Origin of the sequence: Methylophaga sp. UBA2689, assembly GCA_002354555.1 — a bacterium.
Lineage (GTDB): Bacteria > Pseudomonadota > Gammaproteobacteria > Nitrosococcales > Methylophagaceae > Methylophaga.
Genome location: DELT01000090.1, coordinates 36485 through 83798, shown reverse-complemented (window position 1 = coordinate 83798; position 47314 = coordinate 36485). Strand labels below are relative to the sequence as shown.

Below are 47314 nucleotides of genomic sequence, written 5' to 3'. Positions count from 1 at the left end.
ATATGAAATAGATTCGGCAGACAAGATTCACGTAATTCATCCGAGCGTGAAATAAGATTTATCACCGGTATTGCAGCAAACTTTTCTGATTGAGCGGCTTTCATTATGTAATCGTCATCTGTTGCTAACAACAGCACCGTTTTAATCTCAGTTGTTTCCAGTGCATCAGGCTCAACAACTTCTATTTGGTATTTTTGCCCCAGGAACCCCCCCTGAAGATTAGCTTCCTGAAGTCCCTGTTGCACGCCAAGCCAGACTTGTCCTTCAGTAGGCCCCACATAATGCATGGTCACATCAATTTCATCAGCCATTAACCACTGTGGCCAGACGAAAAGCAGGAACAATCCATATTTTTTTAGGTGATACATTCATTTCTCCTTCCATTATAAAACCCTTTCAAAGATACGTACTTAGAGATCCTTGACCATCAGGAAAATCCTTAACCTTTCAGGAAATTATCCTAACTGTACTCCTGTAAAAATATCATTACCTTTACAATCAATTGGTTACATCTTTTTTATCTTATAAAACTACATTCCTAACGTTAAAAGTGGTTGATATAAACCACTTCCACATTTGGCAGGATGATTTTTTCTCAAGATTTCTTGCAAGAGGCCGCTACGGTTCATACTAGGAACAGAGTGAGAAAAATGAAAAACAAATCACTGGAATTGGATCTAAGGCAAATCATGCAAGGACTTGAAGAGTTTGCTACGTTCATGAGTTATCAGAGTAACTATGAGGGATTACGCATCCTCAAAGTGGAAACTCAACATGAGCTTGATCAGCATTACAATACCAGCCAACTTTCAGACAATGTTATCTCTATGGAAAAAGCTCGTACAAAACGAACCGAATACGAAGACACTGTTCCTGCTGCCAAAAAGTATCAATAAAAAAAGGCCCGCATAATGCGGGCCTTTTAAATTTAAACCTGACTCCCGTCCGGGTTGACTTCACCATCTTCATCTTTTTCAGGCGGCATCAAGTCCGCTTTGGTCACACCCATCAGCAATATGGCAGTGCCCGCAACATAAATAGATGAATAAGTCCCCACCAGAATGCCGATAAGCAGCGCGGTTGCAAAAGCGTGAATCACTTCACCGCCAAATACAAATAATGCTATGACAACCAGCAATGTTGTCATCGATGTCATGATAGTCCGGCCTAAAGTGGCATTAATCGAAGTATTAATTACTTCAACGGGTTCCGCTTTACGCATCTTCAGAAAACTTTCACGGATCCTGTCAAAGACTACAATGGTATCGTTCAGCGAATAACCTATTACGGCCAGGATAGCAGCCAACACTGTCAGATCGAAATCCAGACGGAATAACGAGAAAAAACCGACAGTAATAACAACGTCATGAACCAACGCAAGCACCGATGCAATCGCAAAGCGATATTCAAACCGCAAGGCTACATAAATAAGAATACCAATCAGGGCATAAACCATTGCCAGACCGCCATCTTCAGCAAGCTCTTCACCCACCTGAGGCCCTACAAACTCGACTCTTCTAACCTCAATAGCATCGGTTTGCTCTGCCTGCAATAAAGCCACAACCTGATTACTTATTTCAGCCATATTTTCGCTTTCAATAACGGGCAAACGTATCAGTACGTCCGTTAAAGAGCCGAAATTCTGAACTAAAGCATCGCCGTAGCCACCTTGTTCAAGTATTGTACGGACCTCCCCCAGGTCGACTGCCTGAGGATATCCCACTTCAATCATCGTGCCGCCGGTAAAATCGATTCCGAAATTCAAACTGTTGGTCACGATTGAATACGCCGAAATCAGTAATAATACTGCCGAAAATGCTAATGCAATTTTCCGAATCCCGACGAAATTAATGTTTGTTTCTTTGCTCAATAAATGCATGACACAAGCCTTAATTAAATGGACAGTTTTGGTCGTTGCTTACGGCCATAAACAAGGTTAATCACCATTCGTGTGCCCACAATCGCAGTAAACATTGATGTCAAAATGCCTAACGTAAGTGTGATAGCAAACCCCTTAATCGTTCCGGTACCAAAACCGAATAACACTATCGCAGCAATCAACGTTGTAATGTTAGCGTCAGCAATGGTTGAAAATGCTTTCGAATAACCGGCATCAATACTGGCACGTGGGCTGTTACCCAGTCTTAATTCTTCCCGAATACGCTCGAAAATAAGCACATTCGCATCAACCGCCATACCAACTGTCAACACAATACCTGCAATACCTGGCATGGTGAGTGTGGCCTGTAACATGGATAACAACGCCACAATTAACACCAGGTTGGCTGCTAAAGCCAGATTAGCCACTGCACCAAACAATCGATACCAGACAATCATAAATACCAGTACCAGAGCAAAGCCGATCATTACTGAAGCAAAACCCTGATCAATATTTTCCTGTCCCAGACTTGGTCCGACCGTACGCTCTTCGACAATATCGATTGGTGCTGCCAATGCACCTGCACGTAATAATAAAGCCAGATCCCGTGCTTCAGTCGTGCTATCCAATCCGGTTATCTGAAACTTTTTACCGAGTTGATCACGAATAGTAGCGACACTGATAATCTCCGGGATTTGACGACGAACACTGACTTCTTCACCGTCAATTGTTTGTGTTTCAACTTTAGATTCAATGAACACTACTGCCATCGGGTTACCGATATTGTCACGGGTAATATTGCTGAATATCCGAGCGCCTTTTCCATCTAATGTCACCGATACCGCTGGTGAACCGGATTGACCATCTATTGTTGAGGCTGCATTGATAACATGTTCACCAGTCAACATCACCCGCTTATTCAATAGATAAGGTCTGCCATCACGATGATAATATAATTCAGAATTGGCAGGGACTCGTCCGTTGACCGCACCCTGAACATCACTTTCAAAATCGACTAAGCGAAATTCCAGAGTAGCCGTGGCACCAAGAATTTTTTTCGCCTGAGCGGTATCCTGAACGCCCGGCAATTGAACAACTATGCGATCTTGCCCCTGTTGCTGGACGGTCGGCTCGGCAACACCCAGCTCGTTAATACGATTTCGCAAAGTAGTGATGTTTTGTTGTAAAGCCAGGTTCTGCGTTTCACGAACAATCGTTTCATTTAAGTTTATGGTTACTGTTGGACGCTCTGCGTTTTCATTGATGGCAACCTCAAGCTCATTGTATTCGCGCTCGATTTCATCAATTGCCGCGTCACGATCTGCTGCTTCCCGAAAGCCAAAGGTCAAAACACCATTTTCTACATTGACCTGGGTATAGCGAATCGTTTTATCTCGCAATAAAATTCGGATATCGCTGGCATAACTTTCGAGTGTTTGCTTCAGCACTGCATTCATGTCCACTTCCATCAGGAAATGCACACCACCGCGCAAATCCAGACCAAGATTCATCGGTTCGGCCCCAAGAGACTGTAACCAGGCTGGTGTATTGGGCGCTAGATTTAAAGCGACGATATAATCTTTAGAACTCAGTTTTTGCTGAATAAGTTCACGTGCCTCGAGCTGCTCATTGGCTTCACTGAAACGAATCAACAAACGGTTTTCTTCAAGCACTACACCTTTGTATGGAATTTCAGCCTGTTTAAGGGTTGATTCGATTTCATTAACCAACTGCAAATCAACGCTGTTCAGTCTTCCGGCAGAAACCTGTACGGCAGGATCATCACCAAAAAGGTTTGGCATGGCATAGATAATGGCGGTGACGATAACAGCCACAACCAAGAGATTTTTCCAGAGGGGGTATCGGTTCATCTTGATATCCAGATAGCAAAAAGGCTGCTTGCAGGCAGCCTTTTTGTATTTACAGTTTTTTCAATGTGCCTTTTGGAAGCACTGAATTGATTGATTCACGACGTACTTTAACTTCAACTGTTTCTGCAATCTGCAGATTTATTGCATTGTCGTTGATCTCGTTAATTTTGCCCATCAAGCCACCGTCCGTTACAACTTCGTCACCTTTAGCCAGTGATTGCTGCATGGTACGGTGAGCTTTAGCGCGTTTTTGCTGGGGACGAATCAACATCACGTAAAAAAGCACCAATAAAATGATTGGGAACGCAAAATCAAGCAAGCCCGGGGACCCAGCCGATGCTGCAGTTTCAGCAAAAGCTGGTGAAATCAGAAAATCCATCATATTTCCTCTAAACTGGCAAATAAAAGACAGTGATTATGCCACAGCCAACGGCCGGCTGATAGCCAATTAACCTAATCTGCACGATCCTGACGCATTGCGTAAAACGATTGACGAAACTGCTGAAGATTTCCTGCTGCAATTGCGTCTCTCAGCTGTTGCATCAAGCGCTGATAGTAATGCAGATTATGAATGGTATTCAGTCGTGGACCGAGCATCTCACCGGTACGATCCAAATGATGCAAATAGGCTCTACTGTAATTTTTACAGGTATAACAATCACAGTAAGGATCCAATGGTCCCGTGTCCGTTTTATGACGACTGTTACGAATTTTAATGACGTCTTCATGTACAAATAAATGACCATTTCGGGCATTCCGCGTTGGCATCACGCAGTCAAACATATCCACACCCAGACAAACCGCTTCAACCAGATCTTCCGGCCGACCAACGCCCATCAGATAGCGCGGTTTATCCGTTGGCATTTTCTCGCTGAGGTGGTTGAGAATTCGCAGCATGTCTGCTTTTGGTTCTCCTACTGACAAACCACCGATCGCATAGCCATCAAAGCCGATCTCTGTCAGTCCGGCCAAAGATTCATCACGTAAATCTTCATGCATACCCCCTTGCACGATCCCGAATAATGCCGATGGATTGTCTCCATGTGCTGCTTTGCTGCGTGCCGCCCAACGTAATGACAAACGCATAGAAATAGCCGCAGTTTTTTCATCAGCAGGATACGGCGTACATTCATCAAAAATCATTACAATGTCACTGCCTAAGGCGCGTTGCACAGCCATGGATTCCTCAGGTCCCATAAAGACTTTGTCACCACTGACTGGCGAGCGGAAATGCACACCCTGTTCAGTTATCTTGCGAAGCTCACCGAGACTAAAGACCTGAAAACCACCGGAGTCGGTTAAGATAGGCTTATCCCAACGCATGAAGTCATGTAAATCACCATGCCGCTGAATAATATCGGTGCCGGGCCGCAACATCAGGTGAAAGGTATTCCCCAGAATGATCTCAGCTCCAGTAGCTTTGACCTCTTCCGGCGTCATTGCTTTAACTGAACCGTAAGTCCCAACCGGCATAAAAGCGGGGGTTTCAATGGTCCCCCGGTCAAAACTCAGTTGGCCGCGGCGGGCCAATCCATCCTGTGCTGATGTCGCAAATTTCATTGTGTTAACTCATCAAAAATTGGCGCACAGGATAGCATTATCGATAAGGTTTCAGTGAATTCAGACGCAATCCCCTGTCAGTTAAGGTAGGATCTGCATACAATTTTTAATGGAAAGCAGTATGAGTCAATCAAAAATTATTGTGGCGTTAGATTACCCCGATGCGAATGCCGCGCTGAACATGGCCGATCAGCTGGATCCTTCGCGTTGCCGCCTCAAAATCGGGAAAGAATTATTTACCCGCAGCGGCCCGGAAATCGTCAAAACGTTACAGCAAAAAGGTTTTGATATTTTTCTGGATTTAAAATATCACGATATACCGAATACTGTTGCTAAAGCCTGTGCGGCCGCTGCTGATTTAGGCGTCTGGATGATGAACGTTCATACGTTGGGTGGACCGGCAATGATGTCTGCAGCACGTGAAGCCATCGGCAGCCATCATGATGCACCTTTACTGATAGGAGTGACACTGCTCACCAGTATGGATCAGCAAACATTTGAAGCGATAGGTTTACAGGGCACGATTCCCGAAACGGTCCTTCGGCTTGCTGTAATGGCAGCAGATAACGGCTTGGATGGGGTGGTTTGCTCGGCGCACGAAACGGCTATGTTAAAAGCCGAACTGGGCAGCCAGTTTCAATTAGTGACCCCAGGCATTCGTCCGGCAGGCAGTGCAAAAGGTGATCAACATCGAATCATGACACCTGCCCAGGCTATTCAGGCTGGTAGTCATTATCTGGTCATAGGTCGCCCGATAACCGCTGCAGCGGATCCAATGCAAAAGCTGATTGAGATTGAAAACGAATTACGTTGAAGCCTCATAAAAAAGCCCGCAGTCAGCGGGCTTTTATTTGTATCAGTATCATTTTAAAAGTTAAACTTTAAATTTCCCTGAAGCATCCTGCAATTGCGAAGACAGGCTGCTTAGTGTATCAACCGCTTCTGAAGTAGCACGTGCACCATCTGCAGTATGATCAGCAATCTGACTGATATTAACAATACCGCGATTAATATCTTCTGCAACAGAACTTTGTTCATTAGCAGCATTTGAAATCTGCGTGCTCATCTCATCCATGGTCGAAATCATTGCCGTAATCGTATCGAGCGCGGAACCTGCACTGGCAGCTTTTTCGACACTGGTCTTGGCACTTTCTCGGCTTTCATTCATGACTTTCACGGCAGCACGGGCACCTTGCTGCAAACGCTCTACCATTTCTTCAATTTCGTGTGTTGATGACTGTGTTCTGGCAGCAAGCGTGCGAACCTCATCAGCAACAACCGCAAAACCACGTCCATGCTCACCAGCACGAGCGGCTTCAATGGCAGCATTCAATGCCAAAAGGTTGGTTTGCTCAGTAATACCGCGTATGACATCAACGATTGCACCGATATTGCCAATATCAGCTTCCAGTTCACTTAAGGTCTCTGCCGCTTTTTCAACTTCGCTGGCCAGAGTATCAATAGACTGCATTGTCTCCAGTACCACCTGCTTGCCGGCTTTCGCTTCATTATCGGCATTTCGTGCCGCCTCAGCGGCATTGGTTGCAGTACGGGCCACTTCCTGAACAGAGGCGGTCATTTCATTCATCGCTGTCGCGACTTGATCAGTTTCTTCCTGCTGTTTTAATACTCCCGTCACCGTTTCTTTACTGATGACAGTCATGTTTTGGGTTGCGGTATTCAGTTGACTGACACCACCAATAAGAGTGTGCACCAGATTAGCAACATTTTTGCGGGCACTGTCGAGTTCAAAAGCCATCCAGCTAAAATCACTTTTACCGGAAATGGCAATTTTTTGCGTGAGGTCGCCTTTCTTAATATTCTGAATACCATTGACCAATGTGGTTGCACGTTTGTCACCAAAACGTCCAATAACATGTGCCATAAACATGATCAGTGCACTACCGATAACAACAAATCCACCCACCACTTTAAGTTGTTGCATCGAGGTCACCGCGTTCAGTTCCATGTAGAACATTAACCCGGCCAGCACCACCAAACCGATAATGCCAAAACCGGCAACAATGTACATGCGTTTTCTCAGCGAATAATTCTCTAACTTAAACACGCCGCATTCTCCCTTCTATGTTTATAATTATTGTAATTATCATGCAAACACACTCACACCGACACTATTATCTGGTGAATCAACTGATAACTGTGTTGCTTCATTGTCAATATCGTCCGTTTCAATAATAACTTGAGCTATATTATTGCCGTCATGTAACTGCTCATCCTGCTCAGACCCCTGTGAAGGCTGATCCTGATGGCTTACTTCAGCATTATTTAATGCCAATCCGCTTTCGTTGAAACTCTCACGTAATCTCGGCAAAGCCTGTTCCAAAGCATCCCGTGCTGCTGCATTTGAAGCAATAAAAGTAACATTGGTCTGATCATTTTGCATGGTCAATCTGACCTCTACAGGACCGAGATTAGCAGGATTCAGCCTTAACTCTGCTTGTTGAACCCCCTCACGCGCCATCCAAACCACTCGGCTACTCATCACTTTGCCCCAAGCTGAACTGTTAAGCTGAGGTTGTATATCCAGCGATAAAGCGGGATTAGCAAGACTCGGCGTACCGGCCACTGATGTGGTCATACCCGGTATGGTGGAAAATGCCAAAGGACTACTGAGTTTGCTGGCTGAACTTCTCTCCGCCTGAGGATCGAGTTGCCGCATCGCGGAAAGTGTTTCGGCACTGGCTGTCATCAACTGTTCCGGGGTTTTCCCCGCCGTTTGCATCATTAACTTAACCTTTTCGGTGGTAACCGCATCACCTTCCACATTTTGCTTCTGGATTGCCTGAAGTATATCTGCACGGATTGAAGTTGCTGAAAAATCTGCATTACCAGACTTACCCTGAGTCGCAAGCACAGATGTTTTCATATCCTTATCACCGGACTGTGGAATATTTATTACTGGCGTTGTGGCGAGCTGTTGCTTTTCAGTTTTCTTATCCGTCACTGGTGTAACCGCCAAAATCATTAAAGGATCACTTTCATCCTCACTCTCAGTTTTATCTGTTTTGATATCAGTATCAACAATGATTTCTTTAGTTGGTGTTTTATCGGATTCCAATTCTGAATTATCAGCCTTTGTTTCCGTCTTTTCTACCTTTTCAGCTTTTTCAGGCGGCAATTCTTTGCCGTCTTTTGCATCCGTTTTTTCCGCTTTAGTGGTTGTTTCAGACTGTTTATTATCTGTTTTAAGGTCATTCCTGGCCTGTTTATCTTTATCTGAACGTTGAGGTTCATTCAGCCGACGATCCAGTTCCGAGGCAAAGGCTTCATTATCTTTACTGTTTGCAGCAGAAGTTATGGCTTTGTCTGTTTTGTTCGGGGCAACATTCAGCGAGGAGAGGGTCAGCTGTTGCGTCATTTCATTTCCTTAAACTCTGGTTAGTAGCCGTATAGCACTGTTATAAGTAATGGATAGCAATGGCTGTGCCAGATTCTATATTTCATAGTTCGGTATTTTTAGTGATTACTTTAATCAACTGCGTTAATGCATTGGTTTGCTGAGACAACTGCTGACTGATTTGCTCTATGGAGTGGCGGCTGCGATTTTCCCAGCCGATATGAGTATGCGAAAGATCTTTTTCCAGTTGCTGTGTAAGCTCAATGCTTTTATTCAGCTGTTGCTGTTGCTGACCACACTGAATTTTCAAAGGCTGAAGCAATTGACTTAACTGCTGGTTGAGCACCCTAATTTCCATTGAAAAATCACGAAGCTGACGCGCATCCTCACCCAGCTTTGCCGCTTCAACAGTACAATTTAATGCCAGCAGACTGGTTTCAAAAACAGCGTCATCAATTTCCTGCAACATGGCAGTTAAATGACTGTTTTGCAGTTGAACCTGGTAAAGCGTTTTCTCCAGTGCAGGTAGAATATTTTGTGCTATCGGAGTGGTTTCGCTCGGCGTTGAGGATAATGATAGAACTGCACCAGTCGCACCATGAGGATAACACTCCAGCAGAAACCCCTCTGGCTTATCTTTTTTGTAAAGAACAGAAATCGTTAATCGCAAATCCAAAAAGTCATTGCGTAAATCAATACTTTTAGGCAACTGCTCGAAATCACTTAGCCACTCAATTGGGAAGGGAATTGCTTCAGCGAAATGTTGTAATGAAACACCTTTAAGCCTCTCAACATTAATATCTGGAAACATTTTTTTGAGACTGTCTTGATATTGTTTTAGCAGTGTTTCTGCCGCTACATTGAGGTAACTTACCACCAGATTTAAATCGATAATAATCATTGGCGTGGCAGTTTGCTCGACAGCTAAAGAGGTGAGCACATACTCTGCTGCCGGGGCCTGATCTGTTTGATAAACCGTGGCCGACTCAGCTACCTTTCCGGCAGGAGTCTGCATCAATTCAGCAACATACTCCAGAACATTTTTCCAGGCGTGCTGTAACGTGTCATCCCATTCCTGCTCAGAAAATTCGGCAACCACGGATAACCAGTTTTCGATGAATATCTCATAATGGGATTGTTCGACACCATATTGCTGATGTCGCACCCCCAACCCTTGAAGGTAATCTTCGATCATTTCCGAGTCACGTAAATGCTGGATCAACAAAACCATCGACGCGAGTAATTTCTTATGTTGCCCTTCAATTGTGACTGATTTGAACAACGGCATTATTGCCGGGTATTCAGAAAATAGTCGCTGATAAAATCGCTCGGCTAATGCATCACTAAAACTCATTAACGCAGCAAAATTGTGCTCGACCAGCGTTATATCTTGCTCATCCAGCCCAGCTATCCCATTGATAGGGTGATGTTGAAGAGCATTCTCAGCCATCAGTCTGTTCTTCCCAATAGCAAATCATTTGCCAGAGACTGATAATCAGCTGGATTAGCAGACGCGTTATCGTATATCACCGTTTTTAGCACTCGCTTCGGAAAATACTGTGTCAATAAATCGCCAAACTGGTAGGCAAAATCAGTACCGTCCGGCAATCTGTTTAAACATAACCATAACCTTATTGAATCAGATCTCAATTTTGACACCCGTTGCAATACTGGTAGCATTTTTATCATACCGCGCAATGCACCATGCTCCGCAGATACTGGAATAAGCATATCACTCGCAGCCAAAACAGCATTGGTGCCTAATAATCCTGAGATTGCTGCACAATCAATGAGAATGATATCCGCATCTGATTGTATTGTCGAAGTAAGTAGTTGCTTCAGTTTAACACCAAGTTTTATTGATGGTGTTTGCTGTTCGAACAAATGCAGCTCGGGACCCGACGCGATTAAAGACAGTTGTTCGCTTAGTGGTAGTATTAAATCACGGGCATCGTCTTTAAAAGAGAGTAAAGCATCCATCCCGATTTGCGTTTCAGATACCCCAAATTGTCGGGTTAGATCAGACTGTGGATCCAAATCCAGCATCAGTACCCGATAACCCATTTCTGCCAAAATCACACCCATATTTGCGGTGATGGTAGTTTTACCGACATCATGGGTCTGATTCATAACAGCAATAATTCGTTTTGTCCCTAGCCCAACCATGGTTTAATTCTGTCCCTGTAGCAATTGCTCAAATAGATTAGCTATATCAAGTAAATGAATCTGTTGTGAATCATCATTCACACTATCTATCAGGCACTGATGTGTGGATGAGCTTGAAGCCATTTCAGCAAGCTCTGATGGGTACATAAGAATCGTCAGGTCGGTAACACTAATTCCGAGTAATCGTTGAGAGTCCAGAGGGTGGTGTAACAAAACCAGTAATTGACAGTTTGACTGATACGCTGGATCGTCAACTTCAATCAACTTATTTATATTAATGACCGGCACAATCGCATTGCGAACATGTACAACGCCAGATAACCATGAGGCCGTGCCAGGCAGTCGTAATATATTTTCCAACGCCAGGACAGTCGTAATGCAGTGGACTGGAAGCGCATATTGCTGATCATTGATAACGATCAGCTGATAAAGATCATTTTCCAATGGCAGGTTAGCGGCAGATTTCATTGCTCACCGGAAATAGTAAGTGACATCAGCAGTTTGCCAGGATCGATCAGTAAAGCAATATTTCCTTCATTCAGTATTGCCACCCCCTTGACCCCGTTTACATGTCGATAATGAGGAAGTAAGGACTTAATCAGCAGTTGGGCCTGTTCAGCCAAACTATCTACCTTCATTGCAAAAACACTGTTTTCAGTATTGAGTAAAACGATAAAACCGGACTGCTCATCTGTTTCCCGCACAGGCAATTGCAGGAATTGGCGGATATCAATCAATGGAACTTGCCGGTTATCATCAGTAATAAACCACTTTTTGCCTCGATGCCAGACTAACCTGCTACTTTCAGCAGCATAACTATCCAGCACATTTATTAATGGCAATGCTAGCGTTTGTTGATCAACATGAATGAGTTGTACATCCATTAAAGCCTGATGTACAGGTATATACAGGGTAAAACAGCATCCCCTGCCGTTGCTCGAAATCAACTCAATCCGCCCTCCCATATCGGTAATATGTTGCTTCACAACATCCAATCCGATACCTCTTCCGGAGATAGCATCTGCTGTTACTGCGGTGGAAAAGCCTGGTCGAAATACCCAGTCACTGAGTCGTTGTTGATCGAGCGTGATCCCCTGTAAATTGCCCCCTAGCTGCTTTGCTTTAGCCAGAATCTTTTCTTCAGATAAACCAGCTCCGTCGTCACTGAACCGAATGATCAGTTGCTCATCAACTTGTTCAGCAATAATGTGTATTTGACCTTGTACAGGTTTGCCGGACTGCTGGCGAAGCTCAGTGGGTTCAATTCCATGGGCGAAGGTATTTCGCAAAAGATGGGTTAATGGATCCATCAGCGAATTGACTATCATGCTATCCACTTCAATGGGCGCGATATCCATATTCAACTGGATCGGTTTATCGGTTTTATTCGCCAGATCAAATGCCATGCGGGGTAATCTGGCAAAAGCATCAGCCAATGGACGCATCGAAATATGTAACAGTTGCTGTTGCAATAATTGCTGTTGATGTTTCATCGCCTGATTACGGCGGGTCAATCGAATTTTATCCGTCTGATTTAACTGGTTAGTAAGTGCATATGTCTGCTTTAGCTGAGACTGTAATGTATGTGAAACGGTTAATAATGCTTGCAGATTGGCCTCGCTCATTTTGTAGCGATTTGGCTCATTAACTCTTTTGGACTGCGGTAAAGCCAATACTTCTACCGTGACATCACAGACATGTTTTACCCAGTCAAACAGCGAGATAATTTTTTGGTAGCTCACTTCCGCAGTAAGTGTTATCTGCCAGCGCAGGTAACATTTATACAGGTCAAAATCTGCAAAATCGGGTAATTTATCAGTGAAGACGGAAACTTTTACCGGACCAAACTGGCGTAATGATTTGATAATTCGTAATGGATCATGGCCGTTTTCAAAAAACTGCGGATACGGTACAAAATCAATTTGCCAGACAGAACCATTCATTTCCGACACAATCGGTGGTTTACGATTATTCTTATTTTGCTTATCCCGACGATTCATCCCAGCAAGGCAATTTGCCAGTTTTTCATCTTGTAATGCTGGATCTGATTCAGATCCACTTAAGCATTTCCGGCAAAAATCAATTGCCACCAGTAGGCCGTCCCTGTCATGGCTGCTAAGTTGGCGGTTTTCCGTCAGAATATTTTCTATTGCATGACAAACCTTTGCTATAGCTTCATTTTCGAAACTGGCGGCAGTCCCCTTGAGGGAGTGCAACAGCCTGAGAGTATCTTGCCTATGAGCATCTCCCTTACTGGAACTATCCAATGATGTTAATAGCCAATCCTCTATTTGATTTAAAGTTTCCAGAGCTTCCTCATGAAAAGCAGCTGTTGCAGAGGATAAAAGCGGATGCATGGCAATCGAAAATTAATTAAGCAGTGAGTTGACAGTATCAATCAACTGTTCAGGATCAAACGGTTTTTTTAACCAACCACTGGCACCTGAAACACGGCCAAGATTTTTTTTGTCTTCATCTGTTTCCGTTGTTAACAACAGTACTGGGGTAAAGCGGTATTGCGGTAACAAGCGAAGCATCGTTATGAATTCAGGCCCAGTCAGTTGAGGCATATTAAAGTCACTTAATACCATTTCAAATTGTTGTTCAGTCGCCATGTCAATGCCCTGTTTGCCATCTTCTGCGCACATCACATCATGGCCTGAATTCTGCAAAATAATCTGTAACATCTGTCTGAGCGAAGGTGAATCATCGACGACTAGAATCCGGGCCATGTTAGTTATTCTCCATTGAATCATTATCGGCAACTGATGGCTGATCGGTCATTTTAAAAGATAGACCGGAAAGACTTACGGCATCCTGAAAGCTATCACTCATCACAGACCAGTGCACCTGAATATCATATTTCTCTGCCTGTTGTTGAAATTGATAGAGTAATTGTAACGCCGCGGTATCAATACGTTGCAAACGGCTAACATCAATAAATACATTATTTCCTGCCAGCAGAATTTTTAAACATTGCACATACCATGACTCCATTTGAGTGATGGTTAACTGTTCTCCACAATCAAGGTTTTCCGTTGTATTCGTCATATTTATAGCTTTTTTAATTACATTTTTTGCCGCAATACAATAAGGATCGGACAAAAATGTCCGCTTGTGAGTTTATACAACCAATGTCGTATTCAAATTACCATATAACAAACCTAAGCAGAGACTATGCCAGGGTTTATTTATGTTTGCGTGCCCAGAGCATAGCGGTATGTTCATCTGCCAGTCGCTGCTCCAGTTTAAGCTGACGTTGCTCGTCTTCTTTTTGATAGCGTTCTTTGAGGGATTCAATAGATCGTTGTTTATTTTTGGCTTCCAGCCATAGCTGTCGTTGTTTTTGTGTCTGCATAAAACACTGTTCGACGTGGCGTTGTTGCATTCGAATAGCATTATCTAATTGTGCAAGAAACGATCTTAAATCAATTGCTTTGCGAGCACTCATCTGTAAAGCGTCGCCTTGTCGGAATTGTTGCAGGTACTCTTCGCGATAACGCAGTAAATCATTAAGCTGATGTTTTTCCTGCTCAAGCACGTTGTTGGCCTGAACCAGGCTTTGCATAGCCTTATCGGTCTCGCGACCGGCCATTTCAATCACTGGTATCAGTTTGCTTGCCCGTGTCATACTGCTTTAACACCCGAATCCATCGTGTTATCCAAAATTAGAATTTACGTTGCTCCGCTGTCATCAGTTGTCCATTTAATTGCTGTGAATTGCTCATCTGGCCAAAAGCCAGTTTTTGCAATGACTGCAGGCTACTGTTCCAATCATGCGCCACATGCATGTCCTGTTTCAACATTGCCGACAGTGCCGGAAAACGATTAATGGCTTCATCAATTTGCTGATCGCTTCCTACCTGATAGGCCCCAATGGTAATTAAGTCCTGATTTTGCCGGTAAGTAGAATAGATTCGCTTGAATTGCTGGGCCAGCTGCAGTTGTTTGACATCAACAACCTGCGGCATGACACGACTGATCGACGCTTCAACATCAATCGCCGGATAATGCCCGGCTTCAGCTAATTGTCTGGATAAAACGATGTGTCCATCAAGTATGGCACGAGCTGCATCGGCCACTGGATCCTGCTGATCATCACCTTCTGTAAGCACTGTATAAATTGCGGTTATTGCTCCACCACCGACTTCACCACTGCCAGCACGTTCAACAAGTTGCGGCAATAACGAAAAAACCGACGGAGGATAACCCTTGGTGGCTGGCGGTTCACCTACTGCCAGAGCAATTTCACGCTGAGCCTGGGCAAAACGTGTCAGTGAATCCATTAATAACAATACCTGCTTGCCCTGATCGCGAAAATATTCTGCAATACTGGTTGCCAGCATGGCGCCATGCAACCGCATCAAGGGTGAGTGATCGGCTGGAGATGCAACAACCACGGCACGCTTTAAGCCTTCTTCACCCAGAATATCTTCAATAAACTCTTTAACTTCACGGCCCCTTTCACCGATCAATCCCACCACGATGACATCAGCTTCAGTAAAACGCGTCATCATACCCAGCAATACACTTTTGCCGACGCCACTCCCGGCAAACAACCCCATCCTCTGACCACGTCCAACCGTCATTAACGTATTTATTGCTCGGACGCCTACATCCAAATGTTGTCTGACCGGTGCACGGGATAGTGGATTAACCGTTTTACCATGTAGAGGGACTTTATCGTTTACGTTCAACGGTCCACGTCCATCAAGCGGTTTTCCGGCACCGTCGACAATTCTGCCGAGTAAAGCGTTACCAACGGGTACCTGAGAATCACTACGGATCGGCCTGACCCGGGCATTAGGAACCAAGCCGCGAATATTGCCGGTAGGCATTAAATACAATGTTTCATCATGAAACCCTACCACTTCGGCTTCGACAGGCTCTCTGCCAGGAGCATGAATTTCACAACGACTACCAATTGAGGCTTGGAAACCAACAGCCTCCAGCGTCAGACCAACCATTCGGGTCAATCGTCCCTCCACGGTAATCGGTGTTTCATGATCGGCTGTGAGTCGCTCTAGCTGATGCTGCAACCTATCATGCAAAGATGTTGATTGGTTTGGCAATTCAGCTGGGTTCATGATGGTTTTCTTGACTTAATAACCGTGAAATCAAATTATTGAGTCGGGTTTCAACGGTGGCATCAATGGTGGTGTCTGCTGTCACTAACTTGGCTCCCCCTCGGCTTACCAGCGGATCCTCGTACCATTGCCAGCCGGTATCTTCATCCAGTTTCAAGCCGTTTTTTACCAGCTCCATATCTTCAGGGTTAAGATAAACTTTTAGCTGGCGATCACTGACGGGTAATACTGCAAGTGCTTCGCGAACAGCGGTCAAAACCATTTCAGGTTTTTGCTCAAGTTCGTGATAAACCATTTGCCGCACCAGCAGACTGATCATCGACAGTAAATCCTGTTCAACAATTGAATCAACGCTCTTAAGCGGATTATTCAGACTGTCAATTAAGGCTTTCCATTGTTGAGCCTGTTGCAGAATATCGGTTTCTCCGGCTTTCAATCCTGCTTCATGACCTTGCTGGAAACCTTCATCATAACCTAGCTTAAAACCCTCTTCCTGAGCTGCCTGTTGAACAGCTTCTAACGCTTCAACGGTTAAAGGATTGGTATTTTCGGCTTCAACATCCGACACTGATACCACCCGAGGAACTTCCCATCGCTCATAGGCATTGGCGAGTTCTTCGGCGGATAAAACGTTGGCATGTTGGGTGGTATAAAGATCATCAGATGAAGTCATCACCACCACCGCTACCTAATGCAATATCACCTTTATCGGACAACATCCGTGCGGTAGACAAAATGGATTTTTGCGCGGCTTCAACATCACTGATACGCACCGGTCCCATCGCTTCAAGATCATCACGCAGCATTTCTGCTGCACGTTGGGACATATTTTTAAGAAACTTCTCTTTGAGATTATCATCAGCGCCTTTGAGTGCAAGCTGAAGCTGATCGGTTTGAATTTCACGCATCAATGTTTGCATGCCACGATCGTCTACATCAATCAGATTATCAAACACAAACATCAAATCCTCGATGTTCTGACCGAGATCTGGTTCGGATTCTTTGATTTTTTCCATAATGGCTGCTTCACGACTACCCTCAACAAAGTTAAGAATATCAGCAGCTGTTTTCGGCCCGCCAACGGTGGCAGTTTGTCCGCCAGCGTTACCACTGAATTGTTTTTCCAGGATTTCATTCAGCTCATTCAACGCTGCTGGCTGCACCCCATCCAATGTAGCCACCCGTAGTAAAATCGCGGCCTGATCACGTTCCGGAAACATTCCAAGTACCTGAGCAGCCTGATCGGGATCGAGAAATGAACAGACTATCGCTACTATTTGGGGATGTTCCAGACGAATCACTTCATAGATAGCACGCGCATCCATCCATTTTAGTTGTTCAAGGCCGTTAGTGTTGCCGCCAGAAAGAATCCGGTCTAGCAAACCACCTGCACGTTCTTCACCCAGAGCACCCACCAGCATTTTTCGCACATAGTCATGGGATCCAATGCCGAGCCCTGTTTCTTGCTCAACAGTCGTAACAAAATTGCTTAAAACAGTTTCAACTTCACCGCGGGTAACGTTGCTCAACGTAGCCATGGCCTGACCGATTTTCTGAACCTCTTTCGGGCCCATATGCTTTAGCACTTGAGCCGCATCTTCCTCACCTATCGAACGAAGAAAAACAGCGGCTTTTTCTGTACCAGTTAACTTACGGGGTTGTTCGGCCATTATGCATCACTCGCTGCCCAGTTTTTTACCACTTGCGCTACCAGCGCAGGGTCCTGTTGTACTAAGCTGCGAATATTAGTCAAATGCTGTTCAACGCGCTCAGAACCAGTCGTCAGTTTAGCAATATCCTCACCGTTTTTACTACTTTCTGACAATACTTGCTCTGCTGACATTCCCTCGGCATTTTCACCGTTCTGGTTGGTTAACTGTTTATCAGGAGATTTATTCAAATCTCTGAAAGCTGGACGTATCAGACCAAATATCAGGAATAACACAACCAGTGCACCCAAGACCTGTTTACCCACGTCCCAAACCCACGCTTGTTCCCAAAGAGGAATACCTGGAAGCGGCTCAGCTTCAATCGGAGTTACAAATGGTGCACTGACAACATTTAAACTGTCGCCTCGAGCCATATTGAAACCAATTGCGTCCATGACCAACGTATTAATACGCGCCATTTGTGCATCACTCATGGGTGTCGTAACAACATTGCCTTCAGCATCGGTGGTGGTCGGTTCGTCGACCAAAACAGCAACGCTCAGCTTGCGAATGTCGCCGGGAGCCAGTCGGCTATGACTGATAGTACGATCAAGCTCGAAATTACGTGTGCTGCGACGTGTACTTGAGCCTGGCGTGACCGTTTCAGCCACCGCTTCTCCATCTTCACCGACATTTTCCTGCACTGCTTGTTCAGGTGCTACACCACCACCAGGAGGCTGGTTGGCCAGTGCTCCCGGTACTCCCATAGGACCAAATCCTCCCACACGCTCTTCTTCGGCAAGTTGCTCGCTGCGTAATGCTGCCAGATCCGGGTTATAGCTTTCCTGAGTTTGCTCTGTGACGGTAAAGTCAACATCTGCAACTACCTGTGCACGCACTCCATTCATACCTACAATGGGCGTCAGAATATCTTCAATACGGCTGATATATAACTGTTCAAGCTTTTGCGTAAACTCTAGCTGGGAATCACTTAATGCCAAGCTGTTACTACGTTCTGGCTGGCTCAGTAAATTACCACGCTGATCAACAACGGTGACATCCGAGCTTTTCATATTCGGGATACTGGCTGCCACCATGTGTGTCACAGCGGCGATATGACCACGTTCCAATGTTCTGCCGGCATACAGATTGACCACCACTGAAGCAGTAGGTGGCTTACGTTCACGTACAAATACTGATTGCTTGGGAATGGCCAGATGCACACGGGCACTGCGAACATTCTGCAATTCACTCACTGAACGGGCAAGTTCCTGTTCCATCGCACGCTGATAACGCGCCTGCTCAATAAACTGGCTAGTGCCGAACCCCTGTTCCTGACTGAGAATTTCCATACCCTGAGAACTACTGCGTGGCAGGCCTTCAGCTGCCAGACGTAAGCGTAATCCCTGAACTTCTGAAGCAGGAACCAGTAATGCTCCCGTAGTAGGATCCAGCTTATAATCAATTTGCATCTGTTGCAGCACATTGGCTACTTCAGAGGATTCCTGAGCTTCCATGCCGGAAAATAACACCTGATAGGAAGGGGTTTGCGACCACATAAACACATAACCGCCAACAGCAATACTGGCCGCGATCGCCAATAAAAACATGATCTGTTTGGTGATAGGTTGCCGGGAAATATTATTTTGCATAACTGCCAACGGGGTGTTGGCAGCAAATGTACTATTATTTGTAGCAGGTGCATTTTCCATATTCAGGCTCTTCAGTTAAACCAACGCCATTAAATCGACATTCTCATGACTTCCTGATAAGCCTCAATCAGCTTATTGCGGACCTGGACCGTTGCATCGAATGCCACACTGGATTTTTGGGAGGCAATCATGACATCAGTTAAATTAACATTTGGATCACCAAGCTCGAAAGCCGTTCTTAACTGACCTGCTGTTTGTTGTGTTTCATTTACTTTATCCACAGCGTTTTTCATCAGATCACCAAAATCAACCCTGCCACTGGATAAATTCTGCTCAGCTGGCATTGGCATAGCCTGATTAGCCTGACTTTGCATGGCCCGCATCTGTGTCAGTAACTGGTTAGGATCAATTGCTTTTATCATGTTTCTCTTCTCACTTTGTATTGCTTGGTGGGCTGATTTGTTTATGCAGACTTCTTGCCAAATTTTCCGGGGATGGCAATGCCCTGTTCACGAAAACGTGAGATTTTGTAGCGTAAGGTGCGTTCACTGATACCTAATTCTTTTGCAGTCTCACGACGGCTGCCACGGTGTTTTGCAAGAATGTCGAGAATATGACGCTGTTCGTGACTGCGTAAATCATCTGCATTATCGACAGGGTTAATAGCCTCAGCATGCTCTGTAACAGTTTCCTGGGGTACCTCATATGGGGGTTGCTGAGATCCCGACATGGCTTCATATGCCAAATCATCGGCGTTAATTATTGAGCCAGTTTGTAAAATTAACGCACGTTGCAGAACATTATCGAGTTCCCGAACATTTCCCGGCCAGCTGTGTTGCGACAATTTTCTTTGTGCTTCACTGTCGAAATGCGGTGCGACCCTTCCACCGTGCTGACAGTGACGTTCAAGCAACTGCTCGGCAAGTGGCACGATATCCTGAGGTCTTTCTCTCAAAGGCAATAGCTGCAAGGGAAAAACATTTAATCGGTAAAATAAATCTTCGCGGAAACGGCCGGCCTTTACCTCCTCCCGTAAAGTGCGGTTGGTGGTCGCCAGTACACGAACATCAAGGGAGAGAGTTTTTCTGCCTCCCAGGCGCTCTACTTCGCGCTCCTGCAATACCCGCAGTAATTTGGCCTGCAATGAAATATCCATCTCGGTAATTTCATCCAGCAAAATTGTGCCTTGATTAGCCTGTTCAAACTTACCTGCGTAGGCTTGAGCAGCACCGGTAAAAGCGCCTTTTTCGTAACCAAACAGAGTAGCCTCAAGCATGGACTCCGGAATAGCTGCACAGTTAATAGCGATGAAAGGACCATCCTTGCGAGGCGAATGCCGATGAATAAAGCGTGCCAGCACCTCTTTACCTGTGCCACTTTCACCATTTATCAAAACCGTGGCGTCAGTATCAGCAACACGTCTGGCCAGTGCCTGCAAATCAACTGACGATTTGGCAGCAGCGACCATGTCATCACTGGCTGGCAGTATTCGCACGTAGCGTTGTATCCGCTGTAACAAATCATCAGCTTCAAACGGTTTCATCAAGTAGTCACAAGCCCCTTCATGCATGGCTTCTACCGCACTTTGTACAGAACCATAAGCCGTCATCAGAACAACAGGTAATGAAGGCAACATTGCCCGGGCTTTTTTCAATAATGTATGGCCATCCATCGGTTGCATCTGTAAATCACTGAGCAATAAGCCAATCGGTTCGTTGGCAAGTTTATCCAGGGCCTTCTGCCCGTGATCGGTCGATGTCACCTTATAGCCGGCAAGTTCCAGCGTGTCGCATAAAGCGGTACGTAAATTGGCATCATCTTCCACTACCATAATCATCGACTGATTCATGATTTCACTCCTGCTTGCATTTGCTCCTGAGAGGTATTAGATGGACGGTAAACAGGTAGACGCAGACAAAATGTGCTGCCTACTCCCTGCTCGCTATCCAGCCAGAGCATACCTTTGTGGGCTCTGGCAACAGACTGCACCACGGCGAGTCCTAACCCGGTTCCTGAAGAACGAGTGGTATAGAAAGGCTGCAGGATCTTGTCGTAATCAGCTTCGGCGATACCCGCACCATTATCTTCAATACTGATTTCAATAAACTTTTGTTGGCCTTCTTCTGCGTAATCAGCATGAATGGTTATTTTTCCAGTTTCGCCACAGGCCTGGCGAGCATTGTTCAGTAAATTATTCAGTGCACTGACCAAGGCTGGCTGACAACCATAAATATAGCCATCATTAACCAGATTAATCACCTGAACATTGAGCAATTCACTTTCCGGTTGTGCCACAAATTGCTGCACCAGTTCATCAATTAATGCATTTACACTTACCGGCGCAGTGCTATTCATATCGCCCCGTGAAAATGCCAGCATGTTGCGAACCAGCTGTTCCATATGGCTCAGACTGTCATGTAAACGACGGGCAAATTTTAGCTGGGTAGTTTGTTCAGTCTCAGGCTTGAGAAGAGGAGCCAGATATAAAGTGGCTGATGATAAAGGTGTACGAATTTGATGCGCCAGACGTGCCGCCATTTCACCCATAGCTGATAATCGTTGCAGATGCGCAACCTTACGTTGTAACTGACGAGTCTCGGTAACTTCCTGCAGAAGGATAATCTGGCCAGGCTCTTTATCCAGCGGGCTGGTTGAAATATGTACCAATCGACCATCTGCCAGAGAAACATCATGACCATCATCTTCTCTGGGTTTGAACGCCCGCTTGATGACATCAATCCAGCGTTGCCCTGTTAATGGCTCGCCTAATAAATTAACAGCTACCTGGTTACAATCCTGAACGACTCCCATTCCATCAATAACCACGACACCGCCAGGGATGACAGCAAGTAAACTGCTCAGACGATCAGCAATGCGACTCTCTGAGGCGGATGTTTTATTTGAATTTACCGGTGGAGTCCACAAAGGCTGATGTTCAGCGATATCAATTACATTGCGCTTTGTTGGCTGCATTGTCTTTGACGCAATGGTAGTTTCAATGTGAGGTGAAGATTCAGGCCATTTGAGGTTCATTTAATTTTGCTCCACTAAAAGGTTTCCGTTAGTGGTTCTGCAAAATATATGCCCTGTTTTTTATCGCTTATTTTTCAATGAGTTAATTTAAATAAATTTATTTCGGAGTCAAATTTCAGGCGCTTATTTCAGCTAATTTCAATATCCCGTTGAATACCGTATTTACGCATCTTTTCAACTAAGGTTGTTCGACGCATTTTTAATCTGCTGGCAGCGTGAGCAACAACCCCTGCCGCTTCATCAAGAGCCTGTTTAATGAGCAGATATTCCAGATTGGCCAGATGTTCTCTTAAATCCAATCCATCTTCAGGGATGCTATCGATACCAATCAATGTTTCATCAGATCGTTGTAAACCATTCACTAAAGCTGAAGCATCGCTGCCATTAGCTGCAGATGAAACTTTGAGGGCGGCTGATGGTAATGGCTGTGAAGCAATTGCCGAAGTAATAACTTCCGGTAATGGTTCACCATCAATCTGGTATTTCTCTGGCAGATCATCAAAGTCTACCGTGCCATACGGATATAAAATGACGAGTCTTTCCACCACATTTGCCAGCTCACGAACATTGCCGGGCCAGGTATAGCGGCATAAGGATGCAATGGCGGTAGGGGTAAAACGCACAGCTCCCCGATTCTCATGTTCTATTCGCTGTATGAGCTCATGAATTAATAACGGAATATCTTCAGGTCGCTCCCGCAAGGCTGGCATCTCAATAGGGAAAACATTTAAACGGTAAAACAGGTCTTCTCTAAAGCGGCCATCACCTATATGGATTTCGAGATTTCGGTGAGTTGCAGCAATCACTCTGACATTGGCTTTTTGGGTTTTATTACTGCCTACGCGCTCAAAGGTTCTTTCCTGTAAAACTCTTAATAACTTAACCTGCATTGGCAGTGGCATATCACCAATTTCATCAAGAAATAGTGTTCCACCTTCGGCCATTTCAAAGCGTCCCTTACGTGACGTTATCGCGCCAGTAAACGCCCCCTTTTCATGCCCAAATAATTCGCTTTCAAGAAGTTCGCCGGGAATGGCACCGCAGTTTACCGGTACAAACGGTTTATCACGACGTGAAGAAAAATAGTGCAGGTTGCGGGCAACCACTTCTTTACCAGTTCCAGATTCCCCCAGAATCAATACATTGGCCTCTGAATCTGAGACCTGCTGTATCATTTTCTGAACCCGTTTCATCCTGGTACTGTTGCCCACCAGCGAACGAAATAATGGTTCGTTTTCTGCTTTATTATCAGCCTGGTTCCTGTATACCGAGGCTTGTTGTAATGCATTGTTTAACTGCAGGTATTTGATAGGGTAATTTAAGGTGCCTATGGCACCGGGAAATTCTTTGATTAATGCCTCAGGGTAATCCAGCGTAAACACCGGAATCCTAGCTTCATGATTGACAAGCTCACGCAATAACTGTTTTGTCGGGCTGACGCCACCACAATCTCCAACCAGCGCTAAAGCGATATCATTCAAATCATTAACGCTTTCAAACCAGTTTTCCATGTCATTCACCACAATAGCGTGGCAATTTACGAACGCAATAAGCGTGGAAAGTGTTTCTCGGCGTTGTGGGTCAATATCTATCACCAAGATATTACACGCATTCATAACTGCTCCTGAAGGCAAGCTCTTTCCGAACCTGTCGGTATTACTGTATGGATTTAGTTAATTCAAGTTAAGCACTTTACAGTTCGTTGTCAAAAAAATGACACTGTAATTGGGAACTTTTGCAGAAACAAGCGCGCTAACTAATTGGATTGATAAGCAGTTACGGCTTTATGGGTGAATTTTGCATCACGCATTTGGAGTTGTAGGGATTGTTTTCCTTCCTGGCAATGCGCAATCAGTTCATTGTTGGTGTCGATAAGCGTTTGTAACACTGTCGACTGGCTTTCAATTTCTGGAGAATCTTCATCTAAAGGGAATATGGACTGCAACAGTATTCGCCTTTTATTCTCAATTTCTGGCAGATCATTCCATTGTTTCTGCTGAGCCATAGCCAGCATGCTTTGAGTAAGTTGCACCGCTTGGCGCAAGGAGTTGAGTTTATCGTTTGAATCGGTCATGAATAATTAGTGATAATCGGCCGGAATATTATCCCAACCCGCTTTCACTTCCATTAAAAGACTGCTGACTTCATCCAGAATTGCCACATCATTACTAACATTTGCTTCAAGCAAACGTCGGCCCATATATTCATACAAGGCGTCCAGATTAGCGGCAACTTCACCACCTTTTTGAGCATCAAGACTGGTTCGCAGACCTTGGATAATATTCATACCCCAGGTAATCTGACGACTCTTTTCAGCAATATCGTTTCGAGCGATACAGCCTCTGGCGGTAGCAATTTTAGATAACGCCCCTTCCATTAACATCTGAATAATACGATGCGGGGAGGCAAAGTTTACTTCTGACTCTACGGCTCCCCGACCATAACCTTCCAGTGCTTTTTTATTGATCATGTTTTGCATCATCCTAATTTCGCTCTGTGTTAATTATTCTTATTCAATGAAGCTAATTGTTGTGTTAAAAAGCTCGACGTATTATTGAGACTGCTAACCAGTGTATCAAGTGCCGTAAATTGAGCTCGGATTCTGGCCTCTACAGAAATCAGCCGATCTTCCATTCTTAAAATTTGGTCATCTATTCCCTCGACCTGAGTCTTCAGACCGTCTTCACGGGAATCAATCAGACCATTAGTTTCTAACCAGCCATTGGCAAGGTTTGACAGTTTTGCAGCAAAACCACCATTCTCTGAAGCAAATAAATTGGTAAAAGATTCAAAATCAGTATTCATAATGTCATTGATACGATCAGAATCGACACCCATAACGCCGTTTTTATCAATCGAAACACCTGCCTCAATCAAATAACTAAATGATGAACCGTCAATTGATGAGCCGGCATTTAAAACATCAAAAACCTGCCGTTCTAAAGACAAAAGCGTGCTATCAGCCTCCAGTTGTCCACTGCGTTGATTATTAATTTCTGTTCGCAAAGCATTGAAAGCAGTTGCAAAGGCTTCAACAGATTCGAGAATTTTTTCATCATCCCGCGTCACACTTAACGTTGTTGTACCAATAGAAGCTGCATTGATAGTAATACCATCAACAGCACCAGTAATTGTATTGGTGCTACTACTAACATTAAAACCATCAATACGAACAAGGGCATTTTGTGCTGAAGAAATGGCCGCCCTAAATTCCACACCACCTTCTGGGTTATAGGCTAAAGCAGATAGGCCGGTTTCATCAGTATTGCCACCATCACTATCTGTAACACTTATCCGTAACGCATTATCCGTCCCGGTTTCTTCAGAAGAGAGAACCAAACGTGCACCATCATCACCGGTAACAATCGTTGCGGAGACACCAGTGTTGTCAGTAGCGTTATTTATAGCATCCCGGATACCGGCAAGCGTGTTATTGGTTCCATCAATAGTCAGTTCGAAACTATCCGCACCAATACTGATGTTGAGCGTACCTTCTCCAACAACTGTACTGGAGTCGGTATAGGCTTTAGTGGCAATTTTGTCCCTTTCTGCCAGATTCACCACTTCAATATTATAGTTTCCCGCAACAGCCCCACTTGAAACCGAACTGGTAAAAACAGATTCACTTCCGCTGGTAGCCTGATAGACTTGAAATTTCTCAGGTGAGTTAAGATTGGACATCGCGGTCTGGAAATCAGATACTTTACTTTTCAGCGAGCCATAAGCGCTTATCTGGGCATTAACAAATGACTTTTTCGTTGTTAAGTTGTCGATTGGCTGACGCTCAATCTCCATCAACTTGGTAACAATGTCGTTCACATCTAGGCCAGACCCTATGCCTGGTGCTTGAATTGTAGCCATGATAACGCTCCCGATTAGTTTGTAATTTTAAGCAAATTACAGGCCAATCAAACTTTCATTTCCAATAGCATGCCGCGGTATTCTTCTAAAGAGCTACGAACGACTAATAACTCTTCAGCAGGGATCTGCCTAATAAGTTCATCCGTCTCCGAATCAATTACCCTAATAACAGTTTCGCCACTTTGATCATCTACCGAAAACTTTAAGGAACGATTTAGATTTTGCATGTAGCTGTTTAGCTCGACAACACGGTCCTGTATCGCCGCTAGTTGCTCTTCCGTCGCCTCCAATTGATTGGAAAGCGAATTGGGCTGAGACAATGGATTAATCCCTTTCGTTGTTACAACCTCAGAAACAACTTCAGCAGGTACATTGCTGTCCTGCTGAATATTGCCTGAAGTTTGTAATGACAACGAATCAGTTTTAACTGTTAAATCGTATGTAGTCATCCCTTCATCCTCCAAGAGTATCGGGTTTGACCACCCGGCCATCAGCCGGGAGGTCTACCCAATCACTTATCCGAGCAATGAAAGTGCTGTCTGAGGCAGGGTATTCGCCTGCGCCAGGATTGAAACACCAGCCTGTTGCAATATTTGCGAACGAGTCAGGTTAGCTGTTTCAGCAGCAAAGTCAGCATCTTGGATACGGCTACGTGCCGCAGTTAAGTTTTCTGCATAGTTTTGAAGATTTGAAATAACCGCTTCAAAACGATTTTGCAGCGCACCGTATGTAGCACGTGATTGGTTAACGGTATCTAATGCTGCGCCCAACGCGGAAAGTGCAGCAGATGAACTCGCAGCACTTAACACATTAACAGTACCAGTAGCTGTCAGGCTGGCATTGTAACCCGCTATAGCTGTCATAGTAACGGTTGAGACTGAAAGTTGGTTAGATGCTGCACCGCTGGCACCGACCTGGAAGGTCAATGAAGTTGCCGCACTTAGCAGACCATTACCCGCAAATTCAGTGGTCTGAATGATACGTGAGATCTCCTGAGTTAACTGATCAACCTCCGCCTGAATACCGGTACGGTTACCAGTAGTGGCGTTAGCTGATTGCACAGCCAGTTCACGGATACGCTGTAAGTTATTACCAATTTCACCTAATGCACCCTCAGCGGTTTGGCCGAGAGAAATACCATCAGAGGCGTTACGGACAGCCTGGTTAGTACCACGGATATCACGAGTCAGCTGTTCAGCAATGAACAGACCTGCCGCATCATCTTTGGCGCTGTTAATACGCAGGCCAGATGATAAACGTTGCAGTGATTGATTCAGACTGCCTTGTGATGCTTCAAGATTACGCTGTGCATTTAAAGATGCCAGATTCGAGTTTACAATAAGCGCCATGAGAATTCTCCTAGGCTTTTAAGGGCATTTTGCCCCACTAAACATGGCGGACAGACTGTGGAAAACCCAGTATTTACCGCCTCCGAAATGTTTAGCGACCAGCGATTATTTTTCTTTAATCTTTTTTTCAAAAAAACCGATAGACAGCAATAGCGTATTTTTCCGGAAGATTTGAACTCTTCAAACTTAGCCCTGTAACAAGGTTAATGCACTTTGTGGCAGACTGTTTGCCTGAGCCAGAATCGATGTACCAGCCTGCTGCAGTATTTGCGCCCTTGTCAATCTGGCGGTTTCGGCGGCAAAATCGGCATCTTCAATCCGGCTACGCGCAGCCGTCAAATTCTCGGCATAGTTCTGTAGATTAGAAATGACTGCTTCAAACCGGTTCTGCAAAGCACCATAGGTTGCACGTGTCTGGTTAACTGTATCAATATCAGTTGATAGCCCTGATAATGCAGCAGAAGCATTTGCGGCATCACTCACGTTAACCGTACCAGTTGCAGTGAGATCAAGAGAATAACCACCAATACCAGTAATATTAACCGTATCTAAAGTGACCTGATTATTTGTTGAACCACTCGCACCCACCTGGAAGACCAGAGAAGTTGCCCCACTGAGCAGTTTCGTTCCACTAAACTCAGTGGTTTGAACGATACGCGAAATTTCCTGAGTCAACTGATCGACTTCTTTTTGTAAACCGCTGCGATCACCCACTGTGGCGTTTGATGCCTGTATAGCAATTTCACGAATTCGCTGCAGGTTGTTGGCAACCTGACCCAACGCACCCTCGGCTGTCTGTCCCAAAGAAATACCATCTGCCGCATTTCGAACGGCTTGATTGGTTCCCCGTATATCTCGAGTAAGTTGTTGAGCCACAAAAAGACCCGCAGCATCATCTTTGGCGCTGTTAACTCGCAAACCAGAGGATAAACGCTGTAAAGCTGTATTCAGATCATTTTGTGAAGTGCTCAGGTTACGCTGAGCATTCAAAGATGCCAGATTACTATTGACGATTAGTGCCATAACACTCTCCCTAATTGAGCGATTCTATTCAGAACCTGCCGGCGTTCCGAACAGGTATAAAATCAACTAAGCAGTGTTCGTGCCAATAATCTTTATCTTTTCAATGCAATATGTCTAAACCCAATAAAATAAAGGGCCAATCAGGCCCTTTAAAATAATCATCAATCTCTTGCCAACGCACTTAACCACTCATCCAAATGATCTTCCAGCATATAGTGCTCCAGCACCCAAGCCTTTAATGCTGATCCGGCATCAACTAATGCCGCTTTGTCGGCCAATATTTGCCGGATTGCCGCTACCCACTCATCTACCTGATTTTGCACATAAATAACCGGTGGGTTATTAGTCCGATATGGATAAATATCTGTACAGATGACAGGCCAGCCGAGAACACCATATTCCAATAAACGAAGATTACTTTTCGATTCATTAAACGGATGGATTTCCAATGGTGCAACCGCCAGATCCAGATTCAAGCTGGCAAGTTTTGCCGGGTAATCGGCAATGGGGACAAAATCATGATACTCATGCACATAAGGCTTAACATCTTCTGGACACATCCCCATAAATATCCAGTCCACTTCATCCGCCGTGGCTTTGACAACCTCACACATAATCGCAAGATCCCCCTGATGTTGCTGAGCGCCAGCCCAGCCCACTCGGGGCTTATCGCTTTGGTTTGATAATGAAGTAACGGATAGCCATGGTTCTTTCGGTAACCGATTTGGAACCACCCTTATATCGTCAATCATTCCCAAACAAAGTTCTGCCAGAGGTTGTGTTGATACGATTAAACGATCACAGCGTTCCAAGGCACGGCGCATTCTCGATTTAGCGTCAGCAAAGTGACGCTTTATTTCTTTAGCAGCCGGACTTTGCTCTGGAACATTAGTTAATAAGTCATCAATACTATATATGCGGAACACATCGGGCATAAATTCTTTTAGTTGTTCAAGTTGCTTTAATTGAAGATCATTTAGCGCTGCATGGAACAATACGGAATCCGGAGCAATTCGAGCATATTCGGAAATGGCTATAGGCTTGGGAATATTTTGATTAAAACGATAAAATTCACATTGTGCCAAAGCGGCATGACTAAGAGCACTGAATGGTTGAATCACCCTGTAATCACCACTCCCCCCCGGTAATGGCAACCCGAGAATCCGTTCTCTGTCATGAAAATTAGTATCCCAGTTAGTCGGCATTTGCGCTTCAATTTGCATTTCTCTGGAAGACAAACTCAGATTCCGGTTATAGAAAGGATCATTCGCTAACTGGGGCAACCATTTTTTCAGCATAAATGATCTTTCATTCATGATCCTCTGGGTCGTCTCGTCAGCTCTTGATGCAAATTCACTTTTCTGACTGACACTTCCGTGATGCACTAATACAGCAAAGGGGGTCCACGTTACTAAATATTCTTTTTCCCGGACCTTTAGACATAAATCAACATCATTGTAGTAAACGGTCAGGTTTTCCTCATCCATTCCACCGACGTCTTCGTATAATGATTTTCGAATCACTAAACATGCAGCCGTTACTGCTGAAAAATTTTGATCCAAATGTGCGCGATCCATATAACCAGGTTCCTGGATGTCCAAAACATTCCAGAAAAGATGATCTGCAATGGTGTCCATGCCAAGAACAACCCCTGCGTGCTGTACTACACGGGTCTCTGGAAACACCAGGCGAGCCCCAACAATACCGACTTCCGGCCGTTGTGCATGGCGGATCATTCTCTCTAACCATTCGGCATGCAATACTTCCGTATCGTTATTTAAAAAGAGTAGATAATCGCCTTTAGATGCCTTTGCTGCGAGGTTACTGATTGCCGCGTAGTTAAATGGATGAGGGTATTTGAGCACACTGATCTTTTCACCATGATGCTCTTTAAGCATAGCAAAGTAGTCCTGAATGTCCGGATCTTCACTTTGGTTGTCGACAATAATCAGTTCATAGTTTGAATAAGTTGTTTTCTGCAGTAACGAGTCAATACAAGGTCGTAGAAATTCTATCTTATCCTTTGTAGGAATAATGATAGATACCAACGGTAATGAAGGCCATTCATATTCAACCCGAACACTATTTTGAACAAGTCCTGGTTCGAGGTAAGCCTTGACTCCCAAGCGCTGTAAATGTTGCTCTACAGCCATCATCATAGTCGGTTGGTTAGCTTGGCCTTGAATGGATTCTGGAAGATGAAGCAATACATCACTGATATGACCTATCGCTGTCGGGCCTGATAATTCAAATGCTTTTAATGTCAGACCATAATTTTCATGTGCCGGAAGCATGTCAAAACCGCCCAGACTTTTGAAGAGGCTAGTCTCACAGAGCACCACACCAATGTAGTCTGTACTTCTCAACATATCCAGACTAAAGTCTGGCTTAAACCGTGGGGAGTGCCTTACCCCATCTACCGAAACCAAATCATCATCTGTGTAGAATATTTTTTGCTGCGGGTATTGCTCAATATAATCACCCAAACTCAAAAAGGTATGCGCTTCAAACTGAACACCAGCCGGAACAAACATTGTCCAGCCATCCGGCTGCTGCATTATCACATGATTCAGAAAACTGTATGGGTCCTGCCCGTCTGGGAAACTTATCCATTCTAAAACACCCAATTCCTCAAACATGGCATCTGGTGCTGGCCTATCAGCAATTACAGTTAGCCTCCAATTGTGATAGAACTGTTTTGACAGCGAATCAATGGTATTTGCTAAAAGTGTTTGCTCGCCTTCAAACATAAACATATACAAATGAAATTTTGGCTGCATTGACCAGCCCATCATTCTTTCAGCATGAAGCTGAGCGTCAATTTCCAATAAAGCGTGATTATTTATCCAACGTTGATAGTCCTTATCCAGTTGCCATTCAGAAATTTCTGCTCGCAGTTGAAGTGCCAGTGTTTTATGTTGATCAATTCGTTTGTGATCAAGCAGAACACTTCGTAAATGTTTAATTTCAGCTTCATCATCGTGGTTGATGGCATTTTTACAAAGCTGCTTAATTGCATCAAAAGCGGCTTTACATACCGAAATTAAAAAAAGTTCTCTGTCTTCAAAAGAGGTGAAAAGATCTTTCTTTTTGTCCAGCATTGACTGCGCTATTGTCAATAAAGGCATGCCCGTTTGTTTTTGTATTGGAAAAAGTTGACTGAATATCAACTCATTCATCACTTCAGTTCTAGGGTTAATTTGTTGAGGTAGTGCCTGCTTAAAACAAAATTGGCAGATCTGCTCAATTTCAGAAAGGTTAATTAACGCCTCTCCTTCCGTTGACATAATTTCTAGCAATAACTGTTTAAGCGAGGTTTCTGTAAACTCATGACCTAACGATTTTATCCAGCTGATTAATTCACTAATCTCATAAAGAGTCATCGAACAATATGTCGTCACTTTAAGTACGACAACGAGTACCACTCGTTTAATCTGCTCTCTCTTTTCATCAACTGGCACACCAAAACCTTCAGCATAACGCTGCCCCTCGGTATGGGTCATCCATTCAGCGGTGCTTAATAGGCTCCCAGGAGTAAGTCTGTATATGGTCGTGGCAAGTGCCATAAAGACTTTTATATAGTTCGGGCTGGGTGATTGTTTGATATACCATTGCCGTTCAACCGGCTCTTCCAGATAAGCGACATAGTTCTGCATGTGCAACGTCGTAATTTGCTCATCATGACGACGCCATACCCCACCGATAGTGCCGGTATAGCATCCAATACCATAGACATCCTCCAGCAGTTTCAGTAGAAATTGCTCAAGCACTTGCTTTAAAGGTGATGCAGCGACAGCCTCATAGCCATATTGCAAGCATTCCGTTCTGAATGCCGCCATGTGTAGAGGAACAAAATTAAACACTGTAAGAAACGGTCCGATGTACGTAGGACCTGAACGATCTGACGAGAAGGGGGAACGGTTATGACCGTGCCTGGTCTTTGTTTGCTCTATGTATTGCTGCCAGTTGAAAAAAACAAAAGGGGATTCTGGATGATTTTTAAACTGAAAAAGTGCATCTTCAACAAAAGTATGTTCGAGGAAGTCATCGGCCTGTAAAAATGAAAAGTACTGGCTATCAGCATGTCTTATCGCATAAAGACTATTTGCTGATGCCCCGATGTTCTTTTCATGAACAAACAACGACACACGAGGATCTTTCAGGTATGGCTCAACCACCTCAAAGGTATTGTCAGTTGAACCATTGTCATAAATCATTAACTTCCAATGAGGTGAAGTCTGATTGATAACTGACTCAATGGCATCAGCAATATAACGACCATAATTATAGCTGGTGATGCCGATCGTTAATGTTCCGTCCTGCTTAATCGTTGTCATTGTTTTTTCCTGGGTGGTATCTATGTTTTCTAATGAGCGTCTACTTTCTAAACAGATAACCATCTGGTGATAACGTCAACACCAACTTGTGCTCTAATTCTTTATCCATTTCAAATGAAAGTCTTTCACCATCAGCTGCGGTAATCACTTCCGTTTGGAGTTTTTTCAGGTAGCTCCAAACAGCCGTTTTGGGATTATTCCCCTTACCCCAGGGACGTTTTGAAGACATATGATCAGGGGAATCTTCTATTATTGTATCTGCTACCATGCAATAACTTCCCCGACTGACTAATGGTGCATATGCCTCAAGTTCAGCCAGTACATGATCATGTGTGTGATTACTGTCCAGACAAACCAGAATTCTTTTGTAGTCTTTTGCAAAATCTTTTACCTGAGCAATGATGTCCTCATCAATGCTGGACCCTTCAAGCATAGTAATTTTTTTACTTAATGGATGATTGGTCAAAACGGCTTTATTGTGTGGTCTGATTTCAATATCTATTCCCAACACATGGCCTTTATCTATTTCATCACATCCTTCCAGAAGCGCCAGCATGGATGCGCTGTGGATTAGTGTCCCTCCCCAGGCAATACCTGTTTCGATAATCAGATCAGGTTTGACTTTCCAAATCATCTCTTGCAAAGCATATAAATCCTGAGGCGTTTGAATTACGGGCACTCCGAGCCAGGTAAAATTATAAAAGTAATCGGCCTTTCCAATACCAATCTGATTAAAAAATTCCTGTGAAGCAGATTGTAAGGGCTTGTTTTCAGGGTATTGACTGACACGGTCAGTAATGTCTTGTTTAAATTGTTCCAGTGGTGTCTTTTCCATGCTTCTTTTACCTTTAAATTGCATATGACCATTTGGCGCGTCCAGCAAAATGCTCAAATCAAAAAACGAAATCAATGCATTTTTTGCATAACCCTTTTTGACCTACCCGTTTACAAAAATATTGATTTTATTCCAGCCAGTATGAAGAAGCTTTGTAGTAATCACCTTCGTCTGGTTTTATTCAATAAAGGCTGACCCTTTATCTCCTTAATATCATGAGTAGTTTTCTGGGGTTATTAAACTTCACCAGCTCATCCAACAAACTCAGGAAAATGATAAAGTTCGTTTAATAAAAAACTCTTCGTTTTATATGTAAGCGTTAAATCATACAAATCCATTCTGGTTTCCATCTCAGCTTCCATGACCATTCATCTTTATCAGCTTCTCGTGCATTGCTTTAGCTTATCCGGGTCCCCCCAAAATGCCATTGCTTCATAATCCGGATAAGGGTAATACCCCAGATTAAGTTCTATTTCACTTTGACGAGCATTTATAAACTGTTTCACTAACGTTAAAACCGTTATCGGCTCACCACTACAGATATTGACGATCCCGTTACAATCCTTCTGCTCCAGCACTTTAAGCAAATATTGCGCCACTGTCTCAACAGGTAAATAATCTCTTAACTGTTGACCACCAGACATATTAAAAACGGGCTCACCATTTTCTATCGCTCGTTCTAACTGAGATAGCAGACTTTTGGGATTTTGACCTGAGCCATACATATAAAATAAACGACACCATTGGAGCGAGAAGGAAAACTGTTTTTGCATGGACTCTAACCATTGTCTGAGTTGGTTTTTTGCCTGGGCATAGGGATTATCAGGAAATATCGGCATAGATTCCTCAAGTTGTCCTTCCTGTTTGCCATATTCAAGACATGTTCCGGTGATCAGAATATGTTTAATCCCAGTTTCAATCATAGTCAGTAAAAACCGTTTATGTGCTGGTAAAACCCGCTCTAGATGAACACTATCCTGGTAATTAGACAGTCCACTCCATGCAAGATGAACAAGAGCATCATGCTTAGCTATTGAGTCCGGCCATGTGATCTCAGAACGTTCAATATCCGCTTCAATAATAGCGACCTGATTTCCCCAGTCGTTCTCTAGAACAATTGATTTATCGCGCGTAATAACGGTAATCTCATGTCCCTGTCGAAGCGCCTGAACGACGAAATGCTTTCCGATAAAACCTGTAGCACCAGTTAACAATATTTTCATGGTAGAACCTTCAATTGCGGAATAGCCGTGACAAACTTTCCGCCCCATTGCCGAATATGCCCCTGCTGTTGCATCACCTCATCCGCAATATTCCATGGCAAAATCAATACAAAATCTGGTTTTTCTAAGGTGATTTGATCGGGTGCTAAAATCGGAATATGCGATCCTGGAAGAAATTTTCCTTGCTTTGATGTTGCAGCATCCACAACTAGGTGCACTAAGTCAGTTGAGATCCCAGCGTAGTTGAACAAAGTATTACCTTTTGCTGCTGCACCGTAGGCTATCACGGATTTATTAAGTCGCTTTTGCTCGGTTAAAAAATCAATTAACTCTTGTTTAATCTGCTCAGCACAACATTGGAATCCGGTATAGGTACTCAAGGTGGATAAACCAAATGTTTTTTCTTCCGCTAATAAACTGACGACGGTGGGTTGCGTATTGCGTTTATCATCCTCATGGCAGGCATAAATACGCAAACTACCACCATGGGTTGGAAGCGCTTCTACATCAAAAATTCTTAATCCTGCCTGGTCAAATATCTGACATACCGTGGTGAAAGAGAGGTAGGAGAAATGTTCATGGTAAACCGTATCAAACTGTCGGTATTGAATGAGCTGAAGCAAGTGTGGGAACTCTAGAGTAATAGTTCCCTCATTTGACAGCAGGGTCTTTAATCCCGCTGTGAAATCATTTATATCCGGTACATGTGCATAAACGTTATTACCAATGATCAGGTCAGCCTGTTTACCTTGTTCAGTGAGTTCTTGTGCCAGTTGCTGACCAAAAAACTCACGAAGGATGGGGATCCCCAATTTTTCGGCATGGTCAGCAGTGCTGTCAGTAGGCTCAATACCTAAACAAGGGATCGCTGCAGCTACGAAATTTTTTAATAAATAGCCATCGTTCGCGGCGACTTCGATGACAAAACTATTCTGATCCAGCTGCAGGCGTTGAGTAATCTGATGACAGTAACGTTCAGCATGCGATAACCAGCCCTGAGAAACTGAAGAAAAATAGGCGTAATCATTTGTAAACAATTTATCAGCCGCCGTGACATCTTCTGTCTGGACTAACCAACAGTGATCACACACATACAGTTTTAATGGAAACTTTGTTTCTGGCTGAGTAAGTTGCTCAGCCGTTAAATAGGCGTTAGAGGGTGGGGCAAAGCCAAGATCCAGAAATGTATGTGTTAATGGTGTTTTACAATGCCGGCAATTCATCCAGATAAATCCTTTAACCACTTCGCCACTGTAGGTAATTCGGAATCTCTTACCGACAAGTTATTTACCGGCAGAGGCCAATCGATCGCTAAATCAGGATCTTGAACATGAACTCCCGCTTCAGCCGTTGCGGAATAGAAAGCGGTATGAAAGTAAATTAATTCACTTTCTGGCGCTAATGCCTGAAAACCGTGCGCACATCCTTCCGGAATGACGATCATCGTATTGTTTTCCTGACGCAATTCTTCCGCATGCCATTGGAGAAAAGTTGGTGAATCAGGCCGTAAATCCACCATAACATCCCATACAGCGCCTTGAATACAACGGATAAACTTCATTTCCGCAGCCGAAGAATGCTGATAGTGCAGCCCCCTAACAGTCCCCCTAGTGGTCGTCCTGCTGAAGTTCACTTGTTTGATTTCACGCTGTGCAAGGATAGGTTGCAATGTTTTCTGACAAAATAATCTGGAAAACTCCCCTCGCTGATCTTTAAACGAGGTTTGTTTGATCACAAAAGCGTCAGCAATATCCAGAGATATCAGTTGCATCGTCACAACCAGCAAACATCAGCTGTGTCGGCATCATTAATGTATTGTTGCCATTGAGTTGCTGTAACCACACGACCATTTTCTTGCAAACTCTTATACCAAAGCGCTGTATTTTCTGTGGCTTTATTCAAGTCCCAGACGGGTGTCCAACCTAATTGCTTACGTGCTTTGTCACTATTAATCCCAAGAGAGATTGTCTCATGCTGTGCGTCTCGTTTTGCAATATGCCATGTAAATGCCGGCCAGTATGCATGGATTGACTCCAGCACATTACTCACTGTGGCAATTTGCCCCGAGACAGGACCAAAATTCCAAGCCTGAGCACTAGATTGCTCTCGCTCCCATAATTTTTGTCCAAGTAAGAGATAACCACTCAATGAATCCAAAACATGTTGCCAAGGTCTTGAGGATTCTGGAGACCGAACTTCTAACGGAATTTTTTTCATGACACTTCTGAAGACATCCGGAATCAATCGATCTACTGACCAGTCTCCCCCACCAATAACATTCCCTGCTCGGGCAGAAGCTATTAAAACATCTTGCTGCTCAAAATAAGATTTTCGGTAGCTGTCAACCACCAGTTCTGTTGCAGCTTTGGAAGCACTGTAAGGATCATGACCGCCTAGTCGATCCGATTCCGTATACCCCTCTTTTTTTTCATGATTCTCATAGCATTTATCACTGGTGATAACCACAATAGCCTTAATGGAAGGTACATGTCGACAGGCTTCTAACAGATTAACAGTGCCCATTACATTGGTTGACCATGTCTCTACTGGCTCACTATAAGAGAGCCTGACAATCGGTTGAGCCGCCAAGTGAAAAACCATGTCGGGCTGCCAGTCTGAAATAACTTTTGATAAGGTTTGATAATCACGGATATCAGTGAGCTTTTGTTGAATATCAAGATTTAATAAAGTCCAATGATTTGGCTCAGTATCAGGCTGCAAAGCAAGGCCATACACGTTAGCCCCCATCTGAGATAACCAAAACGCCAACCAACTTCCCTTAAATCCGGTGTGTCCGGTCACTAATACTTTTTTGTCGCGATAAATATCCGAAAACATTACTCCCAAACCTTCCATGGAGCTGTGGTTTGCCATAGATTTTCCAGGTTAACTTTATCCCGCAACGTATCCATCGCTTTCCAAAACCCTGTATGACGATAAGCCATTAGCGTCTGCTGGTTTGCCAGTTGTTTTAAAGGAGCATCTTCCCAAGCGGTATCAGGCCCATCAATAAAGTCGATGACTTCTGGTTCTAATACAAAAAACCCACCATTAATCCATGATCCATCCCCTGCGGGCTTTTCTTGAAAACGATCCACAATTTCATTATTTAGATTTAATGCACCGTATCTGCCTGGAGGCTGAATAGCGGTGACGGTGGCTAATTTTCCATGCGCCTGGTGAAAGGCAATAAGTTCCTGAATATTAATATCAGAGACACCATCACCATAAGTAAAACAAAATGTCTCCTTGCCGATATATTCTTTTACTTTCTGTAGACGTCCACCGGTTTGGGTGTTTTCTCCTGTTTCAATCAGTGTGATTTTCCATGGCTCAACATGCTTTTCATGCACTTGCATTTCATTATTAGCCATATCAAATGTCACATCTGACATATGCAGAAAATAATTGGCAAAATATTCTTTTACGACATAGCCTTTATAGCCCAAACAGATAATGAACTCGTTAACACCATAGTGAGAGTACTGTTTCATGATATGCCAGATGATGGGTTTCCCCCCAATGGTAATCATCGGTTTAGGTTTAAGGTGGGACTCTTCACTGATTCTGGTGCCCAAGCCACCAGCAAGAATGACTGCTTTCATAGTTAATCTACTGTGATTAGGTTGCGTCTAAGTGTTTCACAAAAAGTTAAACAAAGATAATCCCTGTACTTTGACATAAACTTGCTGTGCAGCTTGCAAGCCCGCTGATTGTAAATTTAATTGTGTAATTGCCTCAGCATAGTCGAGATCCTCTATTTGAGAAAGTGTGGTGGTCATACTGAATTGTGAACTGTCATTGATTTCACGTTGTTGTTCTACGGCATTTTGCCGAGTACCAATCCGTGTACGGGCATCCAGAGAAGCATCCATCGCATAATCCATATTCGCCAGAAAATCGCCATCATTCGGTGCGGTTCCGACTGTTCCAGAGGAGAGAGCTGTCGTAAAATCCTGAATGGTCTGGAATATAGCCTGATTGGGACCAGCTACTGTCTGAGTAATAAACAAATCATCACCTGGCTCATTGATCGCAACCAGATACCCATCACTGACCCGTAACTGTCGTTGTCCACCATCGCCGTTATAGGCATAAGTTGTGGTATCAAATGGTTGCACATCAGATTGATAACCGGAAAACAGATATTCGCCATTTGAATCTGTGGTGTTAGCCAAAGCGACGAGTGTTTCATTTAATTGGTTAATTTCTTCGGCAATACCCTGACGTGATTCATCACTATTCGTATCATTCAATGCCTGAACTGCCAGCTCACGAATGCGTTGCATAATATCGCCAGCACTTTTTAGTGTTCCATCGGTTGTGCTCAAACGGCTATCAGCGACATCGGCATTGTCTTGATACTGTTGCGAAAGACCGATTTGTCTTTGCAAGTCCAGCATTTTGACAGCACCTATGGGATCGTCTGAAGGAGTTTGAATCCGTTTTCCAGAGGACACCTGTAATTGGGTTTTGGCCAATTCATTTTGCTGCCTCAGCATGGCCTCCAGGCCTTGTTGAGTAATACTATTTGTGGAGATACGCATGAGTTAATCTCCTAAAATGCGTTGATTAACGAATTAAACACGGTATTCGATACTGTGATTATTTGCGAAGCTGCTTGGTAGGCTTGCTGAAACTTGATCAGATTGGCAGCTTCTTCATCCAGATTGACCCCTGAAACACTCTCAGACCGTTGGCGGATCTGACTCACCAGTCCCGCTTGCGTTTCCTGAGATACAGAAGCTTGATTAGTGCGAGTCGCTACTTGAGAAACGATTGAGCCGTATTGATCATTGAATGATCGGGAAATAACAGGAGGACCAGGGTCAAGAACCACGGTTGTTTTATCAGTCTGCAAAGCCGCCATGGCTAAAGCATTTTCATTATTACCCACGCCGGGAACGGTGGTAGAGGATGCGGCAATTAACCGCGTATCAGTAATATTCATACTGATAGTAGAAGCGGTCGTACCGGCAGCATCAAAAAAATCTGTTCCTGCATTACCGTTTAGATCGACACCATTACCGTGAGCAGTATTAAAGGCGGTAACGATCGATTCGGCTAAAACATCCAGCTCGGCACGCGTACTATCCACGACATCAGTTCTTGCCAATATCGCACCGCCTATTTCTCCGCCACTAAGCTGCTGGGTAATATTAATTTGTGAGGGCCCATAACCAATAGCAGTACGAGGAGGATTGGTACTATTGTCGGCAATAGTTGAAAGTTCAACCCGACTATTACCTACAACAAGCCCTTGTCCATTTCCGATAAAGACATTTACTGCTCCGTTATCCTGCTCGACCACATTCACCGAGACCAATTCTGATAAGTCGCCAATCAATTTATCGCGTTTATCCAGCAAATCGTTGGGGTTGTAACCAGCAGCCAGAGACTCAGAAATGGATTGGTTTAAATCCTTTATCCCCTGAGAAAGCACATTGATATCCTTGACTGACGCCGACAGAGTGTTATCAATCTGTCTGTCCAGCTCGCCCAGTTGGCTGTCCATCGTATTAAAACGGTTGGCCAGCAAGTCACCTTGTGTAAGCATCACCTGTCTGGCGGCAATAGAGGTTGGATCATTAGCAACTTCCTGAACAGAGTTGAAAAATGCTTCCAACCCGCCACTGATACTCAGTGAAGAAGAGCCCAGCAGATCATCAACCTGCTTGGAAAATGTCAAAAAACCGTCTTGTTGTGATTCAGCTGAGGTGTATGTGCGTAATTGATTGACCAGAAATTGATTGAAGATACGATCAACACCCGTAACACCGACACCATTGCCGATGTAGTAACCTCCTTCAAAATTTGCTGGTTGTGTACCTTGATCAGTACGTTGGCGTGAATACCCTGCCGTATTGACGTTACTGATATTATGACTGGTGGTCGCTAATGAATTTTGGGCGGCTAATAAAGCCGAACTACCGATATTCAGCATGCTCATTTAGATAATCCTCTGCGAGCTTTTTTCTAGGTTAATACCCCAGATTCTGAATATTTTTATGCGAAATCTGTGCCAGTGTATCGCCATTCATAATACGTTTAATCTTGTCAGCATATTGCGGATCAGTTGCATAACCCGCTTCATGCAGCTTTTCTACAAAGGTTTCCGGATCCCCAACATGTTTTAATGCTTCACGGTAGCGGGGTTGCGATTGAATGAAGCTGACATAATCCTCAAAACTTTGAGCATAATCATCGTAAGATCGAAAACGCGAGTGCTCGGCTATGGGCTTACCATCACGATATTCAAGCGCATTTTTAGCCACATATTCACCATCCCATCGGCTATCGGCTTTAATATTGAAAAGATTAAAACTGGACTGTCCCTCGCCATCTTTTAATACATATCGACCCCAGCCGGTTTCAAGTGCAGCCTGAGACAAAATAACTTCAGGTGTTGTACCCATTTTGTCAGCTGCCTGTTGTGCCAGTGGCCAAAGATGATTAACAAACTCTTCAGGCGTTTTAAAGCGCTGGGGAAAGTTTTTGTGTTCCGTGCCGGATAAGATCTCTTTGCTATCCGTATCTTGAGAATTTTCATGGATTTCTTTCACTGCACGTCGTAAATCCTGACGAATAGTCACCGTATCAATGCTGAACGTTTGCCCAGGTAATGGCATATTGGCATTGGTATTTGTCTGACCACCTAATTGCCGAACAATGACATCCTGTAAACCGAGGCCTCCGCGTTGCGACAAATCCATTGCCAGCTGCTGGTCGGCCATTTCCCGATAGGTTTTGCTGTGATTGGAATCGAAAATACCTTCTGCCAAACTCGCCTCGCGCATACTTTTCAACATCATCGTTGTGAAAAGTGCTTCAAATTGCGCTGCCACCTGTCGCAGAGTGCTTGCCTCATTTCCCGGTTTAATGGCGGATTCACGCAGTTGATTCAAGCCATGAAAATCAACTGCATTTTGGGAAATATTTGAAGGAATCGTCATGTCGAACTAGATGATTACCAATTCAGCACGCAAGGCACCCGCCTGTTTCAATGCTTCAAGAATTGCCACTAAATCACCGGGAGCAGCCCCAACCTGATTCACTGCACGAACAATTTCATCCAGTGAAACGCCGGGGTTAAACACAAACATCCTGCTGTTTTCTTCGGATATTTCAATATCATAATTTGGTGTTATAACTGTTTGTCCAGCCGATAAAGCATTGGGTTGGGACACTTCAGGATCTGCTGAAATGGTTACCGATAAACTACCATGGGTTACCGCTGCAGGACTGACACGAACATTCTGTCCAATCACCACCGTGCCACTGCGAGAATTGACGACGACCCTAGCCGCAGCCTCACCCGGACTCAGTTCGAGGTTTTCAATTAACGATAAAAACGGAATACGTTGATTGGGATCTCTCGGTGCATTGACCTTGACGGATGCTGCATCCATTGAACTGGCTGTGCCACGTCCCAAAGTCTGATTAATGGCATCGGATAATCTGCTTGCTGTGGTGAAATCTGCCTGGTGTAAATTCAGGATGATATGGTCACCAACATTTAAGGCATTCTGAACGGTACGCTCGACTGTCGCGCCATTGGGAATCCGCCCTGCACTGGGAATGTTTACCGTTACCCGAGATCCATCTCCCGCTTCAGCACCAAAGCCGCCAACAACCAGATTACCCTGAGCCACAGCATATATCTCACCATCAGCACCTTTTAACGGTGTCATGATCAAGCTCCCGCCCCGCAGACTTTTTGAATCGCCAAGTGATGACACGGTGATATCAATAGTTTGACCCGGTTTGGCAAAAGGCGGCAAATCAGCATGGACAGAAACTGCCGCTATATTTTTACTTTTCGGATTAACGCCTGCAGGAATAGTGATCCCCATTTCAAGCAACATGCTTCGCAATGTCTGACCGGTGAATGCAGTCTTGTCGCCGGTGCCATTGAGTCCTACGACCAAACCATAACCTACCAGCTGGTTATTCCGCACCCCTCCGATAGAGGCCAAGTCCTTGATTCGCTCTGCCTGGGCAGAAGCCATTATCAACAACAAAAAAGCGGCAAAAAAGGTATTTAGAATGGTTTTCATTTTCTAACCTCAAAAAGGCATTAATGCACTGATGAAGAACCGGCTAAGCCAGCCCATCGCATTGGAATCATTTGTCGGTCCATCACCCACATAAGTGATTTGAGCATCGGCAATTCGAATAGACGAAATAGTATTGGTGGCATCAATATCGCGGGGACTAATCATGCCGGTTAACCGCACATACTCATTGCCCTGATTAATAGTGACCACTTTTTCGCCACGCACAATCATATTGCCATTTGACAGCACCTCAACAACAGACACACTGATATCACCGGTTAGGAAGTTGTTCTGTTCACTTTCACCTTCCCCTTCAAAACTGCTATTGGCGCCGGTGCTAAACGCAAGATTATTATCATCCGTATTCGCCAAAGGGAGTCCACTGGGGAGACTGAATTGGGGGGTAGTACCAAATATAGTTGGATTATTTATATTGTTGGAGCTGGTTTTATCAACAGTTGTGGTGGATTCTTTTTCAGCATCAGTCCGCTCTTGCAAACGCACTGTCAAAATATCGCCGACCCGACGGGCTTTATAATCTTCAAAAAGGGTAATGTTGGTACGTGTGTCAAAAATTGCACCATCGTTTCGTTCTACTGGCGCAGTAGCTACCGGCCGCACTGCAGCATAAGCCGGGTCACGTTTCACTTCATTACTGACACATGCGGAAAGCAAAATCAGCGAAGTGATTCCCAATAGTCGGTAAATGAATTTCATATGGATCTCCGAAACGAACATATCTATAAAATTGAGCTTGCAGAGTCCATGCCACAATCGTGTTTTAATCCAAGAAAACTGGATCTTCCTACCAGACATAAAAAAGCCCCGAAACACATCAGACGCGTTATCGGGGCACTGTGAATATTTCTATAAATTTTGGCTAGCGTACTGCAGCATTTGATCAGCCGTGGAAATGGCTTTTGAATTCATTTCATACGCCCGTTGGGTTTCTATCATGTTAATCAGCTCAGTTACTACATTTACGTTTGATGTCTCCAGAGCACCACCAATAACTCGACCCAAACCATCCAAAGTGGGCGTACCGACGATAGGGACACCACTGGCACCAGTTTCTTTAAACAGGTTTTCACCAACGGGTTGCAAACCGGCAGGATTCACAAAATCCGCTAACTCCATTTCGCCAATAACAGTTGGTTCATTATCTCCAGGCTGCGTGATACTCACAGTACCATCGGCACCAATAGTAACGCTTTGCACATCATCGGGAATATTGATGCCGGGATCCAGAAGATAGCCGTTGGACATAACCATATCGCCATCGGCATTAATCTGGAATGTCCCATCACGGGTATAGGCGAGATCACCATCAGGCATCAGGATCTGAAAATAGCCCCGACCATCAATGGCTACATCCAGGGCATTATCTGTTTGGATAATGTTGCCTTGCGTATGCAGTTTTTCGGTGGCAACTGTGCGAACACCTGTACCAATCATTAAACCGGAAGGTAGTTGATTATCGGTAGTCGTTTGCGCGCCGGGTTGGCGAATTGTCTGATACAGCAGATCTTCAAATACTGCACGATCCTGTTTAAACCCTGTGGTGTTAACGTTCGCCAGATTATTTGAAATCACCGACATCCGTGTTTGCTGAGCATCAAGCCCGGTTTTCGCAATCCATAATGCCTGGTTCATAAGGTCTCTCCTAAAAACACTATTGCTATGTTACTAACCATTTAGCTGCAACAAGCGTGCCGAAGCGGCACTATTTTCTTCTGCGGTGCTCATCATTTTGACTTGCATCTCATATTTACGTTGAAGTTCAATCATATTGACCAGCGCACCGACAGCATTTACATTGCTGCCTTCAATGGTTCCAGAAGCAACTTTAACCGTGGCATCCAACGGAGCTTCGGTGCCATCCGCCATACGCAGCAAACCATCCTGATCTTTAAAAACATTTTGCAGGTCTGGCTTGACCAGCTTGATTCGATCGATAACTGCCAACTCATTTTCAGCACCACCAATCGGCCGGATAGAAATTGTGCCATCAGCACCGATATCAATTTTTTCTGCTGGCGGAATGGCGATAGGTCCACCCTCACCCATAACCGGCAATCCCGTTCCGGTGACTAATTGTCCCAGCTCGGTAACATGTAAGTCCCCTGCACGGGTATAGCCTTCACGACCATCTTTGCCCATGACAGAAATAAAACCTTCACCTTGTACAGAAATATCAAGTTCACGACCGGTTGATTGCACGCTGCCTTGCTGATAATCCGTCACTGGACGCTCTGTCATTGAATAAACACGGGTGGGTAAACCTTCGCCAAATACCGGCATGGAACGGAACTGTTCCAAATCAGCACGAAAGCCCGTGGTATTGACGTTAGCCAGATTATTGGCGTTGGTCGCTTGCGCTAGCATGGTTTGCTGCGCCGCATTCATTGAGATAAACAGCATGCGATCCATAGTTAACCTCTTTTTTCTATATAAATATCAATCAATTAAGCGAAATTAACGCAGATTGATGATGGTCTGGGTGACGGCATTATTTGTTTCTATCGCTTTTGAGTTCGCCTGGAAATTACGTTGTGCAGTAATCAAGCCAACCAGCTCTTTGGTCAAATCAACATTCGAGGTTTCCAGTGCACCTGACTGAATCAGACCGAAGCTGCCGGTTCCTGCTTCACCAATCCGCACATCGCCCGAATCCAATGTCGCTTCCCAGGCGGTATTACCAATCTGTTTTAAGCCTTGTGGGTTAGGAAAGTCTGCCAAAACAATTTTGGCGACGTTGGTGGTTTGACCATTAGAATATTGGGCCTGTACCAAGCCGGTATCATCAATATCCAAGCCTGTCAGCCGACCGGTGGGAAAACCATTCTGATCGGTATCCAATACAGTGAAAGCGGCTGAGTTTTGGGTTGAACCAGCAAAATTAACTTCGAAACTCAAATCAACTGCACCACTACTCAACCCGGAAAACGTATAAGTTTCAGTTGGTGTTACCCCACCATCCAAAGCCCCACCTAAAGCCGGGTCAAAGGTCAGTGTTTTGGTATCCTGGCCTGGAGCAAATTCAAGTATAGTCTGGCTGCCTGTGGGTTCATTAATATAAACCTGTACGTTCCATTCATTAGCAACATTGGTTTTCTGATAGTAATAGGTCAATGTACTTTCATTACCTAAAGAATCAAAAATATTACTGGAGGTAGAGTTGGTATAGGTCTCAGGGTCAGTCGGATCAATTGGTGTCGCGACTGGATCAATATCTGTAGCAGTTGAAGGAAGATTTGCTGCAATATCCACTTCTGTTGTGGCTTGAGGGACACCCGCAGCAACTGGTAACCGAATCGGATCCGTTCCACCCAAAGCGGTAGACGAAACACTGCCATCAGCATTGACCGGAAAACCTAATAAATATTGTCCAGAGCTATTGGTGATGTAGCCATCGCGGTTAATATTAAATGCACCAGCTCTACTATATAAAACCTGTTCAGTATCCAGAGCGGGTTTCAATGCGTAAAACCCCTGCCCATTTCCACTAATCGCCAAATCCAGCGAATTATTGGTCACTTCCAGATTTCCCTGATTGAATTGTTGTGCCACATTGTTCAGCACGACACCCGTACCGATGGCCGTATTACTGTTCCCGAATGTTGACAGGGCATAAACATCACCGAATTCTGCTCGTGAACCTTTAAAGCCAATGGTATTGATATTGGCGATATTGTTTGATTTCACATTCAAATCGGCAGTGGCGGCATTGAGGCCTGTTAATGCTGTATTAAATGACATGATGATTACCCCTTAAATAATTTCTTGAACTTCACTGAACGGCACGGAACCAATACCGGCCAGATTCATGGTCAGTCCTTGTCCGTTAGAGCCAACCAAAACACTGTCTACCTTCGCTATCACCGCCGTGGCAAAAGCGGTATTTTGTCCATCAACAGTGCCGGTAGCCATAAATTGATAGGCACCTTCTGGCATTGCTTCCCCGTCATTATTCAAACCATCCCACTCAAAATTGGTATAACCGGAGGCTGCTCCCATCGGAATGGTTCTGACTAATTCACCGGCTTCGCTGTAAACCTTAAGTTCCAGATTAGAAACAGGATCCGCCACATTAATTTGTCCGCGCATCGGTGAGTCAGCAGTCATGACACCAATTGACGAAGGGACCAAGACCGAACGTCCTACAAGAGAGGAGCCCTGCAACGCCTGATCCGACTGCATCGCATTGGCAAAATTAGCAAATGAATCCTGTAAATCACTAATACCACTTACCGTACTAAAGGAAGCTATCTGTCCGAGGAAGTCTCCGCTTTCCATAGGCTTAAGCGGATCCTGATTCATTAGCTGCGTGGTCATCAAGGACATAAAATCCTCCATTTGCAACTTGCCAGGATC

Annotated in this window: 45 protein-coding genes and 2 pseudogenes; 2 read left to right on the top strand and 45 right to left on the bottom strand. The window is 44.4% G+C overall.

All coding sequences use genetic code 11. The features are described from left to right. Nucleotides 1-368 (bottom strand): annotated as a pseudogene (locus B3M51_RS10805) (hypothetical protein); the annotation flags it as partial. Between the two features lie 282 nt (nucleotides 369-650). On the opposite strand from B3M51_RS10805, the gene B3M51_RS10800 reads away from it, so the two are divergent. Then, nucleotides 651-896 (top strand): hypothetical protein, encoded by a 246-nt coding sequence (locus B3M51_RS10800; protein ID WP_292759131.1) that lies wholly within the window; start codon nucleotides 651-653, stop codon nucleotides 894-896. Between the two features lie 32 nt (nucleotides 897-928). On the opposite strand, the gene secF is transcribed toward B3M51_RS10800, so the two are convergent. From secF to tgt, 4 genes are all read right to left on the bottom strand, one after another. Beyond that, nucleotides 929-1879: a protein translocase subunit SecF gene (secF, locus tag B3M51_RS10795; RefSeq protein WP_292479245.1), complete on the bottom strand. Its 951-nt coding sequence runs from the start codon at nucleotides 1877-1879 to the stop codon at nucleotides 929-931. Nucleotides 1880-1893: 14 nt separating this feature from the next. Next, nucleotides 1894-3750, bottom strand: coding sequence for a protein translocase subunit SecD (gene secD / locus B3M51_RS10790; RefSeq protein ID WP_292759128.1), 1857 nt, complete (start codon nucleotides 3748-3750; stop codon nucleotides 1894-1896). 49 nt (nucleotides 3751-3799) lie between these two features. Next, complete coding sequence (yajC, locus tag B3M51_RS10785) at nucleotides 3800-4129, bottom strand: preprotein translocase subunit YajC (protein ID WP_292479242.1); 330 nt, start codon at nucleotides 4127-4129, stop codon at nucleotides 3800-3802. Nucleotides 4130-4203: 74 nt separating this feature from the next. Then, nucleotides 4204-5310, bottom strand: a complete 1107-nt coding sequence (gene tgt / locus B3M51_RS10780) for a tRNA guanosine(34) transglycosylase Tgt (protein WP_292759125.1) — start codon at nucleotides 5308-5310, stop codon at nucleotides 4204-4206. A 121-nt stretch (nucleotides 5311-5431) separates the two neighbouring features. Here tgt and pyrF point away from each other — a divergent pair, with 121 nt between their 5' ends. Further along, nucleotides 5432-6124, top strand: a complete 693-nt coding sequence (gene pyrF / locus B3M51_RS10775) for an orotidine-5'-phosphate decarboxylase (RefSeq protein WP_292479240.1) — start codon at nucleotides 5432-5434, stop codon at nucleotides 6122-6124. A 60-nt stretch (nucleotides 6125-6184) separates the two neighbouring features. Here the strand turns inward: pyrF and B3M51_RS10770 are convergent, their stop codons facing one another. The 40 genes and pseudogenes from B3M51_RS10770 to B3M51_RS10580 all read right to left on the bottom strand — a co-directional run. Further along, nucleotides 6185-7378 (bottom strand): methyl-accepting chemotaxis protein, encoded by a 1194-nt coding sequence (locus tag B3M51_RS10770; RefSeq protein WP_292400794.1) that lies wholly within the window; start codon nucleotides 7376-7378, stop codon nucleotides 6185-6187. 39 nt (nucleotides 7379-7417) lie between these two features. After that, entirely contained in the window at nucleotides 7418-8689 is a 1272-nt protein-coding gene (locus tag B3M51_RS10765; protein ID WP_292759122.1) for a flagellar hook-length control protein FliK, read from the bottom strand. Nucleotides 8690-8771: 82 nt separating this feature from the next. Continuing rightward, nucleotides 8772-10118 (bottom strand): globin domain-containing protein, encoded by a 1347-nt coding sequence (locus B3M51_RS10760; protein ID WP_292759119.1) that lies wholly within the window; start codon nucleotides 10116-10118, stop codon nucleotides 8772-8774. After that, a complete protein-coding gene (locus B3M51_RS10755; protein ID WP_292479237.1) occupies nucleotides 10118-10834 on the bottom strand; it encodes a ParA family protein in 717 nt (238 codons plus the stop codon). The genes B3M51_RS10760 and B3M51_RS10755 overlap by 1 nt, the downstream gene beginning before the upstream one ends. A 3-nt stretch (nucleotides 10835-10837) precedes the next feature. Beyond that, nucleotides 10838-11302, bottom strand: coding sequence for a chemotaxis protein CheW (locus B3M51_RS10750; protein ID WP_292759115.1), 465 nt, complete (start codon nucleotides 11300-11302; stop codon nucleotides 10838-10840). Further along, nucleotides 11299-12924, bottom strand: a complete 1626-nt coding sequence (locus tag B3M51_RS10745) for a chemotaxis protein CheA (protein WP_292759113.1) — start codon at nucleotides 12922-12924, stop codon at nucleotides 11299-11301. Before B3M51_RS10745 ends, B3M51_RS10750 begins: the two co-directional genes overlap by 4 nt. A gap of 33 nt (nucleotides 12925-12957) precedes the next feature. Beyond that, nucleotides 12958-13191: pseudogene (locus tag B3M51_RS14485) on the bottom strand (Hpt domain-containing protein); the annotation flags it as partial. Between the two features lie 12 nt (nucleotides 13192-13203). Further along, complete coding sequence (locus tag B3M51_RS10740) at nucleotides 13204-13566, bottom strand: response regulator (protein WP_292479233.1); 363 nt, start codon at nucleotides 13564-13566, stop codon at nucleotides 13204-13206. A gap of 1 nt (nucleotide 13567) precedes the next feature. After that, on the bottom strand, nucleotides 13568-13885 hold the full coding sequence (locus B3M51_RS10735) for an STAS domain-containing protein (RefSeq protein ID WP_292759109.1): 318 nt from the start codon (nucleotides 13883-13885) through the stop codon (nucleotides 13568-13570). Nucleotides 13886-14021: 136 nt separating this feature from the next. After that, nucleotides 14022-14465 (bottom strand): flagellar export protein FliJ, encoded by a 444-nt coding sequence (fliJ, locus tag B3M51_RS10730; RefSeq protein ID WP_041354597.1) that lies wholly within the window; start codon nucleotides 14463-14465, stop codon nucleotides 14022-14024. 37 nt (nucleotides 14466-14502) lie between these two features. Then, a complete protein-coding gene (gene fliI / locus B3M51_RS10725) occupies nucleotides 14503-15921 on the bottom strand; it encodes a flagellar protein export ATPase FliI (protein WP_292759104.1) in 1419 nt (472 codons plus the stop codon). Beyond that, nucleotides 15908-16594 (bottom strand): flagellar assembly protein FliH, encoded by a 687-nt coding sequence (locus B3M51_RS10720; protein WP_292759101.1) that lies wholly within the window; start codon nucleotides 16592-16594, stop codon nucleotides 15908-15910. The genes fliI and B3M51_RS10720 overlap by 14 nt, the downstream gene beginning before the upstream one ends. Next, the gene (gene fliG, locus B3M51_RS10715; protein WP_292479226.1) at nucleotides 16581-17591 is read right to left on the bottom strand and encodes a flagellar motor switch protein FliG; all 1011 of its coding nucleotides are present in this window, start codon (nucleotides 17589-17591) and stop codon (nucleotides 16581-16583) included. The genes B3M51_RS10720 and fliG overlap by 14 nt, the downstream gene beginning before the upstream one ends. Further along, nucleotides 17591-19282 (bottom strand): flagellar basal-body MS-ring/collar protein FliF, encoded by a 1692-nt coding sequence (gene fliF, locus B3M51_RS10710; protein WP_292759097.1) that lies wholly within the window; start codon nucleotides 19280-19282, stop codon nucleotides 17591-17593. Before fliF ends, fliG begins: the two co-directional genes overlap by 1 nt. A 29-nt stretch (nucleotides 19283-19311) precedes the next feature. Further along, nucleotides 19312-19644: a flagellar hook-basal body complex protein FliE gene (fliE, locus tag B3M51_RS10705; RefSeq protein WP_292479224.1), complete on the bottom strand. Its 333-nt coding sequence runs from the start codon at nucleotides 19642-19644 to the stop codon at nucleotides 19312-19314. Between the two features lie 41 nt (nucleotides 19645-19685). Next, complete coding sequence (locus B3M51_RS10700; RefSeq protein WP_292759093.1) at nucleotides 19686-21071, bottom strand: sigma-54-dependent transcriptional regulator; 1386 nt, start codon at nucleotides 21069-21071, stop codon at nucleotides 19686-19688. Further along, nucleotides 21068-22255 carry a sensor histidine kinase gene (locus B3M51_RS10695; protein ID WP_292759090.1) on the bottom strand — a complete coding sequence of 396 codons (1188 nt, stop codon included), beginning with the start codon at nucleotides 22253-22255 and terminating at the stop codon, nucleotides 21068-21070. The genes B3M51_RS10700 and B3M51_RS10695 overlap by 4 nt, the downstream gene beginning before the upstream one ends. A 128-nt stretch (nucleotides 22256-22383) precedes the next feature. Next, a complete protein-coding gene (locus B3M51_RS10690) occupies nucleotides 22384-23871 on the bottom strand; it encodes a sigma-54 dependent transcriptional regulator (RefSeq protein WP_292479221.1) in 1488 nt (495 codons plus the stop codon). A 140-nt stretch (nucleotides 23872-24011) separates the two neighbouring features. Then, nucleotides 24012-24329, bottom strand: coding sequence for a flagellar protein FliT (locus B3M51_RS10685; RefSeq protein ID WP_292479220.1), 318 nt, complete (start codon nucleotides 24327-24329; stop codon nucleotides 24012-24014). Between the two features lie 6 nt (nucleotides 24330-24335). Further along, the gene (gene fliS, locus B3M51_RS10680; RefSeq protein ID WP_292479219.1) at nucleotides 24336-24725 is read right to left on the bottom strand and encodes a flagellar export chaperone FliS; all 390 of its coding nucleotides are present in this window, start codon (nucleotides 24723-24725) and stop codon (nucleotides 24336-24338) included. Between the two features lie 29 nt (nucleotides 24726-24754). Continuing rightward, on the bottom strand, nucleotides 24755-26116 hold the full coding sequence (gene fliD, locus B3M51_RS10675) for a flagellar filament capping protein FliD (RefSeq protein ID WP_292479217.1): 1362 nt from the start codon (nucleotides 26114-26116) through the stop codon (nucleotides 24755-24757). A 47-nt stretch (nucleotides 26117-26163) separates the two neighbouring features. Then, nucleotides 26164-26565: a flagellar protein FlaG gene (locus B3M51_RS10670; protein WP_292479216.1), complete on the bottom strand. Its 402-nt coding sequence runs from the start codon at nucleotides 26563-26565 to the stop codon at nucleotides 26164-26166. 66 nt (nucleotides 26566-26631) lie between these two features. Next, entirely contained in the window at nucleotides 26632-27465 is an 834-nt protein-coding gene (locus B3M51_RS10665) for a flagellin (protein ID WP_292479215.1), read from the bottom strand. A 186-nt stretch (nucleotides 27466-27651) separates the two neighbouring features. Further along, nucleotides 27652-28488 (bottom strand): flagellin, encoded by an 837-nt coding sequence (locus B3M51_RS10660; RefSeq protein WP_292479214.1) that lies wholly within the window; start codon nucleotides 28486-28488, stop codon nucleotides 27652-27654. Nucleotides 28489-28649: 161 nt separating this feature from the next. Further along, complete coding sequence (locus tag B3M51_RS10655) at nucleotides 28650-32825, bottom strand: glycosyltransferase (RefSeq protein ID WP_292759084.1); 4176 nt, start codon at nucleotides 32823-32825, stop codon at nucleotides 28650-28652. Nucleotides 32826-32865: 40 nt separating this feature from the next. After that, complete coding sequence (locus B3M51_RS10650; RefSeq protein ID WP_292759081.1) at nucleotides 32866-33684, bottom strand: cephalosporin hydroxylase family protein; 819 nt, start codon at nucleotides 33682-33684, stop codon at nucleotides 32866-32868. 353 nt (nucleotides 33685-34037) lie between these two features. After that, nucleotides 34038-34883, bottom strand: a complete 846-nt coding sequence (locus tag B3M51_RS10645; protein ID WP_292479211.1) for an NAD-dependent epimerase/dehydratase family protein — start codon at nucleotides 34881-34883, stop codon at nucleotides 34038-34040. Next, the gene (locus B3M51_RS10640; protein WP_292759077.1) at nucleotides 34880-36106 is read right to left on the bottom strand and encodes a class I SAM-dependent methyltransferase; all 1227 of its coding nucleotides are present in this window, start codon (nucleotides 36104-36106) and stop codon (nucleotides 34880-34882) included. The genes B3M51_RS10645 and B3M51_RS10640 overlap by 4 nt, the downstream gene beginning before the upstream one ends. Beyond that, nucleotides 36103-36654 (bottom strand): dTDP-4-dehydrorhamnose 3,5-epimerase family protein, encoded by a 552-nt coding sequence (locus tag B3M51_RS10635; RefSeq protein WP_292479208.1) that lies wholly within the window; start codon nucleotides 36652-36654, stop codon nucleotides 36103-36105. Before B3M51_RS10635 ends, B3M51_RS10640 begins: the two co-directional genes overlap by 4 nt. Nucleotides 36655-36656: 2 nt before the next feature. Then, nucleotides 36657-37757, bottom strand: a complete 1101-nt coding sequence (rfbG, locus tag B3M51_RS10630; RefSeq protein ID WP_292759073.1) for a CDP-glucose 4,6-dehydratase — start codon at nucleotides 37755-37757, stop codon at nucleotides 36657-36659. Continuing rightward, nucleotides 37721-38488, bottom strand: coding sequence for a glucose-1-phosphate cytidylyltransferase (gene rfbF, locus B3M51_RS10625; RefSeq protein WP_292759070.1), 768 nt, complete (start codon nucleotides 38486-38488; stop codon nucleotides 37721-37723). Before rfbF ends, rfbG begins: the two co-directional genes overlap by 37 nt. 36 nt (nucleotides 38489-38524) lie before the next feature. Continuing rightward, nucleotides 38525-39430 carry a flagellar hook-associated protein FlgL gene (flgL, locus tag B3M51_RS10620; RefSeq protein WP_292479206.1) on the bottom strand — a complete coding sequence of 302 codons (906 nt, stop codon included), beginning with the start codon at nucleotides 39428-39430 and terminating at the stop codon, nucleotides 38525-38527. A gap of 11 nt (nucleotides 39431-39441) precedes the next feature. After that, nucleotides 39442-40833 (bottom strand): flagellar hook-associated protein FlgK, encoded by a 1392-nt coding sequence (gene flgK, locus B3M51_RS10615; RefSeq protein WP_292759066.1) that lies wholly within the window; start codon nucleotides 40831-40833, stop codon nucleotides 39442-39444. Between the two features lie 31 nt (nucleotides 40834-40864). Continuing rightward, nucleotides 40865-41836 (bottom strand): flagellar assembly peptidoglycan hydrolase FlgJ, encoded by a 972-nt coding sequence (gene flgJ / locus B3M51_RS10610; RefSeq protein WP_292759063.1) that lies wholly within the window; start codon nucleotides 41834-41836, stop codon nucleotides 40865-40867. A gap of 6 nt (nucleotides 41837-41842) precedes the next feature. After that, nucleotides 41843-42940, bottom strand: coding sequence for a flagellar basal body P-ring protein FlgI (locus tag B3M51_RS10605; protein ID WP_292759060.1), 1098 nt, complete (start codon nucleotides 42938-42940; stop codon nucleotides 41843-41845). Between the two features lie 9 nt (nucleotides 42941-42949). Next, nucleotides 42950-43657, bottom strand: a complete 708-nt coding sequence (locus B3M51_RS10600) for a flagellar basal body L-ring protein FlgH (protein WP_292759057.1) — start codon at nucleotides 43655-43657, stop codon at nucleotides 42950-42952. Nucleotides 43658-43807: 150 nt separating this feature from the next. Beyond that, nucleotides 43808-44593 (bottom strand): flagellar basal-body rod protein FlgG, encoded by a 786-nt coding sequence (gene flgG / locus B3M51_RS10595; RefSeq protein WP_292759054.1) that lies wholly within the window; start codon nucleotides 44591-44593, stop codon nucleotides 43808-43810. Between the two features lie 33 nt (nucleotides 44594-44626). Continuing rightward, nucleotides 44627-45370: a flagellar basal body rod protein FlgF gene (locus B3M51_RS10590; protein ID WP_292759051.1), complete on the bottom strand. Its 744-nt coding sequence runs from the start codon at nucleotides 45368-45370 to the stop codon at nucleotides 44627-44629. Between the two features lie 45 nt (nucleotides 45371-45415). After that, nucleotides 45416-46699 (bottom strand): flagellar hook protein FlgE, encoded by a 1284-nt coding sequence (gene flgE / locus B3M51_RS10585; RefSeq protein WP_292479202.1) that lies wholly within the window; start codon nucleotides 46697-46699, stop codon nucleotides 45416-45418. Between the two features lie 12 nt (nucleotides 46700-46711). Then, nucleotides 46712-47314, bottom strand: a 603-nt coding sequence (locus tag B3M51_RS10580) for a flagellar hook assembly protein FlgD (protein WP_292759047.1), incomplete at its 5' end; no start/stop codon positions are given.

What these genes read in the sequence shown, in the direction of transcription:
- B3M51_RS10800 (WP_292759131.1), top strand. Translation starts at nt 651, where the DNA reads ATGAAAAACAAATCACTGGAATTGGATCTAAGGCAAATCATGCAAGGA.
- secF (WP_292479245.1), bottom strand. Translation starts at nt 1,879, where the DNA reads ATGCATTTATTGAGCAAAGAAACAAACATTAATTTCGTCGGGATTCGG.
- secD (WP_292759128.1), bottom strand. Translation starts at nt 3,750, where the DNA reads ATGAACCGATACCCCCTCTGGAAAAATCTCTTGGTTGTGGCTGTTATC.
- yajC (WP_292479242.1), bottom strand. Translation starts at nt 4,129, where the DNA reads ATGGATTTTCTGATTTCACCAGCTTTTGCTGAAACTGCAGCATCGGCT.
- tgt (WP_292759125.1), bottom strand. Translation starts at nt 5,310, where the DNA reads ATGAAATTTGCGACATCAGCACAGGATGGATTGGCCCGCCGCGGCCAA.
- pyrF (WP_292479240.1), top strand. Translation starts at nt 5,432, where the DNA reads ATGAGTCAATCAAAAATTATTGTGGCGTTAGATTACCCCGATGCGAAT.
- B3M51_RS10765 (WP_292759122.1), bottom strand. Translation starts at nt 8,689, where the DNA reads ATGACGCAACAGCTGACCCTCTCCTCGCTGAATGTTGCCCCGAACAAA.
- B3M51_RS10760 (WP_292759119.1), bottom strand. Translation starts at nt 10,118, where the DNA reads ATGGCTGAGAATGCTCTTCAACATCACCCTATCAATGGGATAGCTGGG.
- B3M51_RS10755 (WP_292479237.1), bottom strand. Translation starts at nt 10,834, where the DNA reads ATGGTTGGGCTAGGGACAAAACGAATTATTGCTGTTATGAATCAGACC.
- B3M51_RS10750 (WP_292759115.1), bottom strand. Translation starts at nt 11,302, where the DNA reads ATGAAATCTGCCGCTAACCTGCCATTGGAAAATGATCTTTATCAGCTG.
- B3M51_RS10740 (WP_292479233.1), bottom strand. Translation starts at nt 13,566, where the DNA reads ATGGCCCGGATTCTAGTCGTCGATGATTCACCTTCGCTCAGACAGATG.
- B3M51_RS10735 (WP_292759109.1), bottom strand. Translation starts at nt 13,885, where the DNA reads ATGACGAATACAACGGAAAACCTTGATTGTGGAGAACAGTTAACCATC.
- fliJ (WP_041354597.1), bottom strand. Translation starts at nt 14,465, where the DNA reads ATGACACGGGCAAGCAAACTGATACCAGTGATTGAAATGGCCGGTCGC.
- fliI (WP_292759104.1), bottom strand. Translation starts at nt 15,921, where the DNA reads ATGAACCCAGCTGAATTGCCAAACCAATCAACATCTTTGCATGATAGG.
- B3M51_RS10720 (WP_292759101.1), bottom strand. Translation starts at nt 16,594, where the DNA reads ATGACTTCATCTGATGATCTTTATACCACCCAACATGCCAACGTTTTA.
- fliG (WP_292479226.1), bottom strand. Translation starts at nt 17,591, where the DNA reads ATGGCCGAACAACCCCGTAAGTTAACTGGTACAGAAAAAGCCGCTGTT.
- fliF (WP_292759097.1), bottom strand. Translation starts at nt 19,282, where the DNA reads ATGGAAAATGCACCTGCTACAAATAATAGTACATTTGCTGCCAACACC.
- fliE (WP_292479224.1), bottom strand. Translation starts at nt 19,644, where the DNA reads ATGATAAAAGCAATTGATCCTAACCAGTTACTGACACAGATGCGGGCC.
- B3M51_RS10700 (WP_292759093.1), bottom strand. Translation starts at nt 21,071, where the DNA reads ATGAATCAGTCGATGATTATGGTAGTGGAAGATGATGCCAATTTACGT.
- B3M51_RS10695 (WP_292759090.1), bottom strand. Translation starts at nt 22,255, where the DNA reads ATGAACCTCAAATGGCCTGAATCTTCACCTCACATTGAAACTACCATT.
- B3M51_RS10690 (WP_292479221.1), bottom strand. Translation starts at nt 23,871, where the DNA reads ATGAATGCGTGTAATATCTTGGTGATAGATATTGACCCACAACGCCGA.
- B3M51_RS10685 (WP_292479220.1), bottom strand. Translation starts at nt 24,329, where the DNA reads ATGACCGATTCAAACGATAAACTCAACTCCTTGCGCCAAGCGGTGCAA.
- fliS (WP_292479219.1), bottom strand. Translation starts at nt 24,725, where the DNA reads ATGATCAATAAAAAAGCACTGGAAGGTTATGGTCGGGGAGCCGTAGAG.
- fliD (WP_292479217.1), bottom strand. Translation starts at nt 26,116, where the DNA reads ATGGCTACAATTCAAGCACCAGGCATAGGGTCTGGCCTAGATGTGAAC.
- B3M51_RS10670 (WP_292479216.1), bottom strand. Translation starts at nt 26,565, where the DNA reads ATGACTACATACGATTTAACAGTTAAAACTGATTCGTTGTCATTACAA.
- B3M51_RS10665 (WP_292479215.1), bottom strand. Translation starts at nt 27,465, where the DNA reads ATGGCGCTTATTGTAAACTCGAATCTGGCATCTTTAAATGCACAGCGT.
- B3M51_RS10660 (WP_292479214.1), bottom strand. Translation starts at nt 28,488, where the DNA reads ATGGCACTAATCGTCAATAGTAATCTGGCATCTTTGAATGCTCAGCGT.
- B3M51_RS10655 (WP_292759084.1), bottom strand. Translation starts at nt 32,825, where the DNA reads ATGACAACGATTAAGCAGGACGGAACATTAACGATCGGCATCACCAGC.
- B3M51_RS10650 (WP_292759081.1), bottom strand. Translation starts at nt 33,684, where the DNA reads ATGCAATTTAAAGGTAAAAGAAGCATGGAAAAGACACCACTGGAACAA.
- B3M51_RS10645 (WP_292479211.1), bottom strand. Translation starts at nt 34,883, where the DNA reads ATGAAAATATTGTTAACTGGTGCTACAGGTTTTATCGGAAAGCATTTC.
- B3M51_RS10640 (WP_292759077.1), bottom strand. Translation starts at nt 36,106, where the DNA reads ATGAATTGCCGGCATTGTAAAACACCATTAACACATACATTTCTGGAT.
- B3M51_RS10635 (WP_292479208.1), bottom strand. Translation starts at nt 36,654, where the DNA reads ATGCAACTGATATCTCTGGATATTGCTGACGCTTTTGTGATCAAACAA.
- rfbG (WP_292759073.1), bottom strand. Translation starts at nt 37,757, where the DNA reads ATGGCAAACCACAGCTCCATGGAAGGTTTGGGAGTAATGTTTTCGGAT.
- rfbF (WP_292759070.1), bottom strand. Translation starts at nt 38,488, where the DNA reads ATGAAAGCAGTCATTCTTGCTGGTGGCTTGGGCACCAGAATCAGTGAA.
- flgL (WP_292479206.1), bottom strand. Translation starts at nt 39,430, where the DNA reads ATGCGTATCTCCACAAATAGTATTACTCAACAAGGCCTGGAGGCCATG.
- flgK (WP_292759066.1), bottom strand. Translation starts at nt 40,833, where the DNA reads ATGAGCATGCTGAATATCGGTAGTTCGGCTTTATTAGCCGCCCAAAAT.
- flgJ (WP_292759063.1), bottom strand. Translation starts at nt 41,836, where the DNA reads ATGACGATTCCTTCAAATATTTCCCAAAATGCAGTTGATTTTCATGGC.
- B3M51_RS10605 (WP_292759060.1), bottom strand. Translation starts at nt 42,940, where the DNA reads ATGAAAACCATTCTAAATACCTTTTTTGCCGCTTTTTTGTTGTTGATA.
- B3M51_RS10600 (WP_292759057.1), bottom strand. Translation starts at nt 43,657, where the DNA reads ATGAAATTCATTTACCGACTATTGGGAATCACTTCGCTGATTTTGCTT.
- flgG (WP_292759054.1), bottom strand. Translation starts at nt 44,593, where the DNA reads ATGAACCAGGCATTATGGATTGCGAAAACCGGGCTTGATGCTCAGCAA.
- B3M51_RS10590 (WP_292759051.1), bottom strand. Translation starts at nt 45,370, where the DNA reads ATGGATCGCATGCTGTTTATCTCAATGAATGCGGCGCAGCAAACCATG.
- flgE (WP_292479202.1), bottom strand. Translation starts at nt 46,699, where the DNA reads ATGTCATTTAATACAGCATTAACAGGCCTCAATGCCGCCACTGCCGAT.